Source organism: Enterobacter cloacae complex sp. 302F9 (genome assembly GCF_050030335.1).
GTDB classification, from domain to species: Bacteria; Pseudomonadota; Gammaproteobacteria; order Enterobacterales; family Enterobacteriaceae; genus Enterobacter; species Enterobacter hormaechei_C.
Map to the genome: position 1 here is coordinate 4,393,687 of NZ_JBLGUC010000001.1, position 57,671 is coordinate 4,451,357.

At 57.0% G+C, this 57,671-nt stretch carries 47 protein-coding genes (2 of these 47 only partly in view); 18 read left to right on the top strand and 29 right to left on the bottom strand.

Annotated elements, in window-relative coordinates; translation table 11 throughout:
* From aroB to pilM, 7 genes are all read right to left on the bottom strand, one after another.
* Positions 1-514, bottom strand: partial view of a 3-dehydroquinate synthase gene (gene aroB, locus ACQG0T_RS21430; protein WP_003861631.1) — the 5' end (the start) only. 575 nt of this gene lie to the left of the window's left edge; 514 of the gene's 1,089 nt are visible here — the first part of the coding sequence; its start codon is at positions 512-514; the stop codon falls past the left edge of the window.
* A 57-nt stretch (positions 515-571) separates the two neighbouring features.
* Complete coding sequence (aroK, locus tag ACQG0T_RS21435) at positions 572-1,093, bottom strand: shikimate kinase AroK (RefSeq protein WP_003861630.1); 522 nt, start codon at positions 1,091-1,093, stop codon at positions 572-574.
* Between the two features lie 286 nt (positions 1,094-1,379).
* The gene (gene hofQ / locus ACQG0T_RS21440) at positions 1,380-2,618 is read right to left on the bottom strand and encodes a DNA uptake porin HofQ (protein ID WP_023295533.1); all 1,239 of its coding nucleotides are present in this window, start codon (positions 2,616-2,618) and stop codon (positions 1,380-1,382) included.
* Positions 2,530-2,934: a HofP DNA utilization family protein gene (locus ACQG0T_RS21445; RefSeq protein ID WP_032669044.1), complete on the bottom strand. Its 405-nt coding sequence runs from the start codon at positions 2,932-2,934 to the stop codon at positions 2,530-2,532. The genes hofQ and ACQG0T_RS21445 overlap by 89 nt, the downstream gene beginning before the upstream one ends.
* Complete coding sequence (locus ACQG0T_RS21450; RefSeq protein WP_023295534.1) at positions 2,924-3,376, bottom strand: hypothetical protein; 453 nt, start codon at positions 3,374-3,376, stop codon at positions 2,924-2,926. Before ACQG0T_RS21450 ends, ACQG0T_RS21445 begins: the two co-directional genes overlap by 11 nt.
* Positions 3,377-3,379: 3 nt before the next feature.
* Positions 3,380-3,871, bottom strand: a complete 492-nt coding sequence (locus tag ACQG0T_RS21455) for a PilN domain-containing protein (RefSeq protein WP_023295535.1) — start codon at positions 3,869-3,871, stop codon at positions 3,380-3,382.
* A complete protein-coding gene (pilM, locus tag ACQG0T_RS21460; RefSeq protein ID WP_017384153.1) occupies positions 3,871-4,644 on the bottom strand; it encodes a pilus assembly protein PilM in 774 nt (257 codons plus the stop codon). The genes ACQG0T_RS21455 and pilM overlap by 1 nt, the downstream gene beginning before the upstream one ends.
* 120 nt (positions 4,645-4,764) lie before the next feature.
* Here pilM and mrcA point away from each other — a divergent pair, with 120 nt between their 5' ends.
* Complete coding sequence (gene mrcA, locus ACQG0T_RS21465; protein ID WP_017384152.1) at positions 4,765-7,317, top strand: peptidoglycan glycosyltransferase/peptidoglycan DD-transpeptidase MrcA; 2,553 nt, start codon at positions 4,765-4,767, stop codon at positions 7,315-7,317.
* A 94-nt stretch (positions 7,318-7,411) separates the two neighbouring features.
* On the opposite strand, the gene nudE is transcribed toward mrcA, so the two are convergent.
* Positions 7,412-7,972 carry an ADP compounds hydrolase NudE gene (nudE, locus tag ACQG0T_RS21470; RefSeq protein WP_003861622.1) on the bottom strand — a complete coding sequence of 187 codons (561 nt, stop codon included), beginning with the start codon at positions 7,970-7,972 and terminating at the stop codon, positions 7,412-7,414.
* A gap of 327 nt (positions 7,973-8,299) precedes the next feature.
* Between nudE and ACQG0T_RS21475 the strand changes: the two genes are divergently transcribed.
* From ACQG0T_RS21475 to pckA, 5 genes are all read left to right on the top strand, one after another.
* A complete protein-coding gene (locus ACQG0T_RS21475; protein WP_017384151.1) occupies positions 8,300-10,438 on the top strand; it encodes an intracellular growth attenuator family protein in 2,139 nt (712 codons plus the stop codon).
* A 64-nt stretch (positions 10,439-10,502) separates the two neighbouring features.
* Positions 10,503-11,186 (top strand): GMP/IMP nucleotidase, encoded by a 684-nt coding sequence (gene yrfG / locus ACQG0T_RS21480; protein ID WP_000550486.1) that lies wholly within the window; start codon positions 10,503-10,505, stop codon positions 11,184-11,186.
* Positions 11,183-11,584 (top strand): ribosome-associated heat shock protein Hsp15, encoded by a 402-nt coding sequence (gene hslR / locus ACQG0T_RS21485; protein ID WP_003861618.1) that lies wholly within the window; start codon positions 11,183-11,185, stop codon positions 11,582-11,584. The genes yrfG and hslR overlap by 4 nt, the downstream gene beginning before the upstream one ends.
* 24 nt (positions 11,585-11,608) lie before the next feature.
* Positions 11,609-12,487 (top strand): Hsp33 family molecular chaperone HslO, encoded by an 879-nt coding sequence (hslO, locus tag ACQG0T_RS21490; protein ID WP_023304550.1) that lies wholly within the window; start codon positions 11,609-11,611, stop codon positions 12,485-12,487.
* A 379-nt stretch (positions 12,488-12,866) separates the two neighbouring features.
* Positions 12,867-14,483 carry a phosphoenolpyruvate carboxykinase (ATP) gene (pckA, locus tag ACQG0T_RS21495; RefSeq protein ID WP_017693860.1) on the top strand — a complete coding sequence of 539 codons (1,617 nt, stop codon included), beginning with the start codon at positions 12,867-12,869 and terminating at the stop codon, positions 14,481-14,483.
* Positions 14,484-14,575: 92 nt separating this feature from the next.
* Here pckA and envZ read toward each other — a convergent pair whose 3' ends face one another.
* Positions 14,576-15,922, bottom strand: coding sequence for a two-component system sensor histidine kinase EnvZ (envZ, locus tag ACQG0T_RS21500; RefSeq protein ID WP_003861615.1), 1,347 nt, complete (start codon positions 15,920-15,922; stop codon positions 14,576-14,578).
* Positions 15,919-16,638 carry a two-component system response regulator OmpR gene (gene ompR, locus ACQG0T_RS21505; protein ID WP_001157751.1) on the bottom strand — a complete coding sequence of 240 codons (720 nt, stop codon included), beginning with the start codon at positions 16,636-16,638 and terminating at the stop codon, positions 15,919-15,921. The genes envZ and ompR overlap by 4 nt, the downstream gene beginning before the upstream one ends.
* A 228-nt stretch (positions 16,639-16,866) precedes the next feature.
* Here ompR and greB point away from each other — a divergent pair, with 228 nt between their 5' ends.
* From greB to feoC, 5 genes are all read left to right on the top strand, one after another.
* The gene (gene greB / locus ACQG0T_RS21510) at positions 16,867-17,340 is read left to right on the top strand and encodes a transcription elongation factor GreB (protein WP_017384149.1); all 474 of its coding nucleotides are present in this window, start codon (positions 16,867-16,869) and stop codon (positions 17,338-17,340) included.
* Positions 17,341-17,427: 87 nt separating this feature from the next.
* Positions 17,428-19,758, top strand: a complete 2,331-nt coding sequence (locus ACQG0T_RS21515; RefSeq protein ID WP_271040827.1) for a Tex family protein — start codon at positions 17,428-17,430, stop codon at positions 19,756-19,758.
* 319 nt (positions 19,759-20,077) lie between these two features.
* Complete coding sequence (gene feoA / locus ACQG0T_RS21520) at positions 20,078-20,305, top strand: ferrous iron transporter A (RefSeq protein ID WP_015571441.1); 228 nt, start codon at positions 20,078-20,080, stop codon at positions 20,303-20,305.
* Positions 20,306-20,335: 30 nt separating this feature from the next.
* Entirely contained in the window at positions 20,336-22,654 is a 2,319-nt protein-coding gene (feoB, locus tag ACQG0T_RS21525; RefSeq protein ID WP_252051786.1) for a Fe(2+) transporter permease subunit FeoB, read from the top strand.
* 11 nt (positions 22,655-22,665) lie between these two features.
* Positions 22,666-22,902 (top strand): [Fe-S]-dependent transcriptional repressor FeoC, encoded by a 237-nt coding sequence (gene feoC, locus ACQG0T_RS21530; protein WP_017384148.1) that lies wholly within the window; start codon positions 22,666-22,668, stop codon positions 22,900-22,902.
* On the opposite strand, the gene bioH is transcribed toward feoC, so the two are convergent.
* Positions 22,877-23,659, bottom strand: a complete 783-nt coding sequence (bioH, locus tag ACQG0T_RS21535; RefSeq protein WP_047731219.1) for a pimeloyl-ACP methyl ester esterase BioH — start codon at positions 23,657-23,659, stop codon at positions 22,877-22,879. The genes feoC and bioH overlap by 26 nt on opposite strands.
* Positions 23,660-23,695: 36 nt before the next feature.
* Between bioH and gntX the strand changes: the two genes are divergently transcribed.
* From gntX to gntT, 3 genes are all read left to right on the top strand, one after another.
* Positions 23,696-24,376, top strand: a complete 681-nt coding sequence (gene gntX, locus ACQG0T_RS21540) for a DNA utilization protein GntX (protein ID WP_017384146.1) — start codon at positions 23,696-23,698, stop codon at positions 24,374-24,376.
* A 61-nt stretch (positions 24,377-24,437) separates the two neighbouring features.
* Complete coding sequence (gene nfuA / locus ACQG0T_RS21545) at positions 24,438-25,013, top strand: Fe-S biogenesis protein NfuA (RefSeq protein WP_003861601.1); 576 nt, start codon at positions 24,438-24,440, stop codon at positions 25,011-25,013.
* 304 nt (positions 25,014-25,317) lie between these two features.
* The gene (gntT, locus tag ACQG0T_RS21550) at positions 25,318-26,634 is read left to right on the top strand and encodes a gluconate transporter (RefSeq protein WP_017384145.1); all 1,317 of its coding nucleotides are present in this window, start codon (positions 25,318-25,320) and stop codon (positions 26,632-26,634) included.
* 86 nt (positions 26,635-26,720) lie between these two features.
* Here the strand turns inward: gntT and malQ are convergent, their stop codons facing one another.
* Together malQ and malP are read right to left on the bottom strand one after the other, a co-directional pair.
* Positions 26,721-28,802, bottom strand: a complete 2,082-nt coding sequence (malQ, locus tag ACQG0T_RS21555; protein WP_252051784.1) for a 4-alpha-glucanotransferase — start codon at positions 28,800-28,802, stop codon at positions 26,721-26,723.
* Between the two features lie 9 nt (positions 28,803-28,811).
* Positions 28,812-31,205: a maltodextrin phosphorylase gene (malP, locus tag ACQG0T_RS21560; protein WP_015571448.1), complete on the bottom strand. Its 2,394-nt coding sequence runs from the start codon at positions 31,203-31,205 to the stop codon at positions 28,812-28,814.
* Positions 31,206-31,776: 571 nt separating this feature from the next.
* Between malP and malT the strand changes: the two genes are divergently transcribed.
* Positions 31,777-34,482 (top strand): HTH-type transcriptional regulator MalT, encoded by a 2,706-nt coding sequence (malT, locus tag ACQG0T_RS21565; RefSeq protein ID WP_271040478.1) that lies wholly within the window; start codon positions 31,777-31,779, stop codon positions 34,480-34,482.
* Positions 34,483-34,580: 98 nt separating this feature from the next.
* Here malT and ACQG0T_RS21570 read toward each other — a convergent pair whose 3' ends face one another.
* From ACQG0T_RS21570 to glpE, 3 genes are read right to left on the bottom strand one after another with little or no spacing between them, the layout of a single operon-like run.
* Positions 34,581-35,339, bottom strand: a complete 759-nt coding sequence (locus ACQG0T_RS21570) for a DeoR/GlpR family transcriptional regulator (protein WP_017384141.1) — start codon at positions 35,337-35,339, stop codon at positions 34,581-34,583.
* Positions 35,340-35,355: 16 nt separating this feature from the next.
* A complete protein-coding gene (gene glpG / locus ACQG0T_RS21575) occupies positions 35,356-36,186 on the bottom strand; it encodes a rhomboid family intramembrane serine protease GlpG (protein WP_015571451.1) in 831 nt (276 codons plus the stop codon).
* 47 nt (positions 36,187-36,233) lie between these two features.
* Positions 36,234-36,566 carry a thiosulfate sulfurtransferase GlpE gene (glpE, locus tag ACQG0T_RS21580; protein WP_015571452.1) on the bottom strand — a complete coding sequence of 111 codons (333 nt, stop codon included), beginning with the start codon at positions 36,564-36,566 and terminating at the stop codon, positions 36,234-36,236.
* Positions 36,567-36,851: 285 nt separating this feature from the next.
* Here glpE and glpD point away from each other — a divergent pair, with 285 nt between their 5' ends.
* Positions 36,852-38,360: a glycerol-3-phosphate dehydrogenase gene (gene glpD, locus ACQG0T_RS21585; RefSeq protein WP_015571453.1), complete on the top strand. Its 1,509-nt coding sequence runs from the start codon at positions 36,852-36,854 to the stop codon at positions 38,358-38,360.
* An 87-nt stretch (positions 38,361-38,447) separates the two neighbouring features.
* On the opposite strand, the gene glgP is transcribed toward glpD, so the two are convergent.
* From glgP to asd, 6 genes are all read right to left on the bottom strand, one after another.
* A complete protein-coding gene (gene glgP / locus ACQG0T_RS21590) occupies positions 38,448-40,895 on the bottom strand; it encodes a glycogen phosphorylase (RefSeq protein ID WP_032103634.1) in 2,448 nt (815 codons plus the stop codon).
* 18 nt (positions 40,896-40,913) lie between these two features.
* A complete protein-coding gene (gene glgA, locus ACQG0T_RS21595; protein WP_017384140.1) occupies positions 40,914-42,347 on the bottom strand; it encodes a glycogen synthase GlgA in 1,434 nt (477 codons plus the stop codon).
* Positions 42,347-43,642: a glucose-1-phosphate adenylyltransferase gene (glgC, locus tag ACQG0T_RS21600; RefSeq protein ID WP_017384139.1), complete on the bottom strand. Its 1,296-nt coding sequence runs from the start codon at positions 43,640-43,642 to the stop codon at positions 42,347-42,349. Before glgC ends, glgA begins: the two co-directional genes overlap by 1 nt.
* A gap of 17 nt (positions 43,643-43,659) precedes the next feature.
* Complete coding sequence (gene glgX, locus ACQG0T_RS21605) at positions 43,660-45,633, bottom strand: glycogen debranching protein GlgX (RefSeq protein WP_017384138.1); 1,974 nt, start codon at positions 45,631-45,633, stop codon at positions 43,660-43,662.
* Positions 45,630-47,816, bottom strand: a complete 2,187-nt coding sequence (gene glgB / locus ACQG0T_RS21610; protein ID WP_271040479.1) for a 1,4-alpha-glucan branching enzyme — start codon at positions 47,814-47,816, stop codon at positions 45,630-45,632. Before glgB ends, glgX begins: the two co-directional genes overlap by 4 nt.
* Before the next feature lie 240 nt (positions 47,817-48,056).
* Entirely contained in the window at positions 48,057-49,160 is a 1,104-nt protein-coding gene (asd, locus tag ACQG0T_RS21615; RefSeq protein WP_003861575.1) for an aspartate-semialdehyde dehydrogenase, read from the bottom strand.
* A 178-nt stretch (positions 49,161-49,338) separates the two neighbouring features.
* Here asd and yhgN point away from each other — a divergent pair, with 178 nt between their 5' ends.
* On the top strand, positions 49,339-49,932 hold the full coding sequence (gene yhgN / locus ACQG0T_RS21620; RefSeq protein WP_003861574.1) for an NAAT family transporter YhgN: 594 nt from the start codon (positions 49,339-49,341) through the stop codon (positions 49,930-49,932).
* A gap of 187 nt (positions 49,933-50,119) precedes the next feature.
* Here yhgN and ACQG0T_RS21625 read toward each other — a convergent pair whose 3' ends face one another.
* The 6 genes from ACQG0T_RS21625 to ACQG0T_RS21650 form a co-directional block, all read right to left on the bottom strand.
* Positions 50,120-50,566 carry a hypothetical protein gene (locus ACQG0T_RS21625; RefSeq protein ID WP_017693852.1) on the bottom strand — a complete coding sequence of 149 codons (447 nt, stop codon included), beginning with the start codon at positions 50,564-50,566 and terminating at the stop codon, positions 50,120-50,122.
* A gap of 365 nt (positions 50,567-50,931) precedes the next feature.
* Positions 50,932-52,272 (bottom strand): gluconate transporter, encoded by a 1,341-nt coding sequence (gntU, locus tag ACQG0T_RS21630; protein ID WP_017693851.1) that lies wholly within the window; start codon positions 52,270-52,272, stop codon positions 50,932-50,934.
* Positions 52,273-52,275: 3 nt separating this feature from the next.
* Complete coding sequence (gene gntK, locus ACQG0T_RS21635) at positions 52,276-52,803, bottom strand: gluconokinase (protein WP_003861569.1); 528 nt, start codon at positions 52,801-52,803, stop codon at positions 52,276-52,278.
* Positions 52,804-52,929: 126 nt separating this feature from the next.
* Positions 52,930-53,925, bottom strand: a complete 996-nt coding sequence (gene gntR / locus ACQG0T_RS21640; RefSeq protein WP_003861567.1) for a gluconate operon transcriptional repressor GntR — start codon at positions 53,923-53,925, stop codon at positions 52,930-52,932.
* A gap of 91 nt (positions 53,926-54,016) precedes the next feature.
* Positions 54,017-54,712 carry a pirin family protein gene (locus tag ACQG0T_RS21645; RefSeq protein WP_003861565.1) on the bottom strand — a complete coding sequence of 232 codons (696 nt, stop codon included), beginning with the start codon at positions 54,710-54,712 and terminating at the stop codon, positions 54,017-54,019.
* A 123-nt stretch (positions 54,713-54,835) separates the two neighbouring features.
* Complete coding sequence (locus ACQG0T_RS21650; protein ID WP_032655374.1) at positions 54,836-55,873, bottom strand: oxidoreductase; 1,038 nt, start codon at positions 55,871-55,873, stop codon at positions 54,836-54,838.
* Positions 55,874-56,184: 311 nt separating this feature from the next.
* On the opposite strand from ACQG0T_RS21650, the gene yhhY reads away from it, so the two are divergent.
* Positions 56,185-56,673, top strand: a complete 489-nt coding sequence (gene yhhY, locus ACQG0T_RS21655; protein ID WP_015571463.1) for an N-acetyltransferase — start codon at positions 56,185-56,187, stop codon at positions 56,671-56,673.
* Positions 56,674-56,760: 87 nt separating this feature from the next.
* Here yhhY and ggt read toward each other — a convergent pair whose 3' ends face one another.
* Positions 56,761-57,671, bottom strand: the 3' portion of a protein-coding gene (ggt, locus tag ACQG0T_RS21660; RefSeq protein WP_072134592.1) for a gamma-glutamyltransferase. It continues 835 nt past the right edge of the window; 911 of the gene's 1,746 nt are visible here — the last part of the coding sequence; its start codon lies off the right edge, out of view; it ends in the stop codon at positions 56,761-56,763.

Consider the following 57,671-nt stretch of genomic DNA (forward strand, 5'->3'; position numbering starts at 1 on the left):
TTTTCAGACAGTCGAGATCCACCACCACCGAGGCAGGCTGGTAGAACGCGCCAATCATGTTTTTGCCGAGCGGATGGTTAACCGCCGTTTTACCGCCCACAGAAGAATCGACCTGTGAGAGCAACGTGGTTGGAATTTGAATAAAGCGCACGCCGCGCTGATAGCTGGCGGCTGCAAAACCGGTCAGATCGCCCACAACGCCGCCGCCCAGGGCAAGCAGTGTTGTATCACGACCGTGCGGTTTTTGCAGAAGTGCGGTAAAGACGGTATCCAGTACCGTCAGGCTTTTGTACTGCTCGCCATCGGGCAGAATCACACTGTCGACCTTCACGCCCGCCTGCTCAAGCAGGTGACGTACACGGTCGAGATAAAGCGGAGCCAGCGTCTCGTTGGTGACCAGCATCGCCTGATCACCCGCTTTCAGTGGTAAGAAGGAAGCTGGGTCGTTAAACAAACCAGCCGCGATGGTGATAGGGTAACTACGTTCCCCGAGAGTAACTGTAATCCTCTCCATGACGCGACATCCACCTTAAATGCTTTTACCCGCAGGCGAGTGTATATAAAGCCAGAATCAGTTGCTTTCCAGCATATGAATAATCTGGTTTGCAACCACTTTAGCGCTTTGATCGTCAGTACGAATGGTCACATCAGCAATCTCTTCGTACAGAGGATTGCGTTCATCGGCCAAAGCTTCCAGAACTTCACGTGGCGGTGTTTCAACCTGCAACAACGGGCGCTTTTTATCACGCTGCGTGCGTGCCAGCTGTTTTTCGATGGTCGTCTCAAGATAGACCACTACGCCACGGGCGGAGAGACGGTTGCGGGTTTCGCGAGATTTTACAGAGCCGCCGCCAGTTGCCAGCACAATGCCCTGTTTTTCCGTGAGTTCGTTGATCACTTTTTCTTCTCGGTCACGGAAACCTTCTTCGCCTTCTACGTCGAAGACCCAGCCCACATCCGCTCCGGTTCGTTTCTCAATCTCTTGATCAGAATCGTAAAATTCCATATTGAGTTGTTGAGCTAACTGACGCCCAATAGTGCTTTTGCCGGCACCCATAGGCCCAACCAGAAAGATATTGCGTTTCTCTGCCATTTTTTCGGTACTACTAAGACTATTCGTTAATGGTAATCCCCGCTGCGCAGACACCCGGCGTAGCAGGACATGAACTGAAACCTCATTTGCAATAGAGCGAGAGTCAGACGAAAAATTATCTCAATACTCCGGCTTGTTTGGCAACTGATTAAATCACCGTTCCCGGCGCATAAGGAAATAAGACGTAAGTCCAACTCAAATCGGTACTCCTTGTATGCTAATTCATGCCCCACGTCAAACATCTGCAACAAACTGAATGCAAAATCATTGCGGGGATCGTTACCCATTACTGAATACTGACCAGACGTGGCGTGATAAACACCACTAACTCGCGCCGTTCATTATCTTTTCCGTCATGGCGGAACAGCTGACCCAGCCACGGAATGTTGCCCAGCACGGGCACGCTGTCGCGTCCGGTTTTATTCTTTTGCGAAAAGATCCCGCCCAGCGCGAGCGTTTCCCCACTTTTTACCTCAACCTGCGTTTCGATCTCCTGCTTATCGATCGCCAGCGTTTCGCCGTCTGCCTGTTGCAGCACCTGGCCGGGCATATTTTCACTGATATGCAGTTTCAGGCGCACGCGACCACCCGGCAGGACCACCGGCGTGACCTCCATGCCTAATACCGCCTCTTTAAATTCAACGGATGTCGCCCCGCTCTCGCCGCTGGAAACCTGATACGGAATTTCGCTGCCCTGCTTGATGCTGGCCGGCTGCATGTGTGACGCCAGCAGCCGCGGGCTGGCGATGATATCCACCTGCTGCTTTTGCTCAAGCGCCGACAACTCAAGATCCAGCATCCTGCCGTTGATGCGCCCGATGTTAAACCCTGCGTGGGTGGTTGCACTGGCCACCGACAGGTCCGCCCCCAGCGTCGTGACCTGACCCACCTTACCGGCCTCCGTTGCGTCAGCGAGGTTCCATTTCACCCCCAGTTCACGCAGGCTTTTTTCACTGATGGTCACAATCTGCGCCGCCAGTTCCACCTGCTCGACGGGCAGATCCATCTGCACAGCCCAGCGCTGGAGCATATCCACCACCGTCTGGTTATCCCTGACCAGAAAACGGTTGGTGCGCTTGTCGACGGAGAGACTGCCTTTCGGGCTTAAGAGCTTTTCTGCCGCTTTTTGCAATTCGGCCGCATCCGCATAAGCAAACGGAATGCTGTGAGAGTGCAGCGGGGCGTCAAGCAGACGCTGGGCCCGCTCCTGCTCTTTACGCGTCTGTTGCTCCCGTTGCCAGGCCGCCGTATGCACATAAAAAATGCCGCCCTCTTCCCGCAATACCAGCCCGGCGCTGTTCACTACCGTCTGAAGCGCCTGCCTCCAGGGCACCCGCGTTAAATTCAGCGAAAGCGAACCGCTGACATCCGGCGACACCACCAGATTGCGATCCTCCTGCGCCACCAGCGCCTGTAATATCTGCACCACCGGGACATCATCCACCAGCAGGGTGACCGGTTTTGGCGTCGCGGCCCACAGGGGCTGGCTGAGTGCCGCCAGTAACAGCCCTATCCTTATCTTCACTTTTTTTCGTTCCTTCTCGTTGCCATGTCCATCGCTTCGGCTCGCACATGTCGCCGACATCAACGGTCAGTTGTTGTTTATCTATCGCGCTCACCTGCCAGCCTGTCGGTAACAGCATCTGCGTTTTTACCCGGTGCCAGAGTTTCTGCCCGTCCTGCATAAGGCCGATATCCCTGCTGCCGCTAACTACCCCCTGATACCGCCACTGGCTGAGCTGCCCGGCTGCGCAACGCTCTTCCGGCACAGAGAAGGGATCCCGCATCCCGGTCAGGAAAAGCGGAGAAAGCAGGATCAGCAAACGGGCTTTACTGCGCATGACCGATCTCCAGTTGCAGGCTGAGGCGTAACTGTTTGCCCTGTGGGGTGATGGAAAACGCACTCACCCGCGCGTTCTCAAGCGCCAGCCGGGAAAAGAGCGCCGGGACCGCGCCCCAGGAGGCATCCAGCGCCAGCTCTCCCCCACTCTGCTGCGGCTTCCAGTACACCAGCCTTGCGCCCTCACGCTGAAAAGCCAGGGGAGAAAAGAGCCGCGAGGGCATCACTTGCGTAACCACTGCTCTCCGTCCGGCCTCTGGCCACAGCGAGGCGTTGATTCGCTTCGCACTGATGGCCTGCGCCTGAATATCGGCGTAACGCAGAGCAGCGGGCCTGAGCAGCAGTCCCCAAATTGCCCACGCAACAAGCCCCGACGCGATCAACCAGCAAAGGACGCGCCGGGAAGGACGTGCATCAGTCCAGCGTTGATACCAGATACCCACCTGCTACCTCCGGCTATGTAGTTGAAAAGAGAACATCCATCGCCCCTGGCTATCCTGTTGCATTTCGCCTGCCGGTCCGGGGTTAAATCCCGTCACCCCTTTCAGGGCATCGGTCATGGCGGAGAGCGCTGGCAGTGAGGTGGTATAGCCGGTCAGGGTCAGCGAGGGTGGCTGATAACGCAGCGCCGTCAGCCACGCCTGCCGGGGCATTGCGCTGGCAAGGGACTCCAGCGCAGGTTGCCAGGCCGGATCAGACGGCAGCGAAGGGGTTTTCTGCCCCGCTGACTGCGGCTGACGGGCTCTCAATACTTTCTGTACCGCACGTGTCCCGGCCAGTTCGCTCTGCAACGCCTGTAACGCGAGAGTCTGCGTCGCCCGCAGGCTGATACTCCCCGCCAGCATCACCAGCCATGAGCCAGCAAACAGCAGCCCCCAGAAACGCAGGCGCTGATTACGTTGCTGCCGACGCCAGGGTAAAAGATTGGGCATGCTCATTACGGCGCCTCGCTCATGGCCAGCGCCAGGGCGACGGTGTAATCAGCACCGCATTCCGGCAACGGCGGCTGGCACAGCGTCACCGCTTCCCAGGGATCGCGGGCAGCATCAAACACGGCGATATCAGAAGGAGAAAGCGCAAGCAGCGCCGCCAGTTCATTCACCGTCGCCGCTTCTGTGGTATAGCGCCGCCCCCACTGGTGACGCATCGCCCATAGCCACTGGTGTTGATCTCTCCAGGCGACGCACCGGGCAGGGGCAACAGCAGAGAGAAGATTAGCCAGCGCGCCGGCATCCGGGGCGATTGCTGCCAGACGCAAACGCAGCGCGTTCGCCAGCGTCAACAGGGTATCGACCTCTCTGTTTTGCGCTGCGGTAACCTGAAAAGTGTTGCTGAACGTATCCTGCGCGTAGTCAAAACAGAGCGTATCGGCGGGCATCTCCAGCTCACGCGCTAATGCGGCGCCTACCCAGGTGAGCTGTTCGCTGTCACGCAAGGTAACGGATGGACGGGGCAACGCGCGTTGCAGAACGCGCGTCGCCGGAAATGAGAGAAATACCCGATGCGAGTGCGGCAATGTTTTCCGCCAGCCACGTAATGCGTTAACCAGCTGTTCTGGCTTAAGTATTTTGCCTTCCCCGATAACGCCGTCCGACAGCGGTACCGCCCACCAGCGCCGTAAACGCCAACCGGCCCGCTCTCTGGTCAGCGCTACCGCAACCACCTTATCCTGTTGAATATGAACGCCTGTTTGCCACGTTTTAAAAGCCATGCTTCACGATCTCCTTATCGCCCGTCGGAGTGACGGCTATATCAATGAATCAGGCTTGCCTTTATACTACCGCGCGATTGTTTAGAAACTGCCCAGGCTAAACCAAATGGGAAATCTCCGGTGAAGTTCGTAAAGTATTTATTGATCCTTGCAGTCTGTTGCATTCTGCTGGGAGCAGGCTCGATTATTGGTTTGTACAAATATGTCGAGCCGCAACTCCCTGATGTCGCCACGCTTCGTGATGTGCGGCTTCAGATCCCTATGCAGGTCTATAGCGCCGATGGTGAACTGATGGCGCAATACGGCGAGAAACGTCGTATCCCTCTGACCTTAAATCAAATTCCACCCGTGATGGTGAAGGCTTTTATCGCCACCGAGGACAGCCGTTTTTACGAGCACCACGGTGTCGATCCGGTCGGTATTTTCCGTGCGGCAAGCGTGGCGCTGTTCTCCGGTCATGCCTCTCAGGGGGCAAGTACCATTACCCAGCAGCTGGCGCGTAACTTCTTCCTTAGCCCGGAAAAGACGCTGATGCGTAAGATCAAAGAGGTATTCCTCGCGATCCGCATTGAGCAACTGCTGAGCAAAGACGAGATCCTTGAGCTTTACCTCAACAAGATCTATCTGGGCTACCGCGCCTATGGCGTAGGGGCTGCGGCTCAGGTCTATTTTGGTAAGCCGATCGATCAGCTCACGCTGAGCGAAATGGCGACCATTGCCGGCCTGCCAAAAGCGCCATCCACGTTTAACCCGCTCTACTCGCTGGACCGCGCCACCGCGCGCCGTAACGTGGTGCTGTCGCGTATGTTGAGCGAAGGCTATATCAGCCAGTCTGAGTACGATAAGGCGCGCAGCGACGTTATTGACGCCAATTACCATGCGCCGGAAATTGCTTTCTCTGCACCGTATCTCACTGAAATGGTTCGCCAGGAGATGGTGAGTCGCTACGGTGATAAAGCGTATGAAGATGGTTATCGCGTCTATACCACCGTGACCCGCAAGGTGCAGCAGGCTGCCCAGCAGGCGGTGCGTAATAACGTGATGGATTACGATATGCGTCACGGCTATCGCGGCCCGTCCAACGTGCTGTGGAAAGTGGGTGAAGGCGCATGGGACAGTAAAAAAATCACGGATTCCCTGAAAGCGCTGCCGACCTATGGCCCGCTGCGTCCGGCGGTCGTCACCCAGGCCGATCCACAGGAAGCAGTGGCGATGATGGCCGATGGCACATCCGTTTCGCTGCGCATGGAGGGTGTCCGCTGGGCGCGTCCATACCGTTCTGACACCCTTCAGGGGCCTACGCCACGTAAAGTGACCGATGTCGTACAAACCGGACAACAAATCTGGGTGCGTCAGGTCGGCGATGCCTGGTGGCTGGCGCAGGTGCCGGACGTAAACTCTGCGCTGGTCTCCATCAATCCGCAGAACGGCGCCGTGATGGCGCTGGTTGGCGGGTTCGATTTCAACCAGAGCAAATTTAACCGCGCGACCCAGGCGCTGCGTCAGGTTGGTTCGAACATCAAACCGTTCCTGTATACCGCGGCGATGGATAAGGGGCTGACTCTCGCCAGCATTCTCAACGACGTGCCAATTTCCCGCTGGGATGCCGGTGCGGGCTCTGACTGGCAGCCGAAGAACTCTCCGGCACAATACGCTGGCCCTATCCGCCTGCGCCAGGGCCTTGGCCAGTCGAAGAACGTGGTCATGGTTCGCGCGATGCGTGCGATGGGCGTGGATTATGCGGCAGAGTATCTGCAACGCTTTGGCTTCCCGGCGCAAAACATCGTTCATACTGAATCTCTGGCGCTCGGCTCCGCGTCCTTTACGCCGCTCCAGGTTGCGCGTGGCTACTCGGTGATGGCGAACGGCGGCTTCCTGGTCGATCCGTATTTCATCAGCAAAATCGAGAACGATCAGGGCGGCGTACTGTTTGAAGCGAAACCGAAAATTGCCTGCCCTGAATGCGATATTCCGGTGATTTACGGCGACACGCCAAAATCCAATGTCCTGGAAAACAAGGATATGGAAGATGTGGCGATCTCTCAGGAACGTCAGAATCTGGCGGTGCCGCAGCCTCAGCTGGAACAGGCCAATCAGGCGCTGGTCGCCCAGAGTGGCGCGCAGGAGTATGCCCCGCACGTGATCAGCACGCCGCTGTCGTTCCTGATTAAGAGCGCACTGAACACCAACATCTTTGGCGAACCGGGCTGGCAAGGCACCGGCTGGCGAGCGGGCCGCGATTTGCAGCGCCACGACATCGGCGGCAAAACCGGGACAACCAACAGTTCAAAAGATGCCTGGTTCTCAGGTTATGGCCCGGGGGTTGTCACCTCCGTCTGGATTGGTTTTGACGATCACCGCCGCGATCTGGGGCGCACCACCGCCTCTGGCGCGATTAAAGATCAGATTTCCGGATACGAAGGCGGCGCGAAGAGTGCGCAACCTGCCTGGGATGCATACATGAAGGCCGTTCTCGAGGGCGTACCAGAGCAGCCGCTAACGCCTCCACCGGGCGTGGTGACGGTGAATATCGACCGCAGTACCGGACAGCTCGCGAATGGCGGTAACAGCCGTGCCGAGTATTTCATCGAGGGTACGCAGCCAACCACGCAGGCAGTGCATGAGGTGGGTACAGAGATCATTGATAACGGCGAGACGCACGAGCTGTTCTGACGCCAACAAAAAAGCCGGGTGGCGACTACGCCTGACCCGGCCTACAACGTCAATGCAAAACGGCAACCTTCGGTTGCCGTTTTTAATGGTGGCGCTACAAACGCCCCTGCCCCTTCAGCCATTCCCGCACCAGGAACAGTGCGCTCACGTTGCGCGCCTCGTTAAAGTCAGGATCTTCCAGCAAATCCATCAGATGAGCCAGCGGCCAGCGAACCTGCGGCAGCGGTTCCGGCTCGTCTCCTTCCAGCGATTCAGGATAGAGATCTTCCGCGACAACGATGTTCATTTTGCTGGAGAAATAGGACGGTGCCATGCTCAGCTTTTTCAGGAACGTCAGCTCTTTCGCGCCAAAACCGACCTCTTCTTTCAGCTCCCGGTTTGCCGCTTCAAACACCGTTTCGCCCGGGTCGATCAGTCCTTTGGAGAAACCCAGCTCGTAGGATTCTGTGCCCACGGCGTATTCACGAATGAGGATCAGGTGCTCGTCGACGATGGGCACAATCATCACCGCTTCACGCGAGGAGGGGCGCATACGCTCATAAACACGACGCACACCGTTGCTGAACTCCAGATCCACGCTTTCGACATTAAACAGACGCGATTTCGCGACGGTTTCAACATTCAGAATGGTGGGCTTTTGTAAGGGTTTGGTCATCTTGACGGGTCTTTGCTGGGTGAACTGGCTTTATTGTGCGATACGCCGCACGGTTTCGGCAATGTCAATTGCTCTTTATTTACATTTATGCAACGTAACTGTAGGCGATTCTCATTTCAAAACAAATGTCAAGAGGTTGAAATGTTTCCAGGAATTTGCTGATATCGCGCCGGAACAGGCTTTGTTATCATTACCGGTCACTGGGATGCGCGTCAACATGCTCAAGTTAGACTCCATACTTGCCGATAGCCGACCACAGAATCTCATTCATTGTACAAAAGGTGCGACTGACAACACCTGTAAGAAGATAAGTAAGATGGGGAAAGCATGAGCACCATTTTGATTTTTCTCGCTGCTGTGCTGGCCTGCGCGTCGATTGCGGTGTGGGTATTCAGGCGCCGCGTACATCGCCGTTATCGGCTGCCCTTTTTGAACGCGTTTGCCGGGGCAAACACGCGCAAGCTTTCGCCAGAGGAACGCAGCACCGTTGAGCAGTATCTCGACACGCTGAACCGATCCCGGCTTTCGCCTGGCCCTACCGGCGCCAGCGCCGCCCCCGTATCGCTCAACCTGAACGCCCAAAGTGACACCGTTCTGTGCGTAACGCGCTCCATTACCCGCTACGGCATTACAACCGACGATCCCAACAAGTGGCGTTACTATCTCGACTCTGTTGAAGTGCACCTGCCTCCCTTCTGGGAGCAGTATATTAACGACGAAAACAGCGTCGAGCTCATCCATACCGATACGCTGCCGCTGGTTATCTCCCTCAATGGTCATACTCTGAGCGAATATGTTCAGGAAGCGCCACGCTTTGCGCTGGAACGCGCAAGCGGAACGCAGGCCTCTATTCGCGGTGAAGAGACTGAGCAGATCGAACTGCTGAACATCCGCCAGGAGACGCATGAAGAGTACGTCCTGAGCCGCCCGGATGGCATTCGCGAAGCGGTGTTGATTGTCGCCTCGTTCCTGCTCTTTTTCATCTGCCTGCTGACGCCGGACGTGTTTGTTCCGTGGCTCGCGGGTGGCGCAGTACTGCTTCTGGCCGCCGGGCTGTGGGGCATATTTGCTCCGCCGGCAAAAACGTCATTACGCGAAATTCACTGCCTGCGCGGAACCCCAAAACGCTGGGGACTGTTCGGTGAGAACGATCAGGAACATATCAACAATATCTCGCTCGGGATCATCGATCTTATCTATCCGCGCCACTGGCAGCCGTGGATAGCGCAGGACCTTGGCCACAAAACGGATATTGATATCTATCTCGACCGCCACGTTGTACGCCAGGGGCGCTACTTATCCCTGCACGACGAAGTGAAAAACTTCCCGCTTCAGCACTGGCTCCGCAGCGCGGTGATTGCCGGTGGTGCCGCGTTAATCTTCGTCATGCTGCTGCTCTTCGTGCCGCTGGATATGCCGATTAAATTTACCCTGTCGTGGATCAAAGGGGCGCAAACTGTGGAAGCCACCAGCGTACAGCAGCTCGAAGAAGCGGGTGTACGCGTGGGAGATACGTTGCGCCTCAAAGGCACCGGGATGTGTAATATCCACACGCCGGGCGCCTGGAACACGCGCCAGAACTCGCCGTTCGCGCCGTTCGACTGCTCTCAGATCATCTGGAATGACGCCTCTCCGCTGCCGCTGCCGGAATCGGATGTGGTCAACAAGGCCACTGCGCTCACCCAGACGATTAATCGCCAGCTCCATCCAAAACCGGATGATGATTCTCGCGTCAGCCCTGCCCTGCGTTCGGCTATTCAGAAGTCGGGCATGGTACTGCTGGATGACTTTGGCGAAATCGTCCTGAAAACAGAGGATCTCTGTTCCGCCCAGGATGACTGTATCCGGCTCAAGAACGCGCTGGTCAACCTCGGCAACAGCAAAGACTGGGACGCGCTGGTGAAACGCGCCGAAGCGGGACGCCTGGACGGTGTGAACGTGCTTCTGCGTCCGGTCAGCGCCGAGTCGCTGGATAACCTGGTGGCGACCTCTACCGCCCCCTTCGTGATGCGTGAAACCACCCGTGCTGCCCAGGCGCTTAACAGCCCGGCGCCCGGCGGTTTTGTGATTGCCAGCGATGAAGGCAGCGACCTGGTGGATCAACCTTATCCGCAGGTTTCGCTCTATGACTATCCTGCCCAGGAGCAGTGGAGCGAATTCCAGCGTCTGGCGCAGATGCTGATGCAGACGCCATTCAGCGCGGAAGGGATCGTCACCACCCTCTTTACCGACGCCAACGGCACGCGTCATATTGGCCTGCACCGTATGCCGGATAGCGCTGGCCTGTGGCGCTATATAGGGACATCCCTGCTGCTGATTGCAATGCTGGCGTGCATTGTCTGGAACGGTTATCAGGCCGTACGCCGCTATCAGCGTTCCCGCACGCGGCTGGCAGAAATCCAGGCCTACTACGAAAATTGCCTGAACCCGAAACTGATCTCCTCTTCCGAGAGCCTGATCGGATAACGTCCCTGCTCGACAAGTTGTGCTACCCTGTCGCGCACGTTTCTTCTGGCTGGAGTTCCCCCTTATGCATCTTAATATCGACTGGCAGGCGGTCGATACCGTCCTGCTTGATATGGACGGCACGCTGCTTGATCTCGCCTTTGATAACTATTTCTGGCAAAAGCTGGTCCCGGAAACATACGGTGAACAGCAGGGGATCTCCCCGGCGGAAGCGCAGGAATTCATTCGTTCGCAATATAGCGCGGTGCAGCATACGCTAAACTGGTACTGTCTTGACTACTGGAGCGAGCGACTCGGTTTGGATATTTGTGCCATGACCACCGCCCAGGGCGCACGCGCCGTACTGCGCGACGATACGGTCCCGTTCCTGGATGCGCTGAAAGCCTGCGGTAAGCGCCGCATTTTGCTGACGAATGCGCATCCCCATAACCTGGCCGTGAAGCTGGAACATACCGGTCTTGCTTCACACCTTGATTTATTGCTTTCCACCCACACATTTGGTTATCCGAAAGAGGATCAGCGGTTGTGGCATGCCGTGGTGGAAGAGACCGGTTTACAGCCGGAACGCACGCTGTTTATTGACGACAGCGAGCCGATTCTGGATTCTGCGGCCGCTTTTGGCATTCGCTATTGTCTGGGCGTGACCAATCCGGATTCCGGCCTGGCTGAAAAAAGCTATCTGCGACATCCGGGGCTGAACGACTATCGCCGGATGATCCCCTCACTCACTGTGAAGGAGACGCCATGAAAGAAAAACCCTCTGATGGGGTAAGACTGGATAAATGGCTGTGGGCCGCCCGTTTTTACAAAACGCGCGCCCTTGCCCGTGAAATGGTTGATGGCGGAAAGGTGCATTACAACGGTCAGCGCAGCAAACCGAGCAAGCTGGTTGAACTGAATGCCACGCTAACGCTTCGCCAGGGCAACGATGAGAAAACGGTGGTGGTGAAAGCCATTACCGAGCAGCGGCGGCCCGCAACCGAAGCCGTTTTGCTGTATGAAGAGACGGCCGAAAGCATAGAGAAGCGCGAGAAAACCGCGCTGGCGCGCAAGATGAATGCGCTGACCATGCCTCACCCGGACCGGCGACCGGATAAAAAAGAGCGCCGCGATCTGATGAAATTTAAACACGGTGAGAGCGAGTAACCCTCACCTGCACGAGAGATGAAAATGGCCCAACACGACCAATTACACCGCTATCTGTTTGAACAATTCGCCGTGCGCGGCGAGCTGGTCACCGTATCCGAAACCTGGAAACAGATTCTGGAAAACCACAACTACCCGCTGCCGGTGAAAACCCTATTGGGCGAACTGCTGGTTGCCACCAGCCTGCTGACCGCCACGCTGAAGTTCGCTGGCGATATTACCGTTCAGTTGCAGGGTGATGGCCCGATGTCGCTGGCGGTGATCAACGGCAATAACCAGCAGCAGATGCGCGGCGTGGCGCGCGTTCAGGGCGATATTCCTGAAAATGCGGATCTGAAAACGCTGGTCGGAAATGGCTACCTGGTTATCACGATCTCGCCTGAAGAGGGTGAGCGCTATCAGGGCGTTGTCGGTCTGGAAGGCGACACGCTTGCCGCCTGCCTGGAAGATTACTTCATGCGTTCCGAACAGCTGCCAACCCGCCTGTTCATCCGCACCGGTGAAGTGGATGGTCAGCCTGCTGCCGGTGGTATGCTGCTTCAGGTTCTGCCTGCGCAGGATGCGCAGACCAATGATTTCGAGCATCTGGCAACGCTGACGGAAACCATCAAAGCGGAAGAGCTGTTCACCCTGTCGGCGACCGACGTGCTGTGGCGTCTGTACCACGAAGAAGAAGTGACGGTTTACGATCCGCAGGATGTGGAATTTAAGTGCACCTGCTCTCGCGAGCGTTGTGCTGGCGCCCTGAAAACGCTGCCGGATGAAGAGATCGACAGCATCATGGCGGAAGACGGTGAGATCGATATGCACTGTGATTACTGCGGTACGCACTACGTGTTCAATTCCATGGATATCGCGGAGATCCGCAATAACGCCTCTCCAGCGGACCCGCAGGTTCACTAAACCTCTTTCCCCTCAACCTTACCCTCTCCCCAACGGGGAGAGGGAACTTGAACACCCTCACCCCTTTGGGTGAGGGGTAAAAAACGCCACCCAAGCTGAATCGTTTTCCCAGTGTAACCCTTACGTAATTTTCTTACATGTATGCGATTACATTCACATTCTTCTGGATAAATTCACCAGAGATTAACCTTTTAAGAACATTTTCCCCATCCAAAAAGCGATTCCTGCGATAATCTGCCCGCCCTGTGACTGGAGTCGCAGCGTTTTCCGTTAGTAAGGGTTTTGACCAGATACGTAAATCTATGAGCCCCGTCGCGGTTAACATCCCCAGAAAAACCCTACAATTTCAGGCAGTACATATTGGCTAAGGAGCAGTGATATGCGTGTTAATGGTTTAACCCCGCAAGATCTCAAGGCTTATGGTATTCACGACGTCCAGGAAGTGGTCTACAACCCCGATTACGATACGCTGTATCAGGAAGAGCTCAATCCGGCACTGGAAGGATACGAGCGCGGTGTGTTGACGAACCTGGGTGCTATCGCCGTCGATACGGGTATTTTTACCGGTCGTTCGCCTAAAGATAAGTATATCGTCCGAGACGACACCACCCGCGATACGCTGTGGTGGGCTGATAAGGGCAAAGGGAAGAACGATAACAAACCGCTCTCCCCGGAAACCTGGCAGCATCTGAAAGGACTTGTCACCCATCAGCTTTCCGGCAAGCGTCTGTTTATTATTGATGCGTTCTGCGGCGCTAACGCCGACACCCGTCTCTCCGTACGGTTCATTACTGAAGTGGCCTGGCAGGCGCATTTCGTGAAGAACATGTTCATTCGTCCGACCGATGAAGAACTGCAAGACTTCACCCCTGACTTTATCGTGATGAACGGCGCGAAATGCACCAACCCGCAGTGGAAAGAGCAGGGTCTTAATTCCGAAAACTTTATCGCCTTCAACCTGACCGAGCGTATCCAGCTGATCGGCGGTACCTGGTACGGCGGCGAAATGAAGAAAGGGATGTTCTCGGTCATGAACTACCTGCTGCCGCTGCGCGGTATCGCCTCCATGCACTGCTCGGCGAACGTCGGGGAAAAAGGCGATGTAGCAGTGTTCTTCGGCCTTTCCGGCACCGGTAAAACAACGCTGTCCACCGATCCAAAACGTCGTCTGATTGGCGACGATGAACACGGCTGGGATGATGACGGCGTGTTTAACTTTGAAGGCGGCTGCTACGCGAAGACCATTCGCCTGTCGGAAGAGGCAGAGCCGGATATCTACCACGCGATTCGCCGCGATGCGCTGCTGGAAAACGTCACCGTGCGTGCCGATGGTTCTATCGACTTCGACGATGCCTCGAAAACGGAAAACACCCGCGTCTCTTACCCGATCTACCACATCGAGAACATCGTCAAGCCGGTATCGAAGGCGGGTCATGCCACGAAGGTGATTTTCCTGACCGCGGATGCGTTCGGCGTGCTGCCACCGGTTTCCCGCCTGACCGCCAGCCAGACGCAGTACCATTTCCTCTCCGGCTTTACCGCTAAACTGGCGGGTACCGAGCGCGGTGTGACCGAGCCAACCCCAACCTTCTCCGCCTGCTTCGGCGCGGCGTTCCTGTCGCTGCACCCAACGCAGTACGCGGAAGTGCTGGTGAAACGCATGCAGGCATCCGGCGCCCAGGCGTACCTGGTGAACACCGGCTGGAACGGTACGGGCAAACGTATCTCCATCAAAGATACACGCGCCATCATCGACGCGATTCTGGATGGTTCGCTGGATAACGCCGAGACCTTTACGCTGCCGATGTTCGATCTGGCGATCCCAACAGAGCTGCCGGGCGTGGATACGCGTATCCTGGATCCGCGTAACACCTACGGTTCACCGGAACAGTGGCGTGAGAAGGCTGAATCGCTGGCGAAACTGTTTATCGAAAACTTCGAGAAGTATACCGACACCCCGGCCGGTGCTGCGCTGGTGAGTGCGGGACCAAGGTAAAAGCAAAAAGGCAACGAAAGTTGCCTTTTTTAATGTTTTCTCCCTCTCCATGTGGGAGAGGGCCGGGGTGAGGGCATCAGGCCCCCCCTTTTTTAACTCTCTTTCACCTGCCCCCGTAAAACCGGCACCGGTAACCACGCACGAATGCTCAAACCGCCCCGCTCGCTGGTGCCAATTTCCAGTAGTCCGTTATGGTTATCAACAATACGCTGCACAATCGCCAGGCCTAAGCCGGTTCCGCTGGTGCTGCGCGCGCTGTCACCGCGCACAAATGGCTGGAACAGGTGCTTACGCTGCTCAGGCTTGATGCCCGGGCCATCGTCTTCCACCTGGAACCAGGCGCGGTTGAGTTCCGTACCGCTGCTGACTTTGATCCAGCCGTTGCCGTAGCGCGCCGCGTTGACCACCATATTCGCCACCGCGCGTTTAATGGAGAGCGGGTGCATACGTACCTGAATCTCACCTGCCTGAAGGTCGGTCGCAATTTCACGTTCGTAGCCGCTTTCGGCGGCAACCACTTCGCCCAGAACCGCATTCAGATCCGCCATCTCCATCGGCATCTCCTGCCCGGTGCGCAGGTAGTCGATAAACTGCTCGATGATAGCGTTACACTCTTCGATATCCTTGTTGATGGACTCTGCAAGATAACCATCCTGCTCGCCCATCATCTCTGTTGCCAGCCGGATACGCGTCAGCGGGGTGCGAAGGTCATGGCTGACCCCGGCCATCAGGAGCGTACGGTCGTCCGCCAGCTGTTTAACGCCTGCCGCCATGTGGTTAAACGCACGCGTTACCGAGCGCACTTCCGATGCGCCATACTCGCGCAGCGGCGGTGGGATAATACCTTTACCGACCTGCAATGCCGCATGCTCCAGGTCGACCAGCGGTCGGTTCTGGATACGAATAAACAGCCATGCGCCACCGATGGCCAGCAGCATGATCGCCAGGGTGTATCGGAACAGCGGCGAGAAGTCGCCCTGATGAATCTCGGTGAGCGGAACACGCACCCAGATGTTGGGTGACAGCCAGGTTTTCAGCCAGACAACCGGCGAGCTTTTATTGACCTCAACGCGCACTTCCGTCGGGCCGCCAAGCTGCTGCGCCATCTGCTGGCTAAGGAATTCATAGTGCTGCGCCCAGCGCAGGCCGGCATCTTCCGCCGCTTCGTTCGAGTAGAGAGAAATGCCCAGCTCACGGTAGATTTCCCGACGGAACGCCGGGGGAACAACCAACTGCGTGCCGTCCTCCAGTTGCAGTTTGTCGGTCATCAGCATACGCACTTCGTATGCCAGCACCTTATTAAACTGCTGAAGGCTCGGCAGGATTGCAAAGTTCAGCACCACCAGGTAGGTCGTCACCAGACTGACAAACAGCAGGGTGACGATCAATAACAGCGTGCGGGCAAACGAACTTCGCGGCGAGAAGCGCATTCGCCTCATGCTTTAGAGCCGTCCGGAACAAACACGTAGCCCAGACCCCACACGGTCTGAATATAACGAGGATGCGCCGGATCTTCTTCCACCATGCGGCGCAGACGAGAGATCTGCACGTCGATAGAACGCTCCATCGCGGAGTATTCACGACCACGCGCCAGGTTCATCAGCTTGTCACGGGAGAGCGGCTCACGTGGGTGGCTGACCAGCGCTTTCAGCACCGCGAACTCACCGCTGGTGAGCGGCATTGGCTCATCTTCACGGAACATTTCACGGGTGCCGAGGTTCAGCTTGAACTTACCGAATGCAATGACGGCCTCTTCCTGAGATGGCGCGCCCGGCAGCTCGTTCGCCTGACGACGCAGCACGGCGCGAATACGCGCCAGCAGTTCACGCGGGTTGAACGGCTTTGGAATGTAGTCATCAGCGCCGATCTCAAGGCCGACAATGCGGTCAACTTCTTCACCCTTCGCCGTCACCATGATGATCGGCATCGGGTTGCTCTGGCTGCGCAGACGGCGGCAAATAGAGAGCCCGTCTTCGCCAGGCAGCATCAGGTCCAACACCATCAGGTGGAAGGATTCACGCGTCAGCAGACGATCCATCTGTTCCGCGTTCGCGACGCTACGAACCTGGAAGCCCTGCTCGGTCAGATAACGTTCCAGCAGCGCACGCAGGCGCATGTCGTCATCTACGACCAGAATTTTGTAGTTCTCTTGCATTGTGTGTACTCCCAAAGGTTCGGATAAGCCTGGAACAGCGTATTCTAAAAAAGTGCACGGGTTCGACCAGCAAATTCTGGTATAAATTCTAGACGAAATTGTTACAAAGCATATTTAACAGCAGCTTATCTGTTCATTTCATCACATAAATCATTATTAATCTTGTCTGTTACACTGTGCGCTACGTATTGTGCGCAAAGACAGTTAACCGGCATTAAAGGCTGCACCATGAAAACGCCTCTGATCACCCGTGAAGGGTACGAGAAACTCAAAAAAGAGATGGATTACCTGTGGCGCGAAGAGCGTCCGGAAGTGACCAAAAAAGTCACCTGGGCAGCAAGCCTGGGCGACCGCAGCGAGAATGCGGACTATCAGTACAATAAAAAGCGGCTGCGCGAAATCGATCGCCGGGTACGCTACCTGACGAAGTGCCTCGAGAATCTCAAAATTGTCGATTACTCCCCGCAGCAGGAAGGTAAAGTCTTCTTCGGCGCGTGGGTCGAAATTGAAAACGACAGCGGCGACACCCTGCGTTTTCGTATCGTCGGCTACGATGAAATTTTCGGTCGTAAGGATTACATTTCTATCGACTCACCCATGGCCCGCGCCCTGCTGAAAAAAGAGGTAGGCGATTTAGCCGTTGTCCAGACGCCTGCGGGTGAAGCAAGCTGGTACGTCAACGAAATCGAGTATGTTAAATAGTCCGAGAGCGCCCTCCCCGGCTGGCATTTTTTGGTGTCAGCCCGTATAACTATCCCCCTGATTTTCGATCCACAAGATGAACTGACCATGATGAAAGAGTCGCTCTGCTGCATTATTGCGGGTGAACTTCAGGCCAGAGCCGAACAGGTAGAAGCTGCCGTTCGCCTGCTTGATGAAGGGAACACCGTGCCGTTTATTGCACGTTATCGTAAGGAAGTCACCGGCGGTCTGGATGACACGCAGCTGCGAAACCTGGAGACCCGTCTGGGCTATCTTCGCGAGCTGGAAGACCGACGTCAGGCGATCCTCAAATCTATCGGCGAGCAGGGCAAGCTGACCAGTGACCTGGAAAAAGCCATTAACGGTACCCTGAGTAAAACCGAGCTCGAAGACCTCTATCTGCCGTACAAACCGAAGCGCCGCACGCGCGGGCAGATTGCGATCGAAGCCGGCCTTGAGCCACTGGCCGATCTGCTGTGGAACGAGCCGTCTCACGATCCGGAAACCGAAGCCGCCAAATTTATCGACGTCGATAAAGGCGTAGCGGACACCAAAGCTGCGCTGGACGGCGCGCGCTATATTCTGATGGAGCGCTTCGCCGAAGACGCGGCGCTGCTGGCCAAAGTGCGTGATTACCTGTGGAAGAACGCGCATATCGTCTCCACCGTGGTGTCCGGCAAAGAGGAAGAAGGCGCGAAATTCCGCGACTACTTCGATCACCACGAACCCATTTCTACCGCGCCGTCTCACCGCGCGCTGGCGATGTTCCGCGGCCGTAACGAAGGCGTGCTGCAACTCTCCCTGAATGCCGATCCACAGTTTGACGAGCCGCCAAAAGAGAGCCACTGCGAGCAGATCATTATCGATCACCTCGGTCTGCGCCTGAACAACGCCCCGGCGGACAGCTGGCGCAAAGGCGTGGTGAGCTGGACCTGGCGCATTAAGGTGCTGATGCACCTCGAAACCGAGCTGATGGGCACCGTGCGCGAGCGCGCCGAAGACGAAGCGATCAACGTCTTCGCCCGTAACCTGCACGACCTGCTGATGGCGGCGCCAGCTGGCCTGCGCGCCACCATGGGTCTCGATCCGGGTCTGCGTACCGGCGTGAAGGTGGCCGTGGTTGACGGCACCGGCAAGCTGGTTGCCACCGACACCATTTACCCGCACACCGGTCAGGCAGCGAAAGCGGCTGTCGTCGTCGCCGCGCTGTGCGAGAAGTACAACGTGGAGCTGGTTGCCATCGGTAACGGTACGGCGTCCCGAGAAACTGAACGTTTCTATCTCGACGTGCAGAAGCAGTTCCCGAAAGTGACGGCGCAGAAAGTGATCGTCAGCGAAGCGGGGGCATCGGTCTACTCCGCCTCTGAGCTGGCAGCGCAGGAGTTCCCGGATCTGGACGTTTCCCTGCGCGGCGCGGTCTCTATCGCCCGTCGTTTGCAGGATCCGCTGGCGGAGCTGGTGAAGATTGACCCGAAATCCATCGGCGTGGGCCAGTATCAGCACGACGTGAGCCAGACGCAGCTGGCGCGCAAGCTGGATGCGGTAGTGGAAGACTGCGTTAACGCCGTCGGCGTGGACCTGAACACCGCTTCCGTTCCCCTGCTGACCCGCGTGGCGGGCCTGACCCGTATGATGGCGCAGAATATCGTCGCCTGGCGTAATGAGAACGGTCAGTTCCAGAACCGCCAGCAGTTGCTGAAGGTGAGCCGTCTCGGGCCGAAAGCGTTTGAGCAGTGTGCGGGCTTCCTGCGCATCAACCACGGCGATAACCCGCTGGATGCCTCTACCGTTCACCCGGAAGCCTATCCGGTTGTCGAGCGTATTCTGGCCGCCACCCGGCAGGCGCTGAAAGACCTGATGGGCGACAGCAGCGCGCTGCGTAACCTGAAAGCGGTGGATTTCACCGACGAACAGTTCGGCGTGCCGACGGTCACTGACATCATCAAAGAGCTGGAAAAACCGGGCCGCGATCCGCGTCCTGAGTTTAAAACCGCGACCTTTGCTGACGGCGTAGAAACCATGAACGACCTGCTGCCGGGCATGGTGCTGGAAGGGGCGGTAACCAACGTCACCAACTTTGGCGCGTTTGTGGATATCGGCGTGCATCAGGACGGTCTGGTGCATATCTCTTCCCTCGCCGACAAGTTCGTTGAAGATCCGCACACCGTGGTCAAAGCGGGCGACATCGTGAAGGTGAAAGTGCTCGAAGTGGATCTCCAGCGCAAGCGTATCGCCCTGACCATGCGTCTGGACGAGCAGCCGGGCGACACTAACGCGCGCCGTGGCGGTAATGGCGGAGGCCGTGAACAGCAGCGTCCGGCAGCGAAAGCCGCGAAGCCACGCGGACGTGACGCACAGCCGGCAGGCAACAGCGCGATGATGGATGCGCTGGCAGCGGCGATGGGTAAGAAACGCTAATGCTGTAAATGCCCGGTGGCGCGACGCTTACCGGGCCTACGGTTTTGTAGGCCGGGCAAACGCAGTGCCGCCCGGCAAGCAGGCCGCAGGGAATTAAAATAAATATGTTGTATCCATATTTAAACCACGAATTATCACCTCATTAACAAATAGCCCTCTTTTTATTTTCACCTCAATTTCGAAAATATTGAGCAAGGTCAAGCAGACCGCAAATTAATACGATTAACAACATCCCGTCACATTTTTATTATTGCTGATAAAAACTATTCTCATTATCATCGCAGTGTAGATTATTTAACCTATCGTGGAATCAGGCGCTATGCAATTCACTCCAGACAGTGCGTGGAAAATTATCGGTTTTACCCGTGAGATAAGCCCGGCCTATCGGCAGAAGCTCCTGTCACTGGGCATGCTACCCGGCTCATCATTCCAGGTTGTGCGCGTTGCGCCGTTGGGCGATCCAGTTCATATCGAAACCCGACGCGTTAATCTGGTTCTGCGTAAAAAAGATCTCGCATTAATTGAAATTGAATCTTTATCCCGTTAACAAGCCAGCGGTTTCAGTGAGTCTACTACAATGAAAAAATTAACTATTGGCTTAATTGGCAATCCTAATTCCGGCAAGACAACCTTATTTAATCAGTTAACTGGCGCACGCCAGCGTGTGGGAAATTGGGCAGGCGTGACGGTTGAACGCAAAGAAGGCCAGTTCACCACGACAGATAATCAGGTCACGCTGGTTGATTTACCGGGGACCTATTCCCTCACCACGATTTCATCCCAGACCTCTCTCGATGAGCAAATTGCCTGCCACTATATTCTGAGCGGCGACGCGGATCTGCTTATCAACGTGGTGGATGCCTCTAACCTCGAACGAAATCTGTATCTCACGTTACAGCTGCTGGAGCTGGGTATTCCCTGCATCGTGGCGCTTAACATGCTCGACATCGCGGAGAAGCAAAAGCTGCGCATCGACGTCGATGCCCTCTCCGCCCGTCTGGGCTGCCCGGTGGTTCCGCTGGTTTCCACCCGCGCTCGCGGCATTGACGCCCTGAAGCTGGCGATTGACCGCCACACGGGCAATGCCGACGTCGAACTGGTGCACTACGCCCAGCCGCTGCTGCGCGAAGCCGGGCAGCTGGCGCAGGAGATGGATAACAGCATGCCCGCCAGACAACGTCAGTGGCTTGGCCTGCAAATGCTGGAAGGCGATATCTACAGCCGCGCCTACGCAGGCGATGCGGCGGATAAGCTGGACGTCGCACAGGCTCGCCTGAGCGACGAGCTGGATGACCCGGCCCTGCACATTGCGGATGCGCGCTATCAGGCCATCGCCGCTATCTGTGACGTGGTCAGCAATGCATTAACCGCTGAACCCAGCCGCTTCACCGCCGCCGTGGATAAGATTGTGCTCAACCGCTTCCTTGGTTTGCCGATCTTTTTACTGGTGATGTATGTGATGTTCCTGCTCGCCATTAACATCGGCGGTGCATTGCAACCTATCTTTGATGGCGGCTCTGTCGCTATCTTCGTGCACGGTATTCAGTGGCTGGGCTACACCCTCCACTTCCCGGAATGGTTGACCATCTTCCTTGCGCAGGGGATCGGCGGCGGGATCAATACCGTCCTGCCGCTGGTGCCGCAGATCGGCATGATGTACCTGTTCCTCTCCTTCCTTGAGGATTCCGGTTACATGGCGCGCGCCGCCTTCGTGATGGACCGCCTGATGCAGGCGCTGGGGCTGCCGGGCAAATCCTTCGTGCCGCTGATTGTCGGCTTTGGCTGTAACGTGCCGTCAGTCATGGGCGCGCGTACGCTGGATGCCCCGCGCGAACGCCTGATGACCATCATGATGGCGCCGTTCATGTCCTGCGGCGCGCGGCTGGCGATCTTCGCGGTCTTTGCCGCGGCGTTCTTTGGTCAGGAAGGAGCGCTGGCCGTCTTCTCCCTGTATGTGCTGGGTATCGTGATGGCTATTCTCACCGGCCTGATGCTGAAGCACACCATCATGCGTGGCGAAGCGTCGCCGTTCGTGATGGAACTGCCGGTTTATCACGTTCCGCATCTGAAAAGCCTGATTATTCAGACATGGCAGCGCCTGAAGGGCTTCGTTCTGCGCGCCGGTAAGGTGATTGTGGTGGTCAGCATTTTCCTGAGCGCCCTGAACAGCTTCACTCTGAGCGGCCAGGCCGCGGACAACATTAATGACTCTGCCCTGGCCTCCGTCAGCCGGATCATTACGCCGGTCTTCAAACCGATTGGCATTCAGGAAGACAACTGGCAGGCAACCGTGGGCCTGTTCACCGGCGCGATGGCAAAAGAGGTGGTTGTCGGCACCCTGAACACGCTTTACACCGCGGAAAACATCCAGGAAGAGGAGTTTAATCCGGCAGCGTTCAACCTCGGCGATGAACTGCTTGGCGCGGTGGAAGAAACCTGGCAGAGCCTGAAAGACACCTTCAGCCTGAGCGTACTGGCGAACCCGATTGAAGCCAGCAAAGGCGACGGCGAAATGGCGACCGGAGCAATGGGCGTGATGGGCCAGAAATTTGGCAGCGCGTCGGCGGCCTACAGCTACCTGATCTTCGTCCTGCTCTATATTCCGTGCATCTCGGTCATGGGCGCCATTGCCCGTGAGTCCAGCCGCGGCTGGATGGGCTTCTCCATTCTGTGGGGGCTGAACATTGCCTACTCACTGGCGACCGTGTTTTATCAGGCCGTCAATTACAGCCAGCATCCGCGCTACAGCCTGGTCTGTATCCTCGCGGTGATCCTGTTTAACGTGATGGTGATTGGCCTGCTGCGCCGGGCGCGTAGCCGCGTTGACGTTAACCTGCTGGCAACGCGCAAAACCCCGACGACCTGCTGTAGCAGCCCTGCGGGCGACTGTCACTGAGGGGAAAAAAGATGGCATCGTTGATTCAGGTTCGTGACTTACTGGCGTTACAGGGACGAATGGAGGCGAAGCAGCTCAGCCTCAGCCTGCATACGCCGCAGCCGATGATCGATGCCATGCTGGAAAGGCTGGAGGCCATGGGGAAAGCCGTGCGCATTCAGGAAGAGCCGGACGGTTGTCTGTCCGGCAGTTGTAAGAGTTGTCCTGAAGGTAAAGCCTGTCTCAGGGAGTGGTGGACGCTTCGCTGATAAAACCGGACAGCGCCGAACAAAACTCAGCAGGATGAGAGATGAACGGCGCATGTGCCGCTTTGGCAACCACCATTGATTTACTCTCCGGCCACAGCGCATCCAGCAGCGGAACCACCTTGCGCGGAACCAGTCCATCCAGATAGCCATAAATACGCAGATGCGGCACCGTTAACGACGCCAGCGGCTCGCGCAGATCGGCCGTTTTCAGGATCTCCAGCCCTCCGTTCAGCACCTCAACCTCCGGCATCGGCAGAGAAAGCACCGTCTGCTTCAGCGTCCGCGCATCCTGACGGGCGGTTTCTGTTCCCATCGTCTGTAATGCCAGGAAACGCTCCACCGTCCGCTGGAAGTCTTCGCTCAGCTGATGCTGGAACCCGGCCAGCACCTCAGGTTTGATGCCCGGCCACGCCTCGCGGGCGCTGAAACAGGGTGATGAGGCAACGGTGATCAGCGCCTGGACCCGTGCAGGATGGTGCAGCGCAATCTGGCTTGCCACCAGCCCGCCCAGGCTCCAGCCGAGCCAGACGGCTTTTTGCGGCGCCGCTTCCAGAACCTGCTCCGCCATGTCGTCGAGCGTCATCGCGCCGTAGCCGTGGCTACGTCCATAGCCCGGTAGATCCACCAGGTGTACCGTGAATTGCGAGGCCAGTTCCTCACTTATGCAACGCCACACTTCGGCGTTCAGTCCCCATCCGTGCAGCAGCACAAGATGACAATTTCCCGTCCCAACGGTCTGCCACCACAGCGTCTTCATCAGTTAACGTTCTCTTTTTTCACATGGAGGTTGCGTATGCTAACAGTGCCCGGCTTGTGCTGGCTATGCCGAATGCCACTTGCGATGAGCGCGTGGGGCGTCTGTTCCGTTTGTACGCGAGCACTGGGTTACCTGAAGGGCTGTCCGCAATGCGGCTTGCCTGCCGTAAGCCAGACGCTCCCCTGCGGCCGTTGCCTGAAAAAAGCGCCACCGTGGAGCGCGCTGGTGGCGGTAGATGATTACGTTTTGCCGCTGAGTCGTCTGGTTCATCAGTTTAAGTTTTCCAGCCAGACTGCACTGGCGCAGCCCCTGGCACGCCTGTTGTTACTGGCGGTATTACAGGCGCGAAGAACGCGCGGGCTGCCGCCGGTCGACACGCTTGTGAACGTGCCACTGTTTCAGCGTCGGCACTGGCGGCGGGGATACAATCAGAGCGACCTGCTGTGCCGTCCGCTCGCCCACTGGCTGGGTTGCCGGTACCCAGCCTCTGCGCTGAAACGTACTCATGCCACTGCCGTTCAGCACCGGCTCAACGCCCGGTCGCGCAAAAGGAACCTGAAAAACGCCTTTCGCCTTGAATTGCCGGTCAACGGCCTCCATATCGCGATTGTGGATGATGTCGTCACCACGGGCAGTACCGTGGCTGAACTTTCCCGACTGCTTTTGCAAAGCGGCGCCGCGTCAGTTCAGGTATGGTGTCTGTGCCGTACCTTGTAGCCCTTCTTCAATGGGCGTATGATTATACCCAGGTAATTTAGTCAACTATTAGGCCAAAGCTATGATCCGTATTTCCGATTCTGCACAAGCGCACTTTGCCAAACTGCTGGCAAATCAGGAAGAAGGGACGCAGATCCGCGTGTTTGTGATCAATCCAGGCACTCCGAATGCAGAATGTGGTGTCTCTTATTGTCCTCCGGATGCTGTGGAAGCAACTGACACTGCCCTTAAATTTGAACAGCTCACCGCGTACGTTGATGAGCTGAGCGCGCCGTATCTTGAAGATGCGGAGATTGATTTCGTCACTGACCAGCTGGGTTCTCAGCTGACGCTGAAGGCGCCAAACGCGAAGATGCGTAAAGTCTCTGACGATGCCCCGCTGATGGAGCGTGTGGAATATCTGCTGCAATCGCAGATCAACCCGCAGCTGGCCGGCCACGGAGGACGTGTTTCCCTGATGGAAATCACCGAAGATGGTCTGGCGATCCTGCAATTCGGCGGCGGCTGTAACGGCTGCTCCATGGTTGATGTAACCCTGAAAGAAGGGATCGAGAAGCAGCTGCTGAACGAATTCCCGGAACTGAAAGGCGTGCGCGATCTGACCGAGCACCAGCGCGGCGAGCACTCTTACTACTGATTCAGTACCCGTCTGTATTGCCCGGTGGCGCTGCGCTTACCGGGCCTACTTTTTCTTGCCCCCCCTCTGTATGTTGACCTGCGTCTCATAATTCAAATTTTGCCTCCCTGGGTGATTCTCAATCACATCATGTTACCCGTATCATTCTCGTGGGCACTCAACACCCTTATAACAGCCGACTAAACTTAACGTTTTCGCAGGCATCAGTATGAGTGCCGTTAACACTCTGTTCCCAGTTGGGACAACCGGAATTTGTCGTTGAAACAATGACGTTACCCATAACAATTCAAAGGCCAGGTCAATCATGCCATTAGTCATCGTCGCTATCGGTGTTGTGTTATTACTGCTCTTGATGATCCGCTTCAAAATGAACGGATTTATCGCTCTGGTTCTGGTGGCACTTGCAGTCGGTCTGATGCAGGGAATGCCGCTGGTTAAAGTTATCAGCTCCATTAAAGCCGGTGTCGGCGGTACGCTCGGCAGCCTGGCGCTGATCATGGGCTTCGGCGCCATGCTCGGTAAAATGCTCGCGGACTGCGGTGGCGCACAGCGTATTGCCACAACGCTGATCGACAAATTTGGTAAGAAGAACATTCAATGGGCGGTGGTGTTAACCGGTTTTACCGTCGGTTTCGCGCTGTTCTATGAAGTGGGCTTCGTGCTGATGCTGCCGCTGGTGTTCACCATCGCCGCTGCCGCCAACATCCCGCTGCTGTTCGTGGGTGTGCCGATGGCTGCGGCGCTGTCCGTCACCCACGGTTTCCTGCCGCCGCACCCGGGCCCAACGGCTATCGCCACCATCTTCCATGCCGATATGGGTAAAACCCTGCTGTTCGGTACGATTCTGGCGATCCCGACGGTGATTCTGGCAGGCCCGGTGTATGCGCGCTTCCTGAAAGGCATTGATAAGCCTATCCCGGAAGGGCTGTACAGCGCCAAAACCTTTACTGAAGAAGAGATGCCAGGCTTTGGCGTCAGCGTCTGGACCTCACTGGTACCGGTGATCCTGATGGCGATGCGTGCCATAGCAGAGATGGTTCTGCCGAAAGGTCACGCGTTCCTGTCCGTTGCGGAGTTCCTGGGCGACCCGGTGATGGCGACGCTGATTGCGGTCCTGATCGCCATGTTCACCTTCGGTCTTAACCGTGGTCGTTCCATGGATCAGATCAACGACACGCTGACCTCTTCCATCAAAATCATTGCCATGATGCTGCTGATCATCGGCGGTGGCGGCGCGTTCAAGCAGGTGCTGGTCGACAGCGGCGTGGATAAATACATCGCGGCCATGATGCATGAAACCAACGTCTCCCCGCTGCTGATGGCATGGTCTATTGCCGCGGTGTTGCGTATCGCGCTGGGCTCTGCGACCGTTGCGGCGATTACCGCGGGCGGTATCGTTGCGCCGCTGATTGCGACCACGGGCGTAAGCCCTGAGCTGATGGTTATCGCGGTTGGTTCCGGTAGCGTGATTTTCTCCCACGTGAACGATCCGGGCTTCTGGCTGTTCAAGGAGTACTTCAACCTGACCATCGGTGAAACCATCAAGTCCTGGTCCGCGCTGGAAACCATTATTTCGGTGTGCGGCCTGGTCGGGGTTCTGCTGCTGAATATGGTTGTCTGATGTAAAAAAGCCGGGTGGCGCTAACGCTTACCCGGCCTACATTCTATTCCCTCTCCCCCTGGGAGAGGGTTAGGGTGAGGGTGAAACTACCGCTTCTTACCCACCGCTCTTCTGCGCTTGTCCAAATCCTTAATCAACCTGTTCACCCCGTCATCGGCGAACATCGCTTCAAGCGTTGTGGACAGCTTGCGACGCCAGTTTTTGTACTGATAGCTGGTGCCGGGGATGTTTACCGGCTCCGCCATATCAATCCAGTCTTCCGGTTGCAGACCGAGCAACGCGCTGTTGCTGTCGGCAATATAGCGCTGTAAGCCACGGTTAAGCGTTGGCGTCATCGACATCAGCGACGCCTTATGCCCGGCGCGCTTCGGCAGACAGCCATGCTTATGCAGCGCATCCAGCAGCCCCTGCTTCGCCAGCTCGCGATCCTGATACAGCCCACGCAGAACCTCTTCATCCGGGTAGAGACCCAGCGTTTTGCCGAGCGTCAGGTCGCCGCTTTCCCAGTAGCCTCTGAGCGTAGGAAGATCATGCGTCGTCGCGACTGCCATTGACTGTTCAGGGTACGCTTTCGGCGCGCGGAAGGTTTTCTCATGGTCGTTTTCAAAATAGAGCACTTTGTAGGAGTAAACCCCGCTGTCGCGGAGCTTGCTGACAATTTCCACCGGCACGGTACCGAGATCTTCGCCAATCACCATGCACTGATGACGTTTACTCTCCAGCGCGAGGATTGAGAGCAGGTCGTCCACCGGATACTGCACGTACGCCCCGTGGTCAGCCGTTTCACCGTACGGGATCCACCACAGGCGCAGCACGGACATCACGTGGTCGATACGCAACGCACCGCAGTTCTTCATGTTAGCGCGCAGCAGGTCGATAAACGGCTCGTAGGCACGCGCCGCCATCACGTGCGGATCCATCGGCGGTAAGCCCCAGTTCTGACCAAGCGGGCCCAGAATATCCGGCGGCGCCCCCACAGAAGCTTTCAGGCAGTAAAGTTCACGGTCACACCAGGTTTCCGCCCCGCCTTCCGCCACGCCGACGGCCAGATCGCGATACAACCCGATCGGCATGTTATAGCCCTGGCTCACCTGCCAGCAGGCGGCAAACTGGCTGTACGCCAGCCACTGCAACCAGAGATAGAAATCCACCTCGTCGGCATGCGTCTCACAGAATGCCTTCACTTCCGGGTTATCAACGGACTGATAGGCTTCCGGCCACACCGGCCAGCCCCAGCGCATCTCGTCCTCCTGAACCTGATACGCATGCAGCGCATCAAACGCTGCCTGCCAGTAAAGGCTCTCGCCTTCCTGCATCACAAACTGGCGGAAGGCTGCCATCTGCTCGTCGTCACGCTTCGCAAAGCCCTTCCAGGCCAGACGCAGAGCCGCCATTTTCAGCGCGGTCACGGAGGCATAATCAACCCAGTCCGCATCGCGGGCCTGTTTCAGCAGCTGTTGCGTAGTCTCAAGCTTCCACCACGCCTGCGCCTCTTTGCTGTTTTTGAAATCGTCTAACGCGTTAACGTCGATGTAAATCACGTTCAGCCAGCGACGGGAAGACGGGCTGTACGGGCTGGCGCTTTCCGGATTCGCCGGATAGAGGGCGTGGATCGGGTTGAGGCCGATGAACGCGCCGCCGCGCTCACCAACAGATGCCAGCATCTTTTTCAGGTCGCCAAAATCACCAATGCCCCAGTTGCTGTCCGAACGCAGGGTATAGAGCTGCACGCAGGCGCCCCACAGCTTTTTGCCTTCACGCAGCGCCTGCGGCTCATAGCAGCGCTTTGGCGCCACAATCACCCGACAGTGAAAACGCTGGTCGTCCCGGGTCAGCGTAAGCGTGTGGTAGCCCTCCGGCAGCTTCGCCGGAAGGTTAAGGGTTTTGCCGCCGGTGGCATGGCCTTTGTGCTGATGCCCCTCTTCGGTGGTGAGCAGCCAACTGAACTCGCCGCGCCCTTCCACCGCCAGCGGCATCTTTTTGCCTGCGGTAAAGACCTTGACGTTCGGCACCGGCGCACCCGACGCTTTCGCGTCGGTTTTGTGCATGGCATCCAGCAAACGTCTTTTGGTGTCCGCACCAATAGACTGCGGTTTGCCGTGCGCATTGATGTAACTGAGGCTAATTCCCGCCGCCTGCGCGGCACTGTCCAGACGTTTACTCTCCATCGCGCTTCCTTAGCGTTTTGCCTGCCAGATACGAGCCTGATAATCACGGATTGAGCGGTCAGAGCTGAACATACCGCAGCGCGCGGTGTTCAGGATACACGCGCGGGTCCAGGCATCCTGGTCGCGATACAGCACGTCGACCTGCTTCTGCGCTTCAACGTAAGCAGAGAAGTCAGCCATCACCAGGTACGGGTCGCCGCCCTGTTTGTCCATGCTGTGCAGCATCTGGTCAAACGCGTGCTTGTCGCCGTCACTGTACTTCCCGCTTTCCAGCTCTTTGAGCACCGCATCCAGCACTTTATCTTTTTTACGCCATTTCACCGGGTCGTACCCTTTGGCTTTGATGGCTTTCACTTCTTCAACAGTATGGCCGAAGATAAAGATGTTCTCTTCGCCGACCTTCTCGGCGATTTCGACGTTCGCACCGTCCAGCGTGCCGACGGTCAGCGCGCCGTTCAGGGCCAGCTTCATGTTGCCGGTACCGGACGCTTCTTTACCGGCGGTAGAGATCTGCTCGGAAATATCCGCCGCCGGGATCAGCATTTCAGCCGCAGAAACGCAGTAGTCCGGCAGGAACACCACCTTCAGCTTGTCGCCCACTTTCGGATCGCTGTTGATCGCCGCCGCCACTTTATTAATGGCAAGGATAATGTTTTTCGCCAGGTAGTAGCCCGGCGCCGCTTTCGCACCGAACAGGAACACGCGCGGGACGCGGTCGGCCTGCGGGTTCTCGCGGATCTCTTTGTACAGCGCCAGAATGTGCAGCAGGTTCAGGTGCTGACGTTTGTACTCGTGCAGTCGTTTGATCTGGATATCGAAAATCGCATTCGGGTTGATCTCAATTCCGGTGCGCATTTTCACAAACTCGGCCAGACGAACCTTGTTCTCCAGCTTAATGGCGCGGTACTGCTCGCGGAACTTCGCGTTGTCGGCCTGTTTTTCCAGGTTGATGAGCTGGTCCAGGTCGTTGGCCCACTCTTTCTTCAGGGTCTTGTCCAGCAGGCCGGCCAGCAGCGGGTTGCACTGCTTAATCCAGCGACGCGGCGTGATGCCGTTGGTCACGTTATGGAATTTGGTCGGCCACAGCTGGTGGTATTCCGGGAAGAGATCTTTCACCACCAGATCCGAGTGCAGCGCGGCCACGCCGTTCACCGCAAAGCCGCTGACCACGCACATGTTCGCCATGCGCACCTGCTTGTCGTGCACAACGGCCAGCTTCGCCCAGACGGCCTTATCGCCCGGCCAGGTTTTCTCCACCAGCGTTTTGAACTGGTCGTTAATCTTGTTGATGATCTGCATATGGCGCGGCAGCAGCGTTTTCACCAGCTTCTCATCCCAGCACTCGAGCGCTTCCGGCATCAGGGTGTGGTTGGTATAGGCGAAGGTGCGGCTGGTAATGGCCCAGGCGTCGTCCCAGCTCAGCTGATGCTCGTCGATCAGCACGCGCAGCAGCTCCGGGATCGCAATGGTCGGATGCGTGTCGTTAAGCTGAATAACTTCGAAGTCCGGCAGCTGAGCCAGCTTGCGGCCCGCCAGGTGGTGGCGACGCAGAATATCCGCCACGGAGCAGGCGCACTGGAAGTACTGCTGCATCAGACGCAGCTTTTTACCCGCCAGATGATTATCGTTCGGGTAGAGGACTTTGGTCAGCTTCTCGGCGTCGATCCCCTGCTGCTCGGCGCGCAGGAAATCACCGTCGTTGAATTTGGTCAGGTTAAACGGATGCGCGTGCTTCGCCTGCCACAGGCGCAGCGGCTGCGCCACGCCGTTACGGTAGCCGAGTACCGGCAGGTCCCAGGCTTCACCGGTAATGGTGAACGCCGGTTCCCAGAGTCCCTGCTTCGTGACTTTCCCGCCAATCCCGACCTGCACATCCAGCTGCGCGTTGTGGCGGAACCACGGATAGGTATTGCGGTGCCAGTCGTCTGGCGCTTCCATCTGATGGCCGTCGGCAAATGACTGACGGAACAGGCCGTACTGATAGTTCAGGCCATAGCCAATCGCCGACTGGCCCACGGTTGCCATGGAATCCAGGAAACAGGCTGCCAGACGTCCCAGACCGCCGTTACCCAGCGCCGGATCAATCTCTTCTTCCAGCAGATCGGTCAGGTTGATGTCGTGTTCTTTCAGCACGTCACCGACCTCCTGATACCAGCCAAGGTTCAGCAGATTGTTACCCGTCAGACGGCCAATCAGGAACTCCATTGAAATGTAGTTGACGTGACGCTGGCCTTTCACGGGCTTCGTCACAGGCTGAGCGTCCAGCTGCTCTGCGAGCGCCCCGCTCACCGCCTGCCACCACTGGTGAGGCGTCATTTCGTTTGCAGCATGAAGGCCAAAACGCTGCCACTGACGTGTCAGGGCAGCCTGAAATTGAGCTTTGTTGAAAGTAGGCTGTGACATAGGGAATCGGCATCCTGTAGAGAGTAAAAACATTTAACGCTAGTGTGCCTGGCTCATTGCGCCTCTTCCTCCTCCTGTCGGGGATTAGACAGGGAGGAGTAGCGGGGATGAGCATAAAAGTGTGATCGAGGCCACTGTGTGAGTGTGCGCTTCGCTGAAAAAGCGATCCCGGAAGAGCGTCAAAGAAATGAAATGCAGTTTCGGAGGAAATTAATCATCGCTGAAATGATTACTTGCGTAGAATAATATTTCCGCGCGTCGCGATTATTCAGCACCCCTATTAAGCCGATGCAACTTTCCCGAAGTTAATTAACTTCAGCGTCATTATCTCTTTCTGAAACCAGTTTCAGCGCAACCGCGACTTATGCACACAAGCCAGAAGCAGCGCGGCATCCAGCCATTTACGGAAAGTTCCATCAGTGATGAGAATGTTTTGTGACAGAGTGCAAATTCAGAGCCTCCAAACCCAGACATAACTTGCAATAGTTCCTCTATTGGCCGAACTTATAGATATTAATTACGAAGCGCAAAAAAAATAAATTCTCTCGTTCCCCACAGTGAAGTGAAAACTATGTTGATTCCGTCCAAATTAAGTCGCCCGGTTCGTCTTGACCATACTGTGGTCCGCGAGCGCCTGCTGGCTAAACTTTCCGGTGCGCATAATTTCCGACTGGCGCTGGTTACGAGTCCTGCGGGTTATGGAAAAACAACGCTCATTTCGCAATGGGCGGCAGGTAAAAGCGATCTTGGCTGGTACTCCCTGGATGAAGGGGATAACCAGCAGGAGCGTTTTGCCAGCTATTTAATTGCCGCGATTCAGCAGGCAACCAACGGACACTGCGTCACCAGCGAGGTGATGGTGCAAAAGCGCCAGTACGCCAGCCTGTCCTCTCTTTTCTCCCAGCTGTTTATAGAGCTGGCCGAATGGCATCGCCCGCTGTATGTGGTGATTGATGATTATCATCTGATCACCAACCCGGTTATTCACGAGTCCATGCGTTTCTTCCTGCGCCATCAGCCGGAAAACCTGACGCTGGTTGTCCTGTCGCGTAACCTTCCGCAGTTGGGCATTGCCAACCTGCGCGTGCGCGATCAGCTGCTGGAAATCGGCAGTCAGCAGCTGGCCTTTACCCATCAGGAAGCGAAGCAGTTCTTTGACTGCCGCCTGACGTCTCCGATTGAGGCGTCGGAAAGCAGCCGCCTGTGCGATGACGTTGCCGGCTGGGCCACGGCGCTTCAGCTGATTGCCCTCTCCGCGCGGCAAAACAACAGCCCGACGCATCAGTCCGCACGCCGCCTGGCGGGCATCAACGCCAGCCACCTGTCGGATTATCTGGTGGATGAGGTACTCGACAGCGTTGACCTCTCCACCCGCCATTTCCTGCTGAAAAGCTCCCTGCTGCGTTCCATGAACGATGCGCTGATTGTACGCGTCACCGGCATTGAAAACGGGCAGCTTCAGCTCGAAGAGATTGAACGTCAGGGTCTGTTCCTGACGCGCATGGACGATCCCGGCGAATGGTTTAGCTACCATCCGCTGTTTGGCAGCTTCCTGCGCCAGCGTTGCCAGTGGGAACTGGCCGCAGAGCTGCCTGACATTCACCGCGCCGCCGCCGAAAGCTGGATGGCGCAAGGTTTCCCGAGCGAGGCTATCCACCATGCGCTGGCCGCCGGGGATGCCCGTATGCTGCGCGATATTCTGCTCAACCACGCGTGGGGACTGTTCAACCACAGTGAACTGACGCTGCTGGAAGAGTCGTTAAAAGCGCTGCCGTGGGAAAGCCTGCTGGAGAATCCGCGTCTGGTGCTGCTCCAGGCCTGGCTGATGCAGAGCCAGCATCGCTACAGCGAAGTGAACACCCTGCTGGCGCGCGCCGAACAGGAGATGGAAAGCGAGATGGATACCACCCTGCATGGCGAATTTAACGCCCTGCGTGCGCAGGTGGCGATTAACGACGGTGACCCTGAGGAAGCCGAACGGCTGGCGATGGTCGCGCTGGATGAGCTGCCGCTGGCGAATTTTTACAGCCGTATTGTGGCCACCTCGGTACACGGCGAAGTGCTGCACTGTAAGGGCGATCTCACGCGTTCGCTTTCACTCATGCAGCAAACCGAACAGATGGCGCGCCGCCACGATGTCTGGCATTACGCCCTCTGGAGCCTGATCCAGCAAAGCGAGATTTTATTTGCTCAGGGATTCCTGCAAGCCGCCTGGGAAAATCAGGAGAAAGCGTTCCAGCTGATCCGTGAACAACATCTGGAACAGCTGCCGATGCACGAGTTCCTGTTGCGTATTCGCGCTCAGCTGCTGTGGGCATGGTCGCGTCTGGATGAAGCAGAAAGCAGCGCCCGCCAGGGTCTGAATGTCCTTTCGAGCTTCCAGCCGCAGCAGCAGCTCCAGTGTCTGGCTCTGCTGGTGCAGTGCTCGCTGGCGCGCGGCGACCTGGATAATGCCCGCAACCATCTTAACCGCCTGGAAAACCTGCTCGGCAACGGGCAGTACCATAGCGACTGGGTATCCAACGCCGATAAGGTCCGGGTGATTTACTGGCAGATGACCGGCGATAAAAAGTCCGCCGCCAACTGGCTGCGTCATACGCCTAAACCGGAATTTGCCAATAACCACTTCCTGCAAAGCCAGTGGCGCAACATCGCTCGCGTGCAGATCCTGCTGGGTGACTTTGAGCCTGCCGAGATTGTGCTGGAAGAGTTAAACGAAAACGCCCGCAGCCTGCGCCTGATGAGCGATTTAAACCGCAACCTGCTGCTGTTAAACCAGCTTTACTGGCAGGCGGGCCGCAAAAACGATGCCCAGCGCGTACTGCTGGAAGCGTTACAGCTGGCGAACCGCACCGGGTTTATCAGCCACTTTGTGATTGAGGGTGAAGTGATGGCCCAGCAGCTGCGCCAGCTGATTCAGCTCAACACGCTGCCAGAACTCGATCAGCATCGCGCCCAGCGCATTCTGCGCGAGATTAACCAGCACCACCGCCACAAGTTTGCGCACTTCGATGAGAACTTTGTTGAACGTCTGCTGAACCATCCGGAAGTGCCGGAGCTTATCCGCACCAGCCCGCTCACCCAGCGTGAATGGCAGGTGCTGGGGCTGATCTATTCCGGCTACAGCAACGAGCAGATTGCCGGTGAGCTGGCGGTGGCGGCGACCACCATCAAAACGCACATTCGCAATCTGTATCAGAAGCTGGGCGTAGCGCACCGACAGGATGCGGTGCAGCATGCGCAGCAGCTGTTGAAGATGATGGGATATGGAGTGTAATTCCTCTGCGGTCTGATGCCCTCACCCCGGCCCTCTCCCACAGGGAGAGGGAGAAAATTTTGTAGGTCGGGTAAGCGCAGCGCCACCCGACACAACCGCTAGCACAATTCCAGCTGCAAATTGTTATCCTTAATTACCTGCATCACGCCCGCCGGTGGCATCACATCAGTATAAACCGCATCCACCATGCTGATGCTGCCCATGTTGACCATCGCGTTACGGCCAAATTTGGAGTGGTCCACCACCAGCATCACGTGACGTGAGTTCTCAATGATCGCGCGCTTGGTGCGCACCTCGTGGTAATCAAACTCCAGCAGCGAGCCGTCGCTGTCGATGCCGCTGATCCCCAGAATGCCGAAGTCGAGACGGAACTGAGAGATAAAATCGAGCGTCGCTTCGCCAATAATTCCGCCGTCGCGGCTGCGCAGTTCGCCGCCCGCGAGGATGATGCGGAAATCGTCTTTCTGCATTAACGTGTTGGCCACGTTCAGGTTGTTGGTCACCACGCGCAGGTTCTCGTGGTTCAGCAGCGCATGGGCGACCGCTTCCGGGGTGGTGCCGATATCAATAAACAGCGTCGCGCCGTTCGGGATCTGGCTCGCCACTTTACGGGCGATACGCTCTTTCTCTGCCGTTTGCGTCGCCTTACGGTCATGCCATGAGGTGTTCACCGAGCTGGACGGCAGTGCGGCGCCGCCGTGGTGACGCAGAATACGGTTCTGATCGGCCAGGTCGTTGAGGTCACGACGGATGGTTTGCGGGCTGACGGCAAACTGCTCCACCAGCTCTTCAGTACTGACGTATCCCTGTTTTTTTACCAGTTCGATAATGGCGTCATGACGTTGTGTTTGTTTCATCAAATGTCCCTGGGAATTATGTTCGTTTTCGCGCATGGAGCGTATCGGCCAGCGCCATCGCCAGCCCGACCGCCAGGCCGGTAACGTGCGCACCATTGGCGATAGACATACCAAACAGATCAAACCATCCGGCAATAAGCCATATTAACGCAAAGGTTATTAATCCACGTTGTAAATAGATGCCGCTATCCGGGTCGCGCTCGCCTCTGAGCCAGGCGTAACCCATCAGGGCGTACACCACGCCGGATAACCCGCCAAACCATGGACCGCTGAATTTGTGCTGCACGTAGCCGCTTAACAGGGCGCTGATAAGGGTGATCACAATCAGCTTGCCGCTACCGAGCCGCTTCTCCACCGCCCCGCCGAGATACCACCACCACAGCAGGTTAAAGAGGATATGCATCACCGAGAAGTGCATCAGCGCATGCGTGAAGTAGCGCCAGACGTCAAATTGCAGGGAGGGATCGTACGGCCATGCGAGGGCAATCATCACGCTCTGGTCGCCCACCACGCTCATAATAATGAAGACGATGATGCAGGCTGCCATCAAAAGCAGCGTAAACGGTCCTGCGCGCTCGCGCAGGGTGGCGAGAAACGGAAAACGTTGATAGTGCAGGCCACTGCCGGTCTGGCCGGATTGCCAGCTTGCCGCCAGATAACGCGGGTCGCCCGGGTTTTCCAGAAAACGCGCAAGCTCGTCGTTCACGCGGCCGGCCTGGCTTTCGTCTGCCAGCCAGACATCCGTCTGTGTATGCTGCTGAATAGTCAGGATAATGCCCTGCGTCGCCATATAGTCGACAAACGCCTGGGCGACGCGCGGGTTGCTAAAAGAGGTGATCATCAACATGGGCAGCGGTCGCTTATTTCCACACAAAAGGGGACAGTATAGCGGGATCAGCGCTCAAACGCGTATTCAACTTCTGCCGGGAAATGACGATGCCAGGCATCGAAGCCGCCATCGACGCTGTACACCGCGTCGTAACCCTGCTGGAGCAGATACTGCGCCGCGCCTTTACTGCTGTTGCCGTGATAGCACATCACCATCACCGGGGTATCGAAGTCGTTATCGCGCATAAACGCGCCCAGCGTGTCGTTGGTGAGATGGAACGCGCCCGGCGTGTGGCCCATCGCAAAGCTCTGCGGATCGCGGATATCCACCAGCACCGCTTGTCCCTGGTGCATCTTCTGATGGGCTTCTTCTACGTTAATACATTCAAACTGATCCATGGTGTTCTCATCTTATATTCAGGTGTGGTGCGGTTTTCCCCTCACCCTACCCTCTCCCGGAGGGAGAGGGAAACGGATCACCCTCTCCCCGTGGGAGAGGGCTGGGGTGAGGGCATCAGACCGCACTATTTTACCCCGTAGTGTACGTCCTGGCGGCGGGTAAACGCCATTATGTTATCCATATCACTCTAAATTGTTTTTTTGATGTTACCAAAAGCGCGTTCCTTTGCTATTATGAGCGATATCGAACATTTTTGAGCTTTAACGAAAGTGCATGAGGGTGTTATGGAAACCAAAGATCTGATTGTGATAGGCGGTGGCATCAACGGTGCCGGTATTGCGGTTGATGCCGCAGGACGCGGTTTATCCGTGCTGATGCTGGAAGCTAACGATCTCGCCTGCGCGACGTCGTCCGCCAGCTCCAAGCTGATCCACGGTGGCCTGCGCTACCTGGAACACTACGAATTCCGCCTGGTCAGCGAAGCGCTGGCTGAACGCGAAGTACTGCTGAAAATGGCTCCGCATCTGGCGATCCCGATGCGTTTCCGTCTGCCTCATCGCCCGCATCTGCGTCCGGCGTGGATGATCCGCATTGGTCTTTTTATGTACGATCATCTGGGTAAACGCACCAGCCTGCCGGGTTCGACAGGTTTGCGTTTTGGCTCAGAGTCGGTTCTTAAACCTGAAATCGTGCGCGGTTTCGAATATTCCGACTGCTGGGTGGACGATGCGCGTCTGGTGCTGGCTAACGCGCAGATGGTCGAGAAGAAAGGCGGCGAGGTGAAAACCCGTACCCGCGCGACCGCCGCACGCCGCGAAAACGGCCTGTGGATTGTGGAAGCGGAAGACGTGGATACCGGTGAGAAGTTTAGCTGGAAAGCGCGCGGCCTGGTGAACGCCACCGGCCCGTGGGTAAAACAGTTCTTCGATGACGGTATGCACCTGCCTTCTCCGTACGGCATCCGCCTGATCAAGGGCAGCCACATTGTGGTGCCGCGCGTGCATACCCAGAAACAGGCTTATATCCTGCAAAATGAAGACAAGCGCATTGTGTTTGTGATCCCGTGGATGGACGAGTTCTCCATCATCGGCACCACCGACGTGGAGTACAAAGGCGATCCGAAAAACGTTGAGATCGACGAGAGTGAAGTCAGCTACCTGTTGAAAGTGTACAACGCGCACTTTAAGAAACAGCTGGCGCGCGATGACGTGGTCTGGACCTACTCCGGCGTGCGTCCGCTGTGTGATGACGAGTCTGACTCACCGCAGGCCATCACCCGTGACTATACGCTTGATATTCATGACGTGGACGGTCAGGCGCCCCTGCTGTCGGTATTTGGCGGTAAGCTCACCACCTACCGTAAACTGGCGGAGCACGCGCTGGAGAAACTGGCGCCGTATTACAAAGGCATCGGCCCGGCGTGGACGAAAGGCGCCGTGCTGCCTGGCGGCGATATCGGTGATAACCGCGACGATTACGCCGCGAAGCTGCGTCGCCGCTTCCCGTTCATTACCGAAGGAATGGCGCGCCACTATGCCCGTACCTACGGCAGCAACACCGAACTGTTCCTCGGCGAGGCGAAAGAGATTGCCGATCTGGGCGAGCATTTTGGCCATGAGCTGTACGAAGCGGAACTGCGCTACCTGGTGGAACACGAGTGGGTGCGCCGTCTGGACGATGCTATCTGGCGTCGTACTAAAGAAGGGATGTGGCTGAATGCCGAGCAGCAGTCTCGCGTGGCGCAATGGTTGCAACAACATGCGGGAAAGCGTGAATTGTCGTTGGCGTCGTAATTGAAAAAAAGCCGGGTGGCGGCTCCGCCTTACCCGGCCTACTCGATCCCGTAGGCCCGGTAAGCGCAGCGCCACCGGGCTTTGTTTTTACAACCGCACCGGATCAATATGCCAGATATTCTCGGCATACTCTTTGATGGTCCTGTCCGACGAGAAGTATCCCATGTTGGCGATGTTATGCATCGCGGCGCTGGTCCACTTCTCCTGCTGACGGTACAGTTCGTCCACCTTATCCTGACAATCCACGTAGCTGCGGTAATCCGCCAGCACCTGATAGTGATCGCCAAAGTTAATCAGCGAGTCCACCAGATCGCGATAGCGTCCGGGCTCCTCAGGATTAAACACGCCGGTGGCGATTTGCGTCAGCACCTGGCGTAACTCTTCATCCTCTTCATAATACTCACGCGGCGAGTAGCCCTGCTTGCGCAGCGCCTCCACCTCTTCCGCCGTATTCCCGAAAATAAAGATATTCTCCGCGCCCACATGCTCCAGCATTTCGACATTTGCGCCGTCCAGCGTGCCGATAGTCAGCGCGCCGTTCAGGGCAAACTTCATGTTACTGGTGCCGGATGCTTCCGTCCCCGCCGTGGAAATCTGCTCAGAGAGATCCGCCGCCGGAATAATCAGCTGCGCCAGGCTTACGCTGTAGTTCGGGATAAACACGACCTTCAGCTTATCGCCAATGTCCGGATCGTGATTCACCACCTTCGCCACATCGTTGATGAGATGAATGATGTGCTTCGCCATGTAGTACGCGGACGCCGCCTTACCGGCAAAGATTTTCACGCGCGGCACCCACTCCGCCGTCGGGTCAGCCTTAATGCGGTTGTAGTGGGTAATAACGTGCAGGACATTCATCAGCTGACGCTTGTACTCGTGGATACGTTTGATCTGCACGTCGAACAGCGCTTTCGGGTTCGCCACCACGTTCAGATGCATCGCCAGCCAGACCGCCAGACGCTTCTTGTTCAGCAGCTTGGCTTCCCGTACCGCTTTATTCACCGTCGGGAAATCAATGTGCTGCTCCAGCTCGCTCAACTGGCTCAAATCGGTGCGCCAGGTGCGGCCAATGTTCTCATCCAGAACGTCGGAGAGCGGCTGGTTCGCCAGCGCCAGCCAGCGGCGCGGGGTGACGCCGTTGGTCACGTTGCAGAAACGCGTCGGGAAGATCTTCGCGAAGTCCGCAAACAGGGACTGCACCATCAGGTTCGAGTGCAGCTCTGACACGCCGTTCACCTTGTGGCTGATCACCACCGCCAGCCAGGCCATGCGTACGCGACGCCCGTTGGATTCATCAATGATCGAGGCGCGGCTCAGCAGACCAGTATCGTTCGGGTACTGCTCCTGCAAGGTCTTGAGGAAGTAGTCGTTGATCTCGAAGATGATTTGCAGATGGCGCGGCAGAATTTTGCCGAGCATATCCACCGGCCACGTCTCCAGCGCTTCGCTCATCAGCGTATGGTTGGTGTACGAGAACACCTGGCAGGTTACTTCAAACGCGTCATCCCAGCTGAACTTATGCTCGTCAATCAGCAGGCGCATCAGCTCAGGGATCGACAGCACCGGATGGGTATCGTTGAGGTGAATGGCGGTTTTTTCCGCCAGATTCGCATAGGTTTTGTGCAGCTGATAGTGACGGCTAAGGATATCCTGAATCGTTGCCGAGACGAGGAAATACTCCTGACGCAGGCGCAGCTCGCGGCCTGAGTAGGTCGAGTCATCCGGATACAGGACGCGTGACACATTCTCGGAGTGGTTTTTATCTTCCACCGCCGCGAAGTAGTCACCCTGGTTGAATTTACCCAGGTTGATCTCGCTACTGGCCTGCGCGTTCCACAGGCGCAGCGTATTGGTCGCATCGGTGTCGTAGCCGGGGATGATCTGGTCATAGGCCACGGCGAGGATCTCCTCGGTTTCCACCCAGCGGGATTTTTTCCCTTCCTGCTGAATACGCCCGCCAAAACGCACCTTGTAGCGCGTGTTGTGGCGCTTGAACTCCCACGGGTTACCGTACTCCAGCCAGTAGTCTGGAGACTCTTTCTGACGACCATCCACGATATTCTGCTTGAACATACCGTAGTCGTAGCGAATACCGTAGCCGCGCCCCGGCAGCGCCAGCGTCGCCAGTGAATCGAGGAAACAGGCGGCAAGACGCCCGAGACCACCGTTACCCAGCCCCGGGTCGTTCTCTTCGTCAATCAGCTCTTCTAAATCCAGCCCCATCTCTTCCAGTGCGTTTTTGACGTCGTCATAAATCCCGAGCGATAACAGCGCATTGGAGAGGGTGCGACCAATCAGAAACTCCATCGACAGGTAATACACCTGTCGCGTCTCCTGCGAAAGCTGGGCGCGGTTGGAGCGCAGCCAGCGTTCGACCATACGGTCACGCACCGCAAACAGCGTGGCGTTCAGCCACTCATGTTTGTTGGCAATAACGGGATCTTTCCCAATGGTAAACATCAGCTTATAGGCGATGGAGTGTTTCAACGCCTCAACGCTGAGCGTGGGGGAAGAGTAGCTAAATGGAGCATTCATATCAGTAACTTCGCCTCGTTACATCAAGCGTTGATAAAGGTCGCGGTAGGACTGCGCCGCAACGTGCCAGCCAAAGTCCATGGACATCGCCTGACGTTGTACGTAACGCCACAGGGATGGACGGGACCACAAGACGAAAGCACGCCGGATCGCCCGAAGCAGCGACCAGGCATTACTGTCCTCGAAAACAAACCCGCTGGCGATACCGTCCGCCAGGTTTTCCAGGGAGCTGTCAGACACCGTATCCGCCAGCCCGCCCGTGCGGCGTACCAGCGGCAACGTGCCGTATTTCAGACCATAGAGCTGCGTCAGGCCGCAGGGCTCGAAGCGGCTCGGCACCAGAATCACGTCCGCGCCGCCCATGATGCGGTGCGAGAACGCTTCGTGATAGCCAATCTGCACGCCCACCTGCCCCGGATGTTCCGCCGCGGCCGCAAGGAAACCTTCCTGCAATACCGGGTCGCCCGCGCCGAGCAGCGCCAGCTGGCCGCCCTGCTCCAGTAATCCCGGCAGCGCTTCCAGCACCAGATCCAGCCCTTTCTGGCTGGTCAGGCGGCTGACCACCGCAAACAGCGGCACCTTGTCGTTGACCTTCAGCCCCATCGCAATCTGTAGCTGGCGCTTGTTCTCCGCTTTGTCCTCCACGGAGTCGCGACCATAGCGCGCCGCCAGCAGGAGGTCCGTTTCCGGATTCCAGATCTGTTCATCCACGCCGTTCAGAATGCCCGACAGGCGACCTTCACGGTGGCGCTGTTGCAGCAGCCCTTCCATACCGTAACCGAACTCCGGCTGGGTAATTTCCCGCGCGTAGGTTGGGCTGACCGCCGTGATGTGGTCGGCGTAGTACAGACCCGCCTTCAGGAACGAAATCTGTCCGTTAAACTCCAGTCCGTGCATGTTAAAGAACGACCATGGCAGATCGATGTCATTCATATGATGCGCGTAATACATGCCCTGATACGCCAGGTTGTGCACCGTAAACACCGATTTGGCCGGGTGCCCCTTCGCCGCCAGATACGCAGGAGCCAGCCCCGCATGCCAGTCATGCGCGTGCACCACGTTCGGGCGCCAGAACGGATCCAGTCCGACAGCCATTTCCGCCCCCACCCAGCCGAGCAGGGCAAAGCGCATCACGTTATCGGTATAGGCGTACAGGTTGGTATCGTGATACGGGCTGCCGGGTCGATCGTATAAATGCGGGGCATCAATCAGGTAAATCCCTACGCCATTGTAATGTCCAAACAGCAGGGTGATACGTCCCGCGAAGGTCTCGCGACGGGTAACAACCTTTGCATCGGGAATACCGCGCCGGATATCCGGAAAAGCGGGCAACAACACGCGGGTATCCACCCCTCCGGCGATTTGCGCCGCTGGTAATGCACCAAGAACATCCGCCAGGCCGCCCGTTTTTAACAACGGGAACATCTCAGAACATACGTGTAAAACCTGCATCATCGCTCCTGTTTGATTTGCAGCTTCCGCAACATTTCCCGTGTTACTAACACGATCCCCTCTTCCGAACGGTAGAAACGACGCGCATCTTCTTCCGCGTTTTCCCCAATCACCATCCCTTCGGGAATGATGCAGGCACGATCGATAACGCAGCGACGCAGACGACATGAGCGCCCTACCCAGACATCCGGCAGCAGAACTGCCGAATCGATATTACAGAATGAGTTTATACGCACGCGCGGGAACAGCACGGACTGCACCACCACCGAACCGGAGATAATGCAACCGCCAGAGACCAGCGAGTTGAGCGTCATGCCGTGGCTGCCGGAGCGATCCTGAACGAACTTCGCCGGCGGCAACGATTCCATATGCGTGCGAATCGGCCAGTTCTGGTCGTACATATCCAGCTCAGGCGTGACGGACGCCAGATCGAGGTTCGCTTTCCAGTAGGCTTCCAGCGTACCGACGTCGCGCCAGTAAGGTTCCGCATTCGGGTCTGACTGCACGCAGGACAGCGGGAAAGGATGTGCATACGCCATGCCAGCTTTGGTGATTTTCGGGATGATGTCTTTACCGAAGTCGTGGCTGGAGTTTTCGTCTTTGTCGTCCTCTTCCAGCAGTTCATAAAGATAATCGGCATCAAAGACATAGATCCCCATGCTGGCGAGCGATTTGGTGTCGTCGCCCGGCATGGTTGGCGGGTTCGCCGGTTTTTCGACAAAGTCGATAATCTTGTCATCGCCATCTACATGCATCACGCCAAACGCGGTTGCTTCCGCAACAGGCACCGGCAGACACGCCACGGTGCAGCGCGCCCCTTTTTCGACGTGGTCGATCAGCATGTGGGAGTAATCTTGCTTGTAGATGTGGTCCCCGGCGAGGATGACGATGTATTCCGCGCTGTAGCGACGAATGATGTCGAGGTTCTGGGTCACGGCATCCGCCGTGCCGCGGTACCAGTTCTCCCCGTGAACGCGCTGCTGCGCCGGGAGCAGATCGACAAATTCGTTCATCTCTTCGCTGAAGAATGACCAGCCGCGCTGAATGTGCTGCACCAGCGTGTGCGACTGATACTGGGTAATGACGCCAATACGGCGAATGCCTGAGTTCAGGCAGTTGGAAAGTGCAAAATCGATAATACGGAACTTACCACCAAAGTGAACGGCCGGTTTGGCGCGCTTGATGGTCAAATCTTTCAGACGGGTACCACGCCCGCCCGCGAGTATCAGGGCAACTGTTTTTAATGGTAGCTGGCGCGCCAACATTAACGGATCGTTCTTCTCTAATCTAACCATGACTAACTCCTTTTTTATCATCTTTGGAATACGCACACTCCGTGCGCAGGCCCGTGCCAGACAGCCATAACAACCGGATTATCCGCTCCGGCAAAGGGAGGAATGGCTCGCCATTCCCCGTCAGGTAAAACAATCTCTGCGACGTCATCCGTCGCGTTCAGCGTCACCAGCCACGCATCCGAAAGCAGGATTTGCAGACAGGGTATGCCGTGTTGCCACTCTTGCGCGCTTAACGGTTGCGCGTCTTTATTCAGCCAGCGAACGTTTCCGTCGCCCTCTTCCCACCAGCGGTCGGCGGTGAGCGCGGGGATGCGCTGGCGAAGATGGATCAGCGCCGCGGTGAAATGGGTCAGCCCGCTATTCGCTTCTCCCCAGTCGAGCCAGGTCAGGGTGTTGTCCTGGCAATAGGCGTTGTTGTTGCCGTGCTGGCTGTGGCCGTGCTCATCGCCCGCCAGCAGCATCGGCGTGCCCTGCGACAACAAAAGCGTCGTCAGCAGCGCATGAACGCTGGCGCGTCGCCGCTCGATCACATCCAGACTTCCGCCTAACCCTTCTATACCATGGTTGAAGCTATGGTTATTGTTAGTCCCATCGCGATTCTCCTCGCCGTTTGCCTCATTGTGTTTCTGATTGAAACAAACGCAGTCGCGCAGCGTAAAACCGTCGTGTGCCGTCAGCAGGTTAATGGTGGCCGACGGACGTTTGCCGTCACGCTTGAAGAGATCGCTGGAGCCGGCAAAGCGACCGGCAAACTCCCCCAGCGATAGATCGCGCGTCAGCCAGAAGCGGCGGATGGCATCGCGGAAGTGGTCGTTCCACTCGGCAAACAGCGGCGGGAAATTCCCCACCTGATAACCGCCCTCTCCGATGTCCCAGGGCTCCGCGATCAGCTTAACCTTTGAGAGCACCGGGCAGTTTTTGATGGCCTCAAACAGCGGCGCCTGCTGGCTGAACGCCGGGGTGCGCCCCATCACCGGCGCCAGGTCGAAGCGAAAACCGTCCACGTGGAACGTCTCAACCCAGTATTTCAGGCACTCGTACGCGTAATGCGTAACGGCCGGATGACTGAGGTTGAGGGTGTTACCGCACCCGGTCCAGTTCTCGTAATCGCCGTCGTCCCTGATCCAATAATAGCTACGGTTATCGATTCCGCGCTGTGAGAGCGTCGGGCCGTCAAGATCGCTTTCCGCACTGTGGTTCAGCACCACGTCCAGAATGACCTCGATACCCGCCGCGTGAAGCGCCTTCACCGCATCGCGAAACTCATCCCGTGCCTTCTCCGGCTGCACCGCGTAGCGCGGGTCGAGGGCGAACATCGCCAGCGGGTTGTAGCCCCAGTAGTTGCTTAACCCAAGACGCTGTAGCCGCGGCTCGCTGGCGAAATGCGCCACGGGCAACAGCTCCAGCGCGGTGATCCCTAAGTGCTTCAGGTACGCGACCATCGTCGGATGCCCAAGCGCTTTGTAGGTGCCGCGCATCTCTTTAGGGATTGACGGGTGCAGATATGTCAGCCCTTTAACGTGGGCTTCATAAATAACGGTGTTGCCCCACGGCGTGCGCGGCGGGGCATCGTCTTCCCAGTCGTAGAGATCGTGCACCACCACGCTTTTGGGCGCGACGGGCGCGCTGTCGCGGTGGTCAGGTTCGCCGTAGCCAACGTGGAACAGCGAGTCATCTTTAAACTCACCGTCCACGCGGTGCGCGCACGGGTCAATCAGCAGCTTCGCCGGGTTAAACCAGTGCCCCTGAGAGGGCTCCCAGGGGCCGTGTACGCGAAAACCGTAGTGCATCCCCGGTCGTCCTCCGGCCAGGTAGCCATGCCAGGTATCCCCCGTGCGCGCCGGTAAATCGTAACGGTGCTCGTTACCTTCCCCGTCAAACACACAGAGTTCCACCCGCTCCGCATGGGCGGAAAAGAGCGTGAAGTTCACCCCCTTTCCGTCAAAGCTCGCCCCGAGCGGTTCGGGTTTACCTGCCGTAAGCTGCGTCATTCACCCTCCCGCACCAGCCAGATTGTGCCAAGCGGCGGCAGCGTCAGGCTCAGGGAGTTCGGACGGCCGTGGCTTTCAATGGCATCGCTCTGCACCAGGCCACCGTTACCCGCGTTGCTGCCGTGGTAGTGCATGGAGTCGGTATTGAGAATTTCGCACCATTTGCCCGGCTGGTTAATGCCGAAGCGGTAGTGTTCGCGCGGCACCGGCGTGAAGTTGCTGGCGACAATGATCTCGTTACCCGCCTTGTCGCGGCGCACAAAGACAAACACCGAGCGCTCATGGTCGTCCACCACCAGCCACTCAAAGCCGTACGGATCGAAGTCCAGCTCGTGCAGCGCTTTGTGGTGGCGATAAGTCAGGTTCAGGTCACGGACCAGACGCTGTACGCCGTGGTGCCAGTTGTCCGCACCTTCCAGCAGATGCCAGTCAAGGCTGCTATCGTGGTTCCATTCGCGGCCCTGAGCGAACTCGTTGCCCATAAACAGCAGCTTTTTACCCGGGAAAGCAAACAGCCAGCCGTAGTAAGCGCGCAGGTTGGCAAACTTCTGCCATGGGTCGCCCGGCATGCGGTCGAGAATGGATTTCTTGCCGTGCACCACTTCATCGTGCGACAGCGGCAGCATGAAGTTTTCGGTGTAGTTATAGAGCAACCCGAAGGTGAGCTTATCGTGGTGATACTGACGATAAACCGGGTCGAGCTTCATGTAGTCGAGCGTGTCGTGCATCCAGCCGAGGTTCCATTTGTACCAGAAGCCCAGACCACCCATTGCCGGTGGACGGGAAACGCCCGGGAAGTCGGTGGACTCTTCCGCCATGGTCACAGCGCCTTCCACCTGCTCGCCGATAATGCGGTTGGTGTTGCGCAGAAACTCAATCGCTTCGAGGTTTTCACGCCCGCCATACTCGTTCGGGATCCACTCCCCCTCTTTGCGGCTGTAGTCGCGGTAGATCATCGACGCCACCGCATCCACGCGCAGGGCATCAATGCCGAAACGTTCGATCCAGTACAGCGCGTTCCCGACCAGGTAGTTCGATACCTCACGGCGACCGTAGTTATAGATCAGCGTATTCCAGTCCTGGTGATAGCCTTCGCGCGGGTCGCTGTGCTCGTACAGCTTCGTGCCGTCGAACTCTGCCAGCGCAAAATCGTCCGACGGGAAGTGGCCCGGCACCCAGTCGAGGATCACGTTCAGCCCGGCGGCGTGCGCGGCATCGATGAAATAGCGGAAGTCATCGCGCGTGCCGAAGCGGCGCGTGGGCGCATACAGCCCGGTTGGCTGATAGCCCCAGCTGCCGTCAAATGGGTGTTCGTTGATCGGCAGCAGCTCCAGATGGGTAAAGCCCATCCATTTGGCGTACGGCACCAGCTGGTCCGCCAGCTCGCGATAGCTCAGCCAGAAGTTGTTATCGGTGTGGCGACGCCACGAGCCGAGATGCACTTCATAGACGGAGATTGGCGCATCAAAGCGGTTGGCCTGCTTGCGCTCCTCACTCTGGACAACCTTCTCCGGCAGGCCGCAAATCAGCGAGGCGGTATTCGGGCGTAGTTCTGCCTCAAAGGCGTACGGGTCGGATTTAATGCGCAGCTTGCCGTTGGCATCGATCATCTCGAATTTGTAGAGCTGACCGTTGTGCGCGCCGGGGATAAACAGCTCCCAGATGCCGGTTTCCCGGCGCAGGCGCATGGGGTGACGACGACCGTCCCAGTAGTTGAACTGCCCGACGACGGAGACGCGCTGGGCGTTTGGCGCCCATACGGCAAAACGCGTGCCGGTGATACCGTCCATGGTATCCGCATGGGCACCCAGCGTTTCGTAGGGGCGTAAATGGGTCCCTTCGGACAGCAGCCAGGCGTCCATCTCTTTTAAGAGCGGGCCGAAGCTATAGGGATCGTCAATGAGGTTTTGCTGACCGTGCCAGATAACGGCAAGCTGATAACGAAAAGGATTTTTACGGCGGGGCATGACGCCCGAGAAGAAGCCACGCGAGTCGAGGCATTCCAGATTACCCACCTTGCGGCCGGTTTTGGGTTCGATAACCCACACTTCTGTTGCATCCGGTAACAGCGCCCGAACTTCCAGTCCGGCGTCAGTACGGTGCATCCCTAGCACAGAAAAGGGGTCGGCAAAATGACCCGCAATAAGCGCATTAATCACGTCTCTCGAAATACGATCGGACATGGTATTCATCCTGTTTTTTTATGTCGCCCTTTTTACGCGCTCCGGGACGACTTTTAATGTGACCTAAACGGTGCAGTTAATCCTCTCTGCTCCGCCCTACCCTCAGGTGAGAAATAAATCTTCCTTAAAGCATAGCCAACGTCGTGGGTCCTCCTGATAAAAAATAAGACATCTGCGTTTTACTCCATGTAGTACGCAAAAAAAGGGGGTGACAATCACCCCCCCGTGTTTAACAAATTATTACGCCAGCTGGCGCAGCATGCGGCGCAGCGGCTCGGCTGCACCCCACAGCAGCTGATCGCCAACGGTGAACGCGGAGAGGTACTCCGGCCCCATGTTCAGCTTGCGCAGACGACCAACCGGGGTGGTCAGCGTGCCGGTCACGGCTGCCGGGGTCAGTTCGCGCATGGTGATATCGCGATCGTTTGGCACCACTTTCGCCCACGGGTTGTGTGCGGCCAGCAGCTCTTCCACGGTCGGAATAGACACATCTTTTTTCAGTTTAATGGTGAAGGCCTGGCTGTGGCAGCGCAGCGCGCCGATACGCACGCACAGACCGTCAACCGGAATGGTGTTCGCGGTGCCGAGGATTTTGTTGGTCTCAGCCTGGCCCTTCCACTCTTCGCGGGTCTGACCGTTATCCAGCTGTTTGTCGATCCACGGGATCAGGCCACCGGCCAGCGGTACGCCAAAGTTATCCACCGGCAGCTCGCCGCTGCGGGTGAGCTGAGTGACTTTACGTTCGATGTCGAGGATGGCGGACGCCGGGTCTGCCAGCTCGGCAGCGACGCTCTGGTGCAGCTGGCCCATCTGGGTCAGCAGCTCACGCATATGACGCGCGCCGCCGCCGGACGCCGCCTGGTAGGTCGCCACGGAGACCCACTCCACCAGATCCTGTGCGAACAGGCCGCCGAGGGACATCAGCATCAGGCTGACGGTGCAGTTACCGCCAACAAAGGTTTTCACGCCGTTGTTCAGGCCGTCGGTGATGACGCCCTGGTTAACCGGGTCAAGAATAATGATGGCATCGTCTTTCATGCGAAGCGAAGAGGCCGCATCAATCCAGTAGCCCTGCCAGCCGCTTTCACGCAGCTTCGGATAGATTTCGTTGGTATAATCGCCGCCCTGGCAGGTCACAATAATGTCGAGTGCCTTCAGCGCTTCCAGATCGTAAGCATCCTGCAACGTGCCTGTGGTACCCCCAAAGGACGGTGCAGCCTGGCCGAGCTGGGAAGTGGAGAAGAAGACCGGGCGGATGGCGTCGAAATCGCGCTCTTCAACCATGCGTTGCATGAGTACAGAGCCGACCATACCGCGCCAGCCGATAAAACCAACGTTTTTCATAGCATTTTTTTCCTGCAAGGGGTGTGTGCTGATTGTGCAAGCCAGTATTGAACTGGGATATGCTTCACATTACAAAATGCTGCCAAAGTCGCAAGCGAAATTAATCGATGATTGCCCGGCAATCAGAAAAAGTGCTAATCATCGCAATGACCACAATAAGTATCAGGGATAATTTAAGATGAGTGAAATCATTTCCGCAGCGGTTTTATTGATCCTGATTATGGATCCGCTCGGTAATCTGCCGATCTTCATGTCGGTGCTGAAGCATACCGAGCCGAAGCGCCGCCGGGCGATCATGATCCGCGAGCTGCTCATCGCCCTGCTGGTGATGTTTATCTTCCTGTTCGCCGGTGAAAAAATCCTCGCTTTCCTGAACTTACGCGCCGAAACGGTCTCCATTTCCGGCGGGATCATTTTGTTCCTGATTGCTATTAAGATGATTTTCCCGAGCGCGGAGGGCAGCAGCAGCGGCCTGCCTGCGGGTGAAGAGCCGTTTATCGTGCCGCTGGCAATTCCGCTGGTCGCCGGGCCAACGATTCTGGCGACGCTGATGCTGCTGTCGCATCAGTATCCGAATCAGATGAGCCATCTGGTGATTGCCCTGCTGATCGCCTGGGGCGGGACGTTTATTATCCTGTTGCAGTCGTCGCTGTTCCTGCGCCTGCTGGGTGAGAAAGGGGTAAACGCCCTGGAGCGCCTGATGGGGCTGATTCTGGTGATGATGGCGACGCAGATGTTCCTGGACGGGATCCGGGCATGGATGAAAGGGTAGGTAAAAGCAAAACGGTAATCTTAGATTGCCGTTTTTAGTGTTTGCCCCCTCTCCCCGTGGGAGAGGGCCGGGGTGAGGGCATCAGGCAGCAGAGGTCTTATTTTGTCGGGTGGCGGCTTCGCCTTACCCGACCTACAACAAACTCTGGTCCCGTAGGCCGGGTAAGCGTAAGCGCCACCCGGCTTTTTTACAGCGGCACGATGCCTTCCTTTGTGAGCAACCAGCGCGGCGCTTTCAGCGTATCACTGTAAAACCCCACTAAATCCTGCAACAAATCTCCTGCGACTCTTTCATCGCTTTCTGACAGCGAATGCGCTAACAGCATTTGCGTTAACAGCTGGCAATATCGCCCTAACTGATCCACTTCCGGTTCGAAGACCGGCACGTCCAGCGGCAGGTCATCCACCGTCAGGCTGGCTTTTAAATATTCCGGAACAGGTTCAAGCAGCGTAGGCTGAAGCAGTGCGAGGCAGGCTGAGAGCCGTCCGCACAGCGCCATCTTCTGGGTTGGATCGTCACATTCAACCAGCACGTCGACAAACCGCGAGCAATTATCTGCCAGTTCGGTGAAATCAGTGGTGTGATCGAATGGGGTAGTAAATAAAGTGTGAGAAAAGTTAGGGGTAGTAGTCATAAGACAGCCTCTGATGAGTAATGTGTATCCACCACTGGAGAGGCTAATCTCACGGGTGGTGGAACCAGACAGGGTTAGCCTTACCGGCCTCATCAGCTACCGGCGCGTCTTGCGACGCCCCCGCCTGGCCCACCATTGGAGTGTAGCCAAGCGCACGACACGATAACACTCGTGTCGCTGATGAGGTAGTTCAGGAGGCTAATCCTGACGCCTGATTTTGCAGGCGCGGCAAGAAGATACTGCGTTGGGGGCGGGGTGACAAGAGAGGCTCTGGAAGGTGGCTCGCAAAACGAAATTTTATTTTAGGGTGTGGCCTGATGCCCTCACCCCAACCCTCTCCCACAGGGAGAGGGAGAAAACCGGGATTAGCTCAGCAGCGTAAACGCAATCATCCCGACAACCGCACCCGTCGTGCCGAGGATGGTTTCCATCAGCGTCCAGGTTTTCAGGGTTTGCGCTTCGGTTGCGCCGGTAAATTTACCGAACAGCCAGAAGCCCGCGTCGTTAACGTGAGAAACCACAATCGAGCCACCCGCGATACAGATAGAGAGCGCCGCCATCTGCGCACCGGAGTAGTTCAGCTGTTCAATCACCGGCATTACCAGACCCACGGCGGTTAAGCACGCTACGGTCGCGGAGCCCTGAATGATACGTACCGCCGCGGCCAGCACGAAACAGGTGACTGCAATCGGCAGCCCCATCCCGGTCAGCGCTTCACCCAGCGCCGGGCCAACGCCGGAATCCACCAGCACCTGCTTAAACACGCCGCCCGCCCCGATCACCAGCAGGATAATCCCCGCCGGTTGCAGCGCGGCACCACAGATCTCCATCACGCGGTCTTTCGGCATACCCTGACGCATCGCCAGGCCGTAAATTGCTACCAGACACGCCACCAGGATCGCGGTGAACGGATGACCAATAAATTCGAACCATTCGTAAGCGGTTGACCCCACCGGCACAAAGCGCGCAGCGATGGTTTTCAGGCCCACCAGCACCAGCGGCAGCAGGATCAGCGACAGGCTGAAGCCGAAGGACGGCATTTTGCCCTCGCCCAGGTGCGGCTCGGAGATGTCATCCGGAATGTGCAGCTCAACGTAACGGCTGATGAAGTTGCCCCACAGCGGACCGGCGATAATCATCCCCGGAATTGCCGCGCACAGGCCAATCAGGATCATCCAGCCAAAGTCAGCATGCATCTGGGAGGCCAGCAGCATCGGCGCAGGCCCCGGCAGCAGGAACGCCGCCGCCGCCGCCACGCCCGCAAACAGCGGAATGACCAGCTTCACGAGGTTGGTACCAGTATGCCGCGCCATGGAGAACGCCACGCTAATCAGCAGCACAACGGCCACTTCAAAGAACAGCGGCAGCGCGCAAATCAGACCGGCCAGACCAATCGCGTAGTGCGCACGGCTGTGGCCGAAGGATTTCAGCATCTTGACGGCAATCTGATCGACCGCGCCCGTCTCGTGCAAAATCTTGCCAAACATCGCGCCCAGCGCCACCACAATGGCCAGGAAGCCGAGCGTGCCGCCCATCCCTTTTTCCATCGTCGCCGCGATTTTGTCGAGCGGCATGCCGGAAAAGAGACCGGCACCAATAGAAACCACCATCAAAGCAACGAAGGCGTGCATACGTGCCTTCATCACTAAAAACAGCAGCAGCAATACGGAACCCACTGCTGTCAAAACTAGCGTTAATGTACTCAAAACTTACTGCCTTTTATTAATAACCTCGATGGTGCTGGCAACAACACCTTCCAGCGGCTGATCGATATCAACCACTAAGACATCCTGCTCGTCAGCACCCGGCTCCTGCAACGCTTCGAACTGCGTTACCAGCATCTGGGTTTTGAAGAAGTGGCCTTTACGCGCCTTCAGGCGGCTTTCAATCACCCCAAAATCGCCTTTCAGGTAGATGAAAGAGAGGTTCGGGTTGCCGTCGCGCAGCAGGTCGCGATAGGTTTTTTTCAGCGCGGAACAGACGATCAGGGAGACTTTATTGGTGCGCTGCATCGCGAACGCGGCGTCATTCAGCGCCTGCAACCACGGTTTGCGGTCGTCGTCGTTCAGCGGCTCGCCGGAAGCCATTTTCATGATGTTGCTGCGCGGATGGAGGAAGTCACCATCAAGAAACGCAGCCTGGAGTTGATGCGCCACTTCGCTCGCCACGGCAGATTTACCGCTACCGGACACGCCCATCAGGACGTAAACGTGGTGATCGTGATTAGTCGTGCTCAAAGGGTGTCCCTCAGTCAATTGTTACGGGTAACAGTTATCGGTAACATTGTCCTGCCGGGGCATAAGAGAAGCAATATCCAAACGTGCGCGAAGTGAATAAGTGTGAGCTACTTCAAATTTGTCGGATTAAATAGATCCACCCGGTGACAAGGTGAAACCTAAATCTAACATTTTCGGGGTAACTGCCTCACCACGAATGCGCGCCAGCAGGCGTTCTGCGCCAATGCGGCCCATGCGTTCACGCGGGGTCAGGACGCTCGCCAGACGCGGCTCCATCACCTGGCCAATGTCGTGGCCGTGGAAGCCGGCAATCGCCATATCATCCGGGATTTTTAAACCCAGACGCTGGCACTCAAACGCGGCGCCGACCGCAAGGTCATCGTTGGTGCAGAAAATACCGTCCAGTTGCGGATACTCGCGTCGCGCCTGACGCATCAGCTCAATACCCGACGTGTAAGAAGAAGATTGCTCCACCATCACGCTGTACGGGGTTAAACCGGCGTCGAGCATCGCCTGCTCGTATCCCTTCTGTTTGATGATAGTACGTTCATCCAGACGCGCACCCAGATAGGCCACATGGCGATGACCGCGGGCGATGATCGCCGCCGTCATCTGACGCGCCGCTTCAAAGTTATCGAACCCCACGGCGATGTCGAGGCACGGCGACTGGCTGTCCATCAGTTCCACCACCGGAATGCCTGCCACTTCAATCATTTTCAGCGTTCGCGGGGTGTGAGTACGTTCCGTTAAAATCAGGCCGTCGATGTTCCAGGAAAGCATCGATTCAAGACGTTCCTCTTCCAGTTCCGGCTTGTACCCGTAGTGGGCGAGCATGGTCTGATAGCCAAACGCATCGGTGACGCTTTCAATGCCACGCAGCACTTCGGCGAATACCTGGTTGGTTAAGGAAGGAAGCAGGACGCCCACCGCACGGCTGGTCGCATTGGAGAGAATATCGGGCGCGCGGTTGGGGATATAACCCAGTTCATCAAGGGCGGCGGCAATCTTGCCACGCAACGCCACGGAAACCTGTTCCGGGTTACGTAAAAAACGGCTGACCGTCATTTTGGTCACACCGACGCGATCGGCGACATCCTGAAGTACGGGGCGTTTCTTTTTCATCGTCCTGAGAAATCTTGAAGTGAGAGATTTGCTCAGTTTATCACGGACAAAGCTCAACCTTCCCCGTTTAAAGGGAAGGTTGAGAAATTATTTAGACCGGCGGCAGGTCAAACAGCAGAATTTCACTTTCGCTGTCGGCATGCACGGAGAGCGCCTGCTCATCCCAGACTGCCAGGCCATCGGCGGTTGTCGCTTTGGTGCCGTTGATGGACACTTCACCTTTCACCACCTGGATCCACACGCGGCGGTTAGCGGCAATCTGGTGTACAGACTGTTCATCTTTCGCCAGCGCCCAACGGTACAGCTCCATATCCTGATGCACTTTCAGGGAACCTTCACGCGCATCCGGGGACAGCACCAGCTGTTTGCCCTGTTTCGCGTCGAAGCGGCGCTGCTCGTAGCGTGGCGTGATGCCGGTCTCTTCTGGAATGATCCAGATTTGATACAGGTGCAGTTTTTCCGTTTTGCTCGGGTTGTACTCAGAGTGACGCACCCCGGTACCCGCGCTCATAATCTGGAACTCGCCCGCCGGAACCTGCTCTTTGTTGCCCATGCTGTCCTGGTGCTCAACCGCCCCTTCCAGCACATAGGTCAGGATTTCCATGTCTTTGTGCGGGTGGGTACCGAAGCCCTGGCCTGCATCAATCACGTCGTCGTTAATCACGCGCAGTGCGGAGAAGCCCATAAAGTTCGGGTCGTAGTAGTCGGCAAACGAGAATGAATGCCATGAGTCCAGCCAGCCATGATTCGCGTGACCACGTTCGTTTGCTTTGCGTAAGTAGATCATTGTTTTCACCCTCAGTTCGTTTCGATGGAGTAAGTGTGGACGCAAACGCCCTGGGATCATAGAGGGTGAAAATTGACTCCTCTGTTCAAAAATTTAGAACAAGCGCAGAGGAGCCATTTTTGCTTATCTGGCGAGGGTTACCGTGGCAGGAGAAGCCTGTTCGAAGGCCCGTTCAAGGATTTCCAGGTTGGTCAGAACGTCAGATTCCTTGACATAATTCGGCGCGCCGGTGGCGAGGGTGTCATACAGCGCATCGTAGACGCGTCCATAGTCTCCCGTTTCCGGCTTCAGCTCTTCCCTGACCGTCAGGCCCTCGTCGTTCACGTACTCCAGCACGCCCACGGAATCATCTGCCGCAAAGCCCGGTTCACCCGGCATGATATTGGCCTTCAGGCTGGTCTCCTGCTGGTCAATACCGTACTTGATAAAGGAGCCTTTCTTGCCGTGAACGATAAATTTCGGGTAGTCGATTTTCACCAGATGGCTGGTTTTTACGATGGCTTTCAGGTCGCCGTAGAACAGCTGCGCTTCAAAGGTATCGTCCGGGTTGGCCTTATTGCGCAGGCTGCGGATGTCATACGCCACGTGGTCCGGGCGGCCAAACAAGGAGATGATCTGGTCCATGGTGTGCACACCGAGACCGTAGAAAGATCCGTCCTGCGGCAGTCCGGGCTGGGTTTCCGCCACCGGGCGGTAGTAATCGAAGTGGCTTTCGATTTCCACGATCTCGCCGAGTTTGCCGCTTTCAATTGCCTTTTTTGCCGTCAGGAAGCAGCTGTCAAAGCGACGGTTCTGGTACGGCGTGACGGTCAGCCCTTTGCTTTTCGCCAGCGCGAACAGCTCCTTCGCTTCGGCGATGGTCGGGGTGAACGGCTTTTCCACCAGCACGTTTTTACCTGCTTCCAGCGCGCGTTTCGCGTAGTCAAAGTGGCTGTCAGCGTGGGTACAGACCACCACCAGCTTCACCTGCGGGTCGTTAAGCACCTCATCAAGATCGCTGGTGAAATGAATATGGGAATACTGCGGAGACTGCTCTTCTGGCTTCGCGCGGCGGCGATAGATATGGGCCACGTGCCAGGTCTCTTTTCGGTTAAGAACATACGGAAGGTGGTAACGCGTGGTGCTTTTGCCAAATCCAATAAATGCACAATGTAGTGTCATGGCTCAGTCCTTTTGGAAGGTTACTGGGTTTTACCATAGCGCATGTTTTGCCCTCACCCCAGCCCTCTCCCACAGGGAGAGGGAGAAAAAGGGCAAAAAAAAAGCCAGCGAGAAGCTGGCTAAAGTAATACTGGAAGCAATGTGAGCAATGTCGTGCTTTCAGGTTCCCGTAGGAGGTCTTCCTGAATGCAGAGCAATAATAATCATTCTCATTCGCACTTGTCCAACACTTTTTGCAAAAAATAGCGATTGACTCAACTTTTAAAGTCACTGATGTTGGAGGGGACTTTTAACTGACTGAGGAACAAGGAATGAGTGAAATAGTGATACGCCACGCTGAACCGAAAGATTACGACGCCATTCGTCAGATCCACGCCCAGCCGGAGGTGTACCACAACACGCTACAGGTTCCTCATCCTTCAATGGAAATGTGGCAAATGCGGCTAGGCGAACAGCCGGGCATTAAACAGCTGGTTGCCTGCATTGATGATATCGTGGTCGGCCACCTCACCATTGATGTCGCCCAGCGACCACGCCGCAGCCACGTTGCAGATTTCGGTATCTGCGTTGGCGCGCAGTGGCATAACCGCGGCGTGGCCAGCGCACTGATTCGCACCATGATCGATATGTGCGACAACTGGCTGCGCGTCGACCGCATCGAGTTAACGGTGTTTGTGGATAACGAACCGGCAATCGCGGTGTACAAAAAGCACGGGTTTGAGATTGAAGGCACCGGCAGGCGCTACGCCCTGCGCAACGGCGAGTATGTGGATGCGTATTATATGGCGCGTATGAAGTAGTTTGTTGCCGGGTGACGGCTTCGCCTTACCCGGCCTACGTTCGTGCCGTTGTAGGCCCGGTAAGCGCAGCGCCACCGGGCAAAAAAATCAATACCCCGCCGTTAAATCATCCACCGAACGCGGGTCCGATGCGCCAAATAGCGCCCCGTCCGGCCCGACCATAATGCTCTGGGTGCTGCCCATCGCCTCCTTCACCGCCACCTTCTGCCCGCGCTGCTCAAGCAGCTTGAGGGTGTCCGGGCTAAAGCCCTTCTCCACGCGCAGCTCGTCCGGCAGCCACTGGTGGTGGAAACGCGGCGCATTGGTCGCTTCGGCGACGTTCATCCCAAAGTCGATACTGTTCACCACCATTTGCAGCACGGTTGTGATAATCCGGCTCCCGCCAGGGCTGCCGGTCACCAGCCAGGTTTTGCCGTCTTTCACCACGATGGTGGGCGACATGGACGACAGCGGGCGCTTCTTCGGCCCGACCGCATTCGCATCGCCGCCGACCAGGCCGTAGACGTTCGGCACGCCCGGTTTGGCAGAGAAGTCATCCATCTCGTTGTTCAGCAAAATACCGCTGTTGCCCGCCACAATCCCGGTGCCGAAAGTGGTGTTAAGCGTGTAGGTCACCGCCACCGCGTTACCGTCTTTATCCACCACCGAGAAATGGGTGGTCTGGTTACTTTCATACGGCGCCAGCTTGCCGGGGCGGATCTCGCTCGACGGCTTCGCCTTGTTGATGTCGATCTCGTCGGCAATCGATTTGGCATAGGCTTTGTTGGTCAGCGCCTGCCACGGCACCTTCACGAAGTCCGGATCGCCAAGGTATTCCGAGCGGTCAGCGTAGGCGCGCTTCTCCGCCTCCGCCATCACCTGCATGGCATCGGCGCTACCGAAGCCGAACTTGTGCATATCGAAGTTTTCCAGAATATTGAGGATCTGCACGATGTGAATCCCCCCGGAGGACGGCGGCGGCATGGAGAAGACCTCGTAGCCGCGATAGGTGCCGCTGA

Excerpts from the sequence above, each read along its gene's own strand:
- aroK (WP_003861630.1), bottom strand. The coding sequence starts at position 1,093 with ATGGCAGAGAAACGCAATATCTTTCTGGTTGGGCCTATGGGTGCCGGC.
- ACQG0T_RS21445 (WP_032669044.1), bottom strand. The coding sequence starts at position 2,934 with ATGCGCAGTAAAGCCCGTTTGCTGATCCTGCTTTCTCCGCTTTTCCTG.
- ACQG0T_RS21455 (WP_023295535.1), bottom strand. The coding sequence starts at position 3,871 with ATGAGCATGCCCAATCTTTTACCCTGGCGTCGGCAGCAACGTAATCAG.
- pilM (WP_017384153.1), bottom strand. The coding sequence starts at position 4,644 with ATGGCTTTTAAAACGTGGCAAACAGGCGTTCATATTCAACAGGATAAG.
- nudE (WP_003861622.1), bottom strand. The coding sequence starts at position 7,972 with ATGACCAAACCCTTACAAAAGCCCACCATTCTGAATGTTGAAACCGTC.
- ACQG0T_RS21475 (WP_017384151.1), top strand. The coding sequence starts at position 8,300 with ATGAGCACCATTTTGATTTTTCTCGCTGCTGTGCTGGCCTGCGCGTCG.
- yrfG (WP_000550486.1), top strand. The coding sequence starts at position 10,503 with ATGCATCTTAATATCGACTGGCAGGCGGTCGATACCGTCCTGCTTGAT.
- hslR (WP_003861618.1), top strand. The coding sequence starts at position 11,183 with ATGAAAGAAAAACCCTCTGATGGGGTAAGACTGGATAAATGGCTGTGG.
- hslO (WP_023304550.1), top strand. The coding sequence starts at position 11,609 with ATGGCCCAACACGACCAATTACACCGCTATCTGTTTGAACAATTCGCC.
- pckA (WP_017693860.1), top strand. The coding sequence starts at position 12,867 with ATGCGTGTTAATGGTTTAACCCCGCAAGATCTCAAGGCTTATGGTATT.
- envZ (WP_003861615.1), bottom strand. The coding sequence starts at position 15,922 with ATGAGGCGAATGCGCTTCTCGCCGCGAAGTTCGTTTGCCCGCACGCTG.
- ompR (WP_001157751.1), bottom strand. The coding sequence starts at position 16,638 with ATGCAAGAGAACTACAAAATTCTGGTCGTAGATGACGACATGCGCCTG.
- greB (WP_017384149.1), top strand. The coding sequence starts at position 16,867 with ATGAAAACGCCTCTGATCACCCGTGAAGGGTACGAGAAACTCAAAAAA.
- ACQG0T_RS21515 (WP_271040827.1), top strand. The coding sequence starts at position 17,428 with ATGATGAAAGAGTCGCTCTGCTGCATTATTGCGGGTGAACTTCAGGCC.
- feoA (WP_015571441.1), top strand. The coding sequence starts at position 20,078 with ATGCAATTCACTCCAGACAGTGCGTGGAAAATTATCGGTTTTACCCGT.
- feoB (WP_252051786.1), top strand. The coding sequence starts at position 20,336 with ATGAAAAAATTAACTATTGGCTTAATTGGCAATCCTAATTCCGGCAAG.
- feoC (WP_017384148.1), top strand. The coding sequence starts at position 22,666 with ATGGCATCGTTGATTCAGGTTCGTGACTTACTGGCGTTACAGGGACGA.
- bioH (WP_047731219.1), bottom strand. The coding sequence starts at position 23,659 with ATGAAGACGCTGTGGTGGCAGACCGTTGGGACGGGAAATTGTCATCTT.
- gntX (WP_017384146.1), top strand. The coding sequence starts at position 23,696 with ATGCTAACAGTGCCCGGCTTGTGCTGGCTATGCCGAATGCCACTTGCG.
- nfuA (WP_003861601.1), top strand. The coding sequence starts at position 24,438 with ATGATCCGTATTTCCGATTCTGCACAAGCGCACTTTGCCAAACTGCTG.
- gntT (WP_017384145.1), top strand. The coding sequence starts at position 25,318 with ATGCCATTAGTCATCGTCGCTATCGGTGTTGTGTTATTACTGCTCTTG.
- malQ (WP_252051784.1), bottom strand. The coding sequence starts at position 28,802 with ATGGAGAGTAAACGTCTGGACAGTGCCGCGCAGGCGGCGGGAATTAGC.
- malP (WP_015571448.1), bottom strand. The coding sequence starts at position 31,205 with ATGTCACAGCCTACTTTCAACAAAGCTCAATTTCAGGCTGCCCTGACA.
- malT (WP_271040478.1), top strand. The coding sequence starts at position 31,777 with ATGTTGATTCCGTCCAAATTAAGTCGCCCGGTTCGTCTTGACCATACT.
- ACQG0T_RS21570 (WP_017384141.1), bottom strand. The coding sequence starts at position 35,339 with ATGAAACAAACACAACGTCATGACGCCATTATCGAACTGGTAAAAAAA.
- glpG (WP_015571451.1), bottom strand. The coding sequence starts at position 36,186 with ATGTTGATGATCACCTCTTTTAGCAACCCGCGCGTCGCCCAGGCGTTT.
- glpE (WP_015571452.1), bottom strand. The coding sequence starts at position 36,566 with ATGGATCAGTTTGAATGTATTAACGTAGAAGAAGCCCATCAGAAGATG.
- glpD (WP_015571453.1), top strand. The coding sequence starts at position 36,852 with ATGGAAACCAAAGATCTGATTGTGATAGGCGGTGGCATCAACGGTGCC.
- glgP (WP_032103634.1), bottom strand. The coding sequence starts at position 40,895 with ATGAATGCTCCATTTAGCTACTCTTCCCCCACGCTCAGCGTTGAGGCG.
- glgA (WP_017384140.1), bottom strand. The coding sequence starts at position 42,347 with ATGCAGGTTTTACACGTATGTTCTGAGATGTTCCCGTTGTTAAAAACG.
- glgC (WP_017384139.1), bottom strand. The coding sequence starts at position 43,642 with ATGGTTAGATTAGAGAAGAACGATCCGTTAATGTTGGCGCGCCAGCTA.
- glgX (WP_017384138.1), bottom strand. The coding sequence starts at position 45,633 with ATGACGCAGCTTACGGCAGGTAAACCCGAACCGCTCGGGGCGAGCTTT.
- glgB (WP_271040479.1), bottom strand. The coding sequence starts at position 47,816 with ATGTCCGATCGTATTTCGAGAGACGTGATTAATGCGCTTATTGCGGGT.
- asd (WP_003861575.1), bottom strand. The coding sequence starts at position 49,160 with ATGAAAAACGTTGGTTTTATCGGCTGGCGCGGTATGGTCGGCTCTGTA.
- yhgN (WP_003861574.1), top strand. The coding sequence starts at position 49,339 with ATGAGTGAAATCATTTCCGCAGCGGTTTTATTGATCCTGATTATGGAT.
- ACQG0T_RS21625 (WP_017693852.1), bottom strand. The coding sequence starts at position 50,566 with ATGACTACTACCCCTAACTTTTCTCACACTTTATTTACTACCCCATTC.
- gntR (WP_003861567.1), bottom strand. The coding sequence starts at position 53,925 with ATGAAAAAGAAACGCCCCGTACTTCAGGATGTCGCCGATCGCGTCGGT.
- ACQG0T_RS21645 (WP_003861565.1), bottom strand. The coding sequence starts at position 54,712 with ATGATCTACTTACGCAAAGCAAACGAACGTGGTCACGCGAATCATGGC.
- ACQG0T_RS21650 (WP_032655374.1), bottom strand. The coding sequence starts at position 55,873 with ATGACACTACATTGTGCATTTATTGGATTTGGCAAAAGCACCACGCGT.
- yhhY (WP_015571463.1), top strand. The coding sequence starts at position 56,185 with ATGAGTGAAATAGTGATACGCCACGCTGAACCGAAAGATTACGACGCC.